The organism is Pseudomonas sp. R25(2017) (assembly GCF_002112565.1).
GTDB lineage: Bacteria > Pseudomonadota > Gammaproteobacteria > Pseudomonadales > Pseudomonadaceae > Aquipseudomonas > Aquipseudomonas ekonensis.
Map to the genome: position 1 here is coordinate 55,491 of NZ_NEHZ01000001.1, position 57,671 is coordinate 113,161.

The 57,671-nt window shown below is 66.8% G+C and carries 44 protein-coding genes and 2 pseudogenes (2 of these 46 cut by a window edge); 15 read left to right on the plus strand and 31 right to left on the minus strand.

Translation table 11 applies throughout. The features are described 5' to 3' along the window. The 7 genes from CAG31_RS00325 to CAG31_RS00355 form a co-directional block, all read right to left on the minus strand. Window positions 1-578: the 5' portion of a phosphoribosylanthranilate isomerase gene (locus CAG31_RS00325; protein WP_085577487.1), read on the minus strand. It extends 55 nt beyond the left edge of the window; 578 of the gene's 633 nt are visible here — the first part of the coding sequence; it begins with the start codon at window positions 576-578; the stop codon falls past the left edge of the window. 63 nt (window positions 579-641) lie between these two features. Then, window positions 642-1,466 carry a tRNA pseudouridine(38-40) synthase TruA gene (gene truA / locus CAG31_RS00330; RefSeq protein ID WP_085577488.1) on the minus strand — a complete coding sequence of 275 codons (825 nt, stop codon included), beginning with the start codon at window positions 1,464-1,466 and terminating at the stop codon, window positions 642-644. Between the two features lie 355 nt (window positions 1,467-1,821). Beyond that, window positions 1,822-4,482, minus strand: a complete 2,661-nt coding sequence (locus tag CAG31_RS00335; protein WP_085577489.1) for a FimV/HubP family polar landmark protein — start codon at window positions 4,480-4,482, stop codon at window positions 1,822-1,824. A 208-nt stretch (window positions 4,483-4,690) separates the two neighbouring features. Next, a complete protein-coding gene (locus CAG31_RS00340; protein ID WP_085577490.1) occupies window positions 4,691-5,701 on the minus strand; it encodes an aspartate-semialdehyde dehydrogenase in 1,011 nt (336 codons plus the stop codon). Window positions 5,702-5,820: 119 nt separating this feature from the next. Beyond that, window positions 5,821-6,777: a zinc-binding alcohol dehydrogenase family protein gene (locus CAG31_RS00345; RefSeq protein ID WP_085577491.1), complete on the minus strand. Its 957-nt coding sequence runs from the start codon at window positions 6,775-6,777 to the stop codon at window positions 5,821-5,823. A 32-nt stretch (window positions 6,778-6,809) separates the two neighbouring features. Then, window positions 6,810-6,983: a DUF1427 family protein gene (locus CAG31_RS00350; RefSeq protein ID WP_085577492.1), complete on the minus strand. Its 174-nt coding sequence runs from the start codon at window positions 6,981-6,983 to the stop codon at window positions 6,810-6,812. Window positions 6,984-7,249: 266 nt separating this feature from the next. Next, entirely contained in the window at window positions 7,250-8,029 is a 780-nt protein-coding gene (locus CAG31_RS00355) for a helix-turn-helix domain-containing protein (RefSeq protein WP_085577493.1), read from the minus strand. 139 nt (window positions 8,030-8,168) lie between these two features. On the opposite strand from CAG31_RS00355, the gene CAG31_RS00360 reads away from it, so the two are divergent. After that, the gene (locus CAG31_RS00360) at window positions 8,169-8,396 is read left to right on the plus strand and encodes a DUF6555 family protein (protein ID WP_085577494.1); all 228 of its coding nucleotides are present in this window, start codon (window positions 8,169-8,171) and stop codon (window positions 8,394-8,396) included. 38 nt (window positions 8,397-8,434) lie between these two features. After that, window positions 8,435-8,707 carry a hypothetical protein gene (locus CAG31_RS00365; RefSeq protein WP_085577495.1) on the plus strand — a complete coding sequence of 91 codons (273 nt, stop codon included), beginning with the start codon at window positions 8,435-8,437 and terminating at the stop codon, window positions 8,705-8,707. 152 nt (window positions 8,708-8,859) lie between these two features. Here CAG31_RS00365 and CAG31_RS28865 read toward each other — a convergent pair whose 3' ends face one another. From CAG31_RS28865 to CAG31_RS00375, 3 genes and pseudogenes are all read right to left on the minus strand, one after another. After that, the gene (locus CAG31_RS28865; protein ID WP_371856082.1) at window positions 8,860-9,681 is read right to left on the minus strand and encodes a methyl-accepting chemotaxis protein; all 822 of its coding nucleotides are present in this window, start codon (window positions 9,679-9,681) and stop codon (window positions 8,860-8,862) included. A 36-nt stretch (window positions 9,682-9,717) separates the two neighbouring features. Continuing rightward, window positions 9,718-10,542, minus strand: a pseudogene (locus CAG31_RS28870) (cache domain-containing protein); the annotation flags it as partial. A gap of 123 nt (window positions 10,543-10,665) precedes the next feature. Beyond that, on the minus strand, window positions 10,666-11,985 hold the full coding sequence (locus CAG31_RS00375; protein WP_085577497.1) for a Na+/H+ antiporter family protein: 1,320 nt from the start codon (window positions 11,983-11,985) through the stop codon (window positions 10,666-10,668). Window positions 11,986-13,526: 1,541 nt separating this feature from the next. Here CAG31_RS00375 and CAG31_RS28875 point away from each other — a divergent pair. Both CAG31_RS28875 and CAG31_RS28880 read left to right on the plus strand, forming a co-directional pair. After that, a pseudogene (locus CAG31_RS28875) lies at window positions 13,527-13,673 on the plus strand (HAMP domain-containing protein); the annotation flags it as partial. A 102-nt stretch (window positions 13,674-13,775) separates the two neighbouring features. After that, complete coding sequence (locus CAG31_RS28880) at window positions 13,776-14,531, plus strand: methyl-accepting chemotaxis protein (RefSeq protein WP_371856083.1); 756 nt, start codon at window positions 13,776-13,778, stop codon at window positions 14,529-14,531. 476 nt (window positions 14,532-15,007) lie between these two features. On the opposite strand, the gene CAG31_RS00385 is transcribed toward CAG31_RS28880, so the two are convergent. The 4 genes from CAG31_RS00385 to CAG31_RS00400 are packed head-to-tail and all read right to left on the minus strand — an operon-like array spanning window position 15,008 to window position 17,618. Further along, window positions 15,008-16,321, minus strand: a complete 1,314-nt coding sequence (locus CAG31_RS00385) for a sensor histidine kinase (protein WP_085577499.1) — start codon at window positions 16,319-16,321, stop codon at window positions 15,008-15,010. Then, window positions 16,318-16,986: a response regulator transcription factor gene (locus tag CAG31_RS00390; RefSeq protein WP_085577500.1), complete on the minus strand. Its 669-nt coding sequence runs from the start codon at window positions 16,984-16,986 to the stop codon at window positions 16,318-16,320. The genes CAG31_RS00385 and CAG31_RS00390 overlap by 4 nt, the downstream gene beginning before the upstream one ends. 3 nt (window positions 16,987-16,989) lie before the next feature. Further along, window positions 16,990-17,310 (minus strand): PepSY domain-containing protein, encoded by a 321-nt coding sequence (locus tag CAG31_RS00395; RefSeq protein WP_085577501.1) that lies wholly within the window; start codon window positions 17,308-17,310, stop codon window positions 16,990-16,992. Then, entirely contained in the window at window positions 17,310-17,618 is a 309-nt protein-coding gene (locus CAG31_RS00400) for a PepSY domain-containing protein (RefSeq protein ID WP_085577502.1), read from the minus strand. The genes CAG31_RS00395 and CAG31_RS00400 overlap by 1 nt, the downstream gene beginning before the upstream one ends. Before the next feature lie 250 nt (window positions 17,619-17,868). On the opposite strand from CAG31_RS00400, the gene CAG31_RS00405 reads away from it, so the two are divergent. The 5 genes from CAG31_RS00405 to CAG31_RS00425 all read left to right on the plus strand — a co-directional run bounded on the left by CAG31_RS00405 (window position 17,869) and on the right by CAG31_RS00425 (window position 22,375). After that, the gene (locus CAG31_RS00405) at window positions 17,869-18,948 is read left to right on the plus strand and encodes a hypothetical protein (RefSeq protein ID WP_085577503.1); all 1,080 of its coding nucleotides are present in this window, start codon (window positions 17,869-17,871) and stop codon (window positions 18,946-18,948) included. Between the two features lie 94 nt (window positions 18,949-19,042). After that, entirely contained in the window at window positions 19,043-19,399 is a 357-nt protein-coding gene (queD, locus tag CAG31_RS00410) for a 6-carboxytetrahydropterin synthase QueD (RefSeq protein WP_085577504.1), read from the plus strand. Window positions 19,400-19,483: 84 nt separating this feature from the next. Then, window positions 19,484-20,296 carry an alpha/beta fold hydrolase gene (locus CAG31_RS00415; protein WP_085577505.1) on the plus strand — a complete coding sequence of 271 codons (813 nt, stop codon included), beginning with the start codon at window positions 19,484-19,486 and terminating at the stop codon, window positions 20,294-20,296. A gap of 74 nt (window positions 20,297-20,370) precedes the next feature. After that, window positions 20,371-21,606: a cytosine deaminase gene (codA, locus tag CAG31_RS00420; protein WP_085577506.1), complete on the plus strand. Its 1,236-nt coding sequence runs from the start codon at window positions 20,371-20,373 to the stop codon at window positions 21,604-21,606. 112 nt (window positions 21,607-21,718) lie between these two features. Continuing rightward, window positions 21,719-22,375, plus strand: a complete 657-nt coding sequence (locus CAG31_RS00425) for a carboxymuconolactone decarboxylase family protein (protein WP_085577507.1) — start codon at window positions 21,719-21,721, stop codon at window positions 22,373-22,375. Between the two features lie 28 nt (window positions 22,376-22,403). Here CAG31_RS00425 and CAG31_RS00430 read toward each other — a convergent pair whose 3' ends face one another. Then, window positions 22,404-23,393 (minus strand): diaminopimelate epimerase, encoded by a 990-nt coding sequence (locus CAG31_RS00430; RefSeq protein ID WP_085577508.1) that lies wholly within the window; start codon window positions 23,391-23,393, stop codon window positions 22,404-22,406. Between the two features lie 122 nt (window positions 23,394-23,515). On the opposite strand from CAG31_RS00430, the gene CAG31_RS00435 reads away from it, so the two are divergent. After that, window positions 23,516-24,667 (plus strand): MFS transporter, encoded by a 1,152-nt coding sequence (locus tag CAG31_RS00435; protein WP_085577509.1) that lies wholly within the window; start codon window positions 23,516-23,518, stop codon window positions 24,665-24,667. Between the two features lie 627 nt (window positions 24,668-25,294). Here the strand turns inward: CAG31_RS00435 and CAG31_RS00440 are convergent. The 6 genes from CAG31_RS00440 to CAG31_RS00465 all read right to left on the minus strand — a co-directional run bounded on the left by CAG31_RS00440 (window position 25,295) and on the right by CAG31_RS00465 (window position 36,841). Next, window positions 25,295-27,718 carry a TonB-dependent receptor gene (locus CAG31_RS00440; RefSeq protein WP_085577510.1) on the minus strand — a complete coding sequence of 808 codons (2,424 nt, stop codon included), beginning with the start codon at window positions 27,716-27,718 and terminating at the stop codon, window positions 25,295-25,297. A 98-nt stretch (window positions 27,719-27,816) separates the two neighbouring features. Next, window positions 27,817-28,800 carry a FecR family protein gene (locus CAG31_RS00445; RefSeq protein ID WP_085577511.1) on the minus strand — a complete coding sequence of 328 codons (984 nt, stop codon included), beginning with the start codon at window positions 28,798-28,800 and terminating at the stop codon, window positions 27,817-27,819. Window positions 28,801-28,840: 40 nt separating this feature from the next. Then, the gene (locus CAG31_RS00450; protein WP_085577512.1) at window positions 28,841-29,341 is read right to left on the minus strand and encodes a sigma-70 family RNA polymerase sigma factor; all 501 of its coding nucleotides are present in this window, start codon (window positions 29,339-29,341) and stop codon (window positions 28,841-28,843) included. Between the two features lie 94 nt (window positions 29,342-29,435). Next, the gene (locus CAG31_RS00455; protein ID WP_085577513.1) at window positions 29,436-30,263 is read right to left on the minus strand and encodes a hypothetical protein; all 828 of its coding nucleotides are present in this window, start codon (window positions 30,261-30,263) and stop codon (window positions 29,436-29,438) included. Window positions 30,264-30,539: 276 nt separating this feature from the next. After that, window positions 30,540-35,015, minus strand: coding sequence for a hemagglutinin repeat-containing protein (locus CAG31_RS00460; protein WP_085577514.1), 4,476 nt, complete (start codon window positions 35,013-35,015; stop codon window positions 30,540-30,542). 98 nt (window positions 35,016-35,113) lie between these two features. After that, complete coding sequence (locus CAG31_RS00465; RefSeq protein ID WP_085577515.1) at window positions 35,114-36,841, minus strand: ShlB/FhaC/HecB family hemolysin secretion/activation protein; 1,728 nt, start codon at window positions 36,839-36,841, stop codon at window positions 35,114-35,116. A 401-nt stretch (window positions 36,842-37,242) separates the two neighbouring features. Between CAG31_RS00465 and CAG31_RS00470 the strand changes: the two genes are divergently transcribed. Continuing rightward, window positions 37,243-38,364 (plus strand): HlyD family secretion protein, encoded by a 1,122-nt coding sequence (locus tag CAG31_RS00470; protein ID WP_085577516.1) that lies wholly within the window; start codon window positions 37,243-37,245, stop codon window positions 38,362-38,364. Continuing rightward, window positions 38,361-39,953: a DHA2 family efflux MFS transporter permease subunit gene (locus CAG31_RS00475; protein ID WP_085577517.1), complete on the plus strand. Its 1,593-nt coding sequence runs from the start codon at window positions 38,361-38,363 to the stop codon at window positions 39,951-39,953. The genes CAG31_RS00470 and CAG31_RS00475 overlap by 4 nt, the downstream gene beginning before the upstream one ends. 76 nt (window positions 39,954-40,029) lie before the next feature. Here the strand turns inward: CAG31_RS00475 and CAG31_RS00480 are convergent, their stop codons facing one another. From CAG31_RS00480 to CAG31_RS00490, 3 genes are all read right to left on the minus strand, one after another. Next, window positions 40,030-40,470: a carboxymuconolactone decarboxylase family protein gene (locus CAG31_RS00480; RefSeq protein ID WP_085577518.1), complete on the minus strand. Its 441-nt coding sequence runs from the start codon at window positions 40,468-40,470 to the stop codon at window positions 40,030-40,032. A 96-nt stretch (window positions 40,471-40,566) separates the two neighbouring features. Beyond that, window positions 40,567-42,009: a mechanosensitive ion channel family protein gene (locus CAG31_RS00485; protein ID WP_085577519.1), complete on the minus strand. Its 1,443-nt coding sequence runs from the start codon at window positions 42,007-42,009 to the stop codon at window positions 40,567-40,569. A 395-nt stretch (window positions 42,010-42,404) separates the two neighbouring features. Then, entirely contained in the window at window positions 42,405-43,271 is an 867-nt protein-coding gene (locus tag CAG31_RS00490) for a pirin family protein (protein ID WP_085577520.1), read from the minus strand. 222 nt (window positions 43,272-43,493) lie between these two features. Here CAG31_RS00490 and dkgB point away from each other — a divergent pair, with 222 nt between their 5' ends. After that, window positions 43,494-44,297, plus strand: coding sequence for a 2,5-didehydrogluconate reductase DkgB (gene dkgB, locus CAG31_RS00495; RefSeq protein WP_085577521.1), 804 nt, complete (start codon window positions 43,494-43,496; stop codon window positions 44,295-44,297). A 4-nt stretch (window positions 44,298-44,301) separates the two neighbouring features. Here dkgB and CAG31_RS00500 read toward each other — a convergent pair whose 3' ends face one another. The 7 genes from CAG31_RS00500 to CAG31_RS00530 all read right to left on the minus strand — a co-directional run bounded on the left by CAG31_RS00500 (window position 44,302) and on the right by CAG31_RS00530 (window position 55,002). Then, window positions 44,302-47,508, minus strand: coding sequence for an ATP-binding protein (locus tag CAG31_RS00500; RefSeq protein WP_085577522.1), 3,207 nt, complete (start codon window positions 47,506-47,508; stop codon window positions 44,302-44,304). An 11-nt stretch (window positions 47,509-47,519) separates the two neighbouring features. Beyond that, on the minus strand, window positions 47,520-48,146 hold the full coding sequence (locus CAG31_RS00505; protein ID WP_085577523.1) for a response regulator transcription factor: 627 nt from the start codon (window positions 48,144-48,146) through the stop codon (window positions 47,520-47,522). A 145-nt stretch (window positions 48,147-48,291) separates the two neighbouring features. Continuing rightward, entirely contained in the window at window positions 48,292-48,684 is a 393-nt protein-coding gene (locus CAG31_RS00510; RefSeq protein ID WP_085577524.1) for a hypothetical protein, read from the minus strand. Between the two features lie 129 nt (window positions 48,685-48,813). After that, window positions 48,814-49,530: an MgtC/SapB family protein gene (locus tag CAG31_RS00515; RefSeq protein ID WP_085577525.1), complete on the minus strand. Its 717-nt coding sequence runs from the start codon at window positions 49,528-49,530 to the stop codon at window positions 48,814-48,816. A 229-nt stretch (window positions 49,531-49,759) separates the two neighbouring features. Next, window positions 49,760-52,459, minus strand: coding sequence for a magnesium-translocating P-type ATPase (gene mgtA / locus CAG31_RS00520; protein ID WP_085577526.1), 2,700 nt, complete (start codon window positions 52,457-52,459; stop codon window positions 49,760-49,762). A 589-nt stretch (window positions 52,460-53,048) separates the two neighbouring features. Continuing rightward, window positions 53,049-54,386, minus strand: coding sequence for a lysine N(6)-hydroxylase/L-ornithine N(5)-oxygenase family protein (locus tag CAG31_RS00525; protein ID WP_085577527.1), 1,338 nt, complete (start codon window positions 54,384-54,386; stop codon window positions 53,049-53,051). A 133-nt stretch (window positions 54,387-54,519) separates the two neighbouring features. Continuing rightward, the gene (locus CAG31_RS00530) at window positions 54,520-55,002 is read right to left on the minus strand and encodes a sigma-70 family RNA polymerase sigma factor (RefSeq protein ID WP_085577528.1); all 483 of its coding nucleotides are present in this window, start codon (window positions 55,000-55,002) and stop codon (window positions 54,520-54,522) included. A gap of 323 nt (window positions 55,003-55,325) precedes the next feature. Between CAG31_RS00530 and CAG31_RS00535 the strand changes: the two genes are divergently transcribed. After that, on the plus strand, window positions 55,326-56,498 hold the full coding sequence (locus CAG31_RS00535) for an efflux RND transporter periplasmic adaptor subunit (protein WP_085577529.1): 1,173 nt from the start codon (window positions 55,326-55,328) through the stop codon (window positions 56,496-56,498). After that, on the plus strand, window positions 56,499-57,671 hold the 5' portion of the coding sequence (locus CAG31_RS00540; RefSeq protein WP_085577530.1) for a MacB family efflux pump subunit. The gene runs 801 nt beyond the window's last position; only the first 1,173 of its 1,974 coding nucleotides appear in the window; its start codon is at window positions 56,499-56,501; the stop codon falls past the right edge of the window.

A 57,671-nucleotide genomic window follows, 5' to 3' on the forward strand; every position in this document is an offset into this window, starting at 1 on the left:
TGATCCTTGATGCCCTTGCTCGCTTCCACCCCGCCGCTGACGTCGACGGCGTACGGCCGCACCCGGGCGACGGCGTCGGCGACGTTGTCCGGCGTCAGGCCGCCGGCGAGGATCAGCGGCTTGCTCAAACCTTGCGGAATCAAAGACCAGTCGAACGCCTCGCCGGTTCCGCCCGGCACGCCTTCGACGTAGGTGTCGAGCAGCACGCCGCTGGCGCTCGGGTAGGCATTGCAGGCGGCGGCGATGTCGTCGCCGGCCTTGACCCGCAGGGCCTTGATGTACGGCCGGTGCCAGCCTTCGCATTCGGCGGCGGTCTCGTCGCCATGGAACTGCAGCAGATCCAGCGGCACGGCGTCGAGGATCTCCCCCAGCTCGCAACGGCTGGGGTTGACGAACAGACCCACCGTGGTCACGAACGGCGGCAACGCCCGGATGATCCCCCGCGCCTGCTGCACGGTCACCGCCCGCGGGCTCTTGGCGTAGAACACGAAACCGATGGCGTCGGCCCCGGCCTCGACGGCCGCCAGCGCATCCTCTAAGCGGGTAATCCCGCAAATCTTGCTGCGAACGGCTGACATGTCGATAGAACCCCAAGGCAAATCCGAGAAAGTCCCGGATGGTAGCAAATGCATTCGAGGGCGTCAGCCGTCCAGTTCAGCGAAACCGGTCAGGAAATGCGGCCCGATGAAACGCTCCGGCAGCGGGAACTCGTCGTGGTACTCGACCTGTACCAGATACAGCCCGAACGGGTGCGCCGTCACCCCTCCGGAGCGCCGTTCACGGCTCTCCAGCACCTCTTTCATCCACCCCACAGGGCGCTCGCCGGCGCCAATGGTCATCAGCACCCCGGCGATGTTGCGCACCATGTGATGCAGGAACGCGCTGGCGCGGATGTCGATCACGATCATCTTGCCGTGACGGGTCACGCGCAGGTGGTGGAGCTTCTTGACCGGCGACTTGGCCTGGCACTGGCCGGCGCGGAACGCGCTGAAATCGTGGGTGCCCACCAGGTACTGCGCCGCCTGCGCCATGCGCTCGACGTCCAGCGGACGGTGGTTCCAGGTGATTTCCTCATTGAGATGCGCCGGACGGATCTGATCGTTGTAGATCACGTACCGGTAACGTCGGGCGATAGCCTTGAAGCGCGCATGGAAGTGGGCCGGCATCACCTGAGCCCAACTGACGCTGATGTCGTGGGGCAGATTGATGTTGGCGCCCATGACCCAGGCCTTCAGCGACCGCACAGCCTGCGTGTCGAAGTGCACCACCTGCCCGCAGGCGTGCACCCCGGCGTCGGTGCGGCCGGCGCACTGGATCGCCACCGGCGAATCGGCGACCTTCGACAGGGCCTTCTCCAGCTCTTCCTGCACGGACGGCACACCCGAGGCCTGGCGTTGCCAGCCACGGTAGCGCGAACCTTTGTACTCAACGCCCAGGGCGATGCGGAAAAAGCCTTCGGGGGCCATTTCGGCGGCCGGGTTATCTATGTTTGCCAAAGCGGGACAGCCTGCAGATGCACAAAGGCGGGCATTATAAGGCCATGGATGGGGGATGCCAGAAAGTTCTCCAGCGACCGCCGCCGGCCCACAGCCTCACCTGCAGCACCGATTACCTGTGGGAGCCAGCCTGCTGGCGATGGCGGCCTGCCTGGCATATCGATGCCGGATGTGCCGCCGTCATCGCCAGCAGGCTGGCTCCCACAGTTTTATCTGCACGCTCCCCTTCAAGCCTGAGCACAGAAGAGGGCTTACCGATCTAAAGCGAAAAAAAAAAAACGGCAGCCCCAATGGGCTGCCGTTCTCATTACCGCCGAACGCCGGATCAGGCCAGGTGCGAAAGCATCTCCCGGGCCTCGTTCTTCTGCTTGTCGTCACCCTCGCTGAGCACTTCGTTGAGGATGTCGCGCGCGCCGTCGTTGTCGCCCATGTCGATGTAGGCCTGGGCCAGGTCAAGTTTGGTGGCGGCCTCATCGGTGCCGGAGAGGAAGTCGAAGTCATCCTCGCCCAGTTCACCGAGATCACCGCCCATGGCCGCGTCAGCTTCGCTGAAGCTCGGCTCGCCGAGGCTCTGGGACAGGCGGTCCAGCTCTGCGTTGACGTCGTCCAGCTCGGCGGAAAACGCATCCGGCTCAGCCGGGGCCGCGTCCATTTCGTCCGCCAGGGACAGGTCGAAATCGGCCGGCAGATCCAGCTCGTCGATCGGCGCCTGGGCCACGACCGGCGCTTCGACCGGCGGCAGATCCTTCATGCCGTCATCCAGATCCAGCAGGAAATCGTCTTCGGCCAGCGTGGCCGGCGACGCTTCGGCGCCCAGGTCCAGATCCAGGTCGAACTCCGGCAGGTCGTCGAGGTTCTCCTTGATTTCGGTCTGCTGCTGCAGCACGGACTCGAAACTCAGGTCGTCATCGGCCGGAAACTCGTCCAGCTCGACCGGTGCTTCCGGCTCGATGGCCGCAGCAGGTGCAGGCTCAGCCACCGCTGGCTCCACCGGCTTGATGTTGTCCAGATCGTCGAGGCTCAGGTCGAACGCGCTGTCCAGCTCGTTGTCGGTTTCGGCCGGGGCCTGCGGCTCGTCGAGCAGCAGTTCCTTGACGTATTCGGCATCCAGCTCGGCGGCCATGGCCGCAGCGGCCAGCCCGGTGGCGGCAACGACCGCCATGGCCGGGAAGCGCTTCTTGAGCTCTTCGACCTTGGCGAAGTTCTCGCCGTTGGCGACCAATTGACGTTCCTGGCCGACAAACATGTCGCGGTCGCCTTGGCGGCCGTAGACTTCCATCAGTTTCAGGCGCAGGTCGCTGCGCTGCGGCTCCAGGCTCACGCCCTCCTCCAGCAGCGCGGCGGCCTGGTTCAGGCGACCGCCGTCGATGTGCGACTGGGCCTTGGCCAGTACGTCATCGGTGCGTTCGGCCGCCGGCGCGACCAGCGGCGCAGCGATCGGCTGCGCCACGACGACAGGCTCGACGGCCGGCGCCGGGGCTGGAGCTGGCGCCGGAGCAGGTGCCGGGTTCAGCTTGACGCTCGCCGCCGGCGTTTCCAAGCCTTCGAAGCTGCTTTCCGGCAGATCGAGCTCAGGCTCGAAGGATTGCTCCTCCAGGGCCCGGGCCATGCGCAGGTGCTTCTCGGCTTCCTGCTGGGCCTTGCGCCGGCGGGCCAGCAGCAACAGCAGAAGCAGCAGGACGATGGCGCCGCCGCCGGCCAGACCCAGCAGGATCGGGTTGGTCAGCAGTTCGTTGAAGGCCTTGTCGTCATCGGCGGCCGGTTTCGGCTCGACCACAGGCTCGGCGGGCGCAGGCGCAGCTGCCTCGGGCGCAGGCGCAGCCGGAGCAGTTTGCACCGGAGCGACCGGCGGCGTGGTCGCCAGCTCGGCGGTAATGGCCGGCACCGGAGCCGGCGCAGGCGCAGCTTCCGGTGCGGCGGCCGGCGCAGCCCCTTCGGCCTGCATCTTCGCCAGTTGATTGTTCTTCAGTTCGATCAGGCGTTGCAGCTTGTCCAGCTGGCTCTGCAGGTCAGCCATGCGGCTTTTCAGCTCGGCATTGTCGCGACGGGTCGTGTCGAGGCTTTCCTGGGTCACCGCCAGCTTGTTGCTCAGGGCCTTGGCGTCGCCCGCCGGGCCTTTGCCGCGGGCCTTGCCGCTTTCGGCGGAGACCAGGCTCAGGTTGTCCTTGGGGTTCGGCGCAGCGCCGGCATTGCCGCGGCCACGCTTGGTCGCGTCCAGTTGCTGCTGGCCGGTGCCCGGCTTGGCCACGTAACGGCGGCCCTGGCGCCAGGCGGTGTTCTGCGCCGCGACTTCGGCGATCGCCTTCGATTGCGGCAGCGCCGTGCTTTGCACCGAGTCCGGCAGGCGCAGCACCTGGCCGGTCTTCAGGCGGTTGATGTTGCCGTCGATGAACGCATCCGGGTTGAGGGCCTGAATCGCCAGCATGGTCTGCTGCACCGATCCGCCGTTGCGCGCCTTGGCCGCGATCTCCCACAGGGTGTCGCGCGGCGTCGTGGTGTACTGCGCCGGGTGAGTGGCGCCGGTGGTCGGTGCGGTGATGGTCTGCACCGGGGCCTGCTGGGCGGCGTCGGCGGTCTGCTGGGAGAACTTGGACGGATCCAGCAGCACGCTGTAGTCGCGCAGCAGGCGGCCGTTGGGCCACATCACCTGCACCAGGAACTTCACCATCGGCTCGGACAGCGGCTTGCTGGACGTCACGCGCAGCACACTTTTGCCGCTGGCGTTGAGCACCGGGGTGAAGGTCAGATCGTTGAGGAAGGTCTGGCGGTCGACGCCGGCCTTGGCGAAGTCTTCGGGCGAGGCCAGGCTCGGCACCACTTCGGCAGCGGTGAGGTCCTTGACGTCGAGCAGCTCGATCTCCGCCACCAGCGGCTGGTTCAGGGTCGACTTCAGGGTCAGCTCCCCGAGCCCGAGGGCATGCGCCATACCGGAGGACAGCGCCGAGGCGGCCGCTATTGCTAACACCAGTTTGCGAACTTGAACCATAGCCTCTTCCTTTGTCTGAACATTCCTCGGCCAGCGAGAAGTCTTGAATACCGCTGCCGCAAGGCATTGCGCGCGACGACGGGAACGGGCCGCGCGCGATCATTTCTTTGATGCCCCGGAAAGTCCCGGAGAGTGACTCGTTGCCAAGCGCTCCGGCCAAGCATAGCGCCCGGCTAGAATCAGTCGACAAATTGTTGCCAAGTATCTTTTACAGCAGGCCTTTTATCAACAATTCGGCGACCTGCACCGCGTTGAGGGCCGCGCCTTTGCGTACGTTATCTGACGTCAGCCACAGATTTAGTTCCGCCGGCTCATCGACACCGCCGCGCACCCGCCCGACATAGACCACGTCCTGCCCCACCGCGTCACCGACCGCCGTCGGATAATCGCCGGCTTCGACCAACTCAATACCCGGCGCGTCTTCGAGCGCGGCGTTGACCTTTTCCAGGTCGACCGCATCCGCTGACCGCAAGGTCACGCTAAAGCTATCGCCAAAAAACACCGGGGCTTGAATGCAAGTCGCGGAAATCTTCAAGGAAGGGTTGGCCAGCACCTGGCGCAGCTCACGCACCAGGCGTTTTTCCAGGGAGGTGTGGCCGTCGGCGTCCGGCGTGCCGACCTGGGCCAGCAGGTTGAAGGCGATCTGACGGTCGAAGAACGACGGCTCCAGAGGGCGCATGTTCAGAAGCTCGGCGGTCTGGCGCGCCAGCTCGGTGACGCCTTCGCGCCCCAGGGCGGACACCGCCAGGCTGGCGGTGACATGCACCGATTGCAGGTCGAGCAGACCGCGCAACGGCGCCAGCGCCACCGCCAGCGTCGTGGCCGACGGGCTCGGGCTGCCGACCTGGAACGGCGCCTTCAGGCCGTCCAGCACGCTGGCGTTGGCTTCCGGCACCACCTGCGGCGCCCGCTCGGCCGGCAAGGCGCCGGACAGGTCGATCAGCGAGCAGCCGGCGGCATGGGCGCGGTCGGCAAAGCTCAGGGTGACGGCGGGGCCGGCGGCGAAAAACGCCAGTCTGACCTTGCCGAAGTCGAACGCATCGACTTCCCGCACCCGCATGTTCTTGCCGCGAAAGGGCACCGAGCTGCCGGCGGATTCGCTGCTGGCCAGCAGGTGCAGGTTGCCGACCGGGAAGTCGCGCTCCTCAAGAATCTGCACAAGGGTTTCGCCGACGGTGCCGGTGGCGCCGATCACGGCAATATCGATGGGCTGGCTCATGGTGCGACCTCAGGCAGAACGGGGGGGAGCGGCACTTTACCGGGTGGCCGGCACACAGGCAATTTCTGCCGAAGCCCGGCCATGCCGGCGACCGCCCCGCCCTCCCCGGAGGCCACCCATCAAGGCATCAGGATGATCTTGTCCCCGCCGCCCTGATTCACCTCGGCATAACGGGCCAGCCCCTGCTCCAGCGGCGCCTCCACCAGCCCCTGCGGCAACGGCAGCAGGCCCTCGTCGAAGTAGCGGCCGAACTGCTCCAGCATTGCCGCACAGGCCTGCACGCCGTACAGCAGCGAGTTGATCCCGACCACCGACCCGCCCTTGCGGTACAGGGCCAGCGCCGGCAACTGCACATGCCCGTCCACCGGCGCGGCGATGATCGCGATCCGCCCGAACGTCGCCAGCGCCGCCACCGAAGCCGGCAGCCAGAAGCCCGTGGTGTCGAAAATCACATCGGCGCCGCCGCGGTACACCGCATTGACCTGGGCGCCCAGCGACTCCGGCGTGTCGAGCAGGATCGTCCGGTAGCCCTGGGCCTGCAAAGCCTCGACCTGCTCCGGCCGACGCGCCGCCGCCAGCACCTGGGCGCCGCGCACTTTGGCCAAGGCCAGCGCCGCCGTGGCCACCGCCCCGCCGCCGATCACCAGCAGCCGCGTTTCGGCGCTCACCAGGCTGCGTTCCAGCGCGTCCCACGCCGTGGTGTACGGCACGCCGAGGCTGGCGGCCTGGGTGAAGCTCAGGTGCGAAGGCTTATGCGCCACGCCGTTGGCCGGCAGTTTGACGAACTGCGCATGGGAACCGTCGGCGAAGAAACCCAGCTCACGGCCCGTGCCCCACACTTCCTGGCCGATCAGCGCCGACGGCCCTTCGACCACGACCCCGGCGAAATCCCGACCAGGGATGCGCGGCAGCGTGGTGTAGGGAAAACGCCCGAGCACGTTCTTCACGTCGCTGGGGTTCAGGCCCGCCGCCTTGATCTGCACCAGCACCTCATCGGCGCCCGGCACCGGGGTCGGCACCTCGACGAAGCGCAGGGAAGCCAAATCGCCCGTTTGATCGAATTGCAATGCTTTCATGGGTACATCCACCGAATGGAAAAGGAAGGGATTCAGGACAGCCAGCCGGCCACCAGTTGCCGGCCCATCGGCCACAGCTGCTCACCGGCCAGCATGCCCAGCAGGCCGACCAGCGCGATCGTCGGCGGCGCCGGGGAGCGGACATCCAGCGCGCCGTAGAGCAGGCCGACGCCCAGGCCGACCGCCAGGGAAATCAGGTAATTCATGGGACAGCTCCGCCTGAGAAAGGGAATGGGCAGAGTCTAGGGAAAGGCGTGCGGCGGCATCGGCCAAGGACTTCCGAATTTCGGCCAATCCTTCGGCGCCCTGAATGGCGCCATCGCCAGCCGCCTATTGGATTTCGGTCAAAGGTCCGGATCCCGCGCGACCGCTGTGGGAGCGAGCCTGTTCGCGATCGCGGCGGAACATCCGGCACCGGCTTCGACTGACAGACCGCCATCGCGAGCAGGCTCGCCCCCACAAGGGATCGCGATCAACCGGAGCCGGCGCCTGCGCCGTACTGTGAAGGCGCCACGCCGAGCTCACGGCGGAACATGTCGCTGAAGCTGCTCGGCGAATAGCCCAGCTCCCGGGCGATGGCGCTGACCGGCACGCCCTGGATCAGCTCCGCCGCCGCGGTCGCCAGTTGCACCTGCCGCCGCCATTCGGCGAAGCCCATGCCCAGGCCGTCCTTGAACAGCCGCGCCAGGGTGCGCACGCTGGCCCCGGCGTTCTCCGCGTGCCGCTCGAACGGAATGTCCAGCGAAGGCGCGGCCATGACCGCCTGGCACAGGTTCATCAGGCGCCGGTCGGAATCGTCCGGCAGCGGGATTTTCAGCTGCGAGCGCCGGGCGCGCTTGAGCTCCAGCAGGGCCAGGCCGACCAGCGCGTCGTAATAGGCCGGATCGCCGCTGTCGCCCTCCTCCACCAGCCCGACGATCAGCTCGCGCAGCAGGCCGCCGACCTCGATCACCTGCACCGTGGCGTCGAGCGTCGCCGCCAGCGCCGGGCGCAGGTAAATATTGCGCATCTGCAGGTCCGACACCACGCGGATCCCATGGGGCACGCCCGGCGGCAGCCACACCGCCCGTTGCGGCGGGACGACCAGCGCCTCGTGAGGCGTCTCGACCCACATCACCCCGCTCATCGCATACAGCAACTGGCCCCAGACATGCTCGTGGGGCTCGATGAACAGGCCGCGCGGGTAGGTGCGCGCCAGCGGCTGCACCGGCACGTCGGTATCGCTCAGGTCGGGAGGCGCGGCAAGGGCCATGGCAGGGGTTCATCGGTTTGAGGGAAGCGCCATGGTAACCAGTCGCCGATCCGCCCGCCAACGCGCCGCCGGACAATCCGAATGAATTTTCCCGGCCCGCCGCGATCCCTCTATAACAACAGGGAGGAACCGGGGCTTTATGAACAACGCAAAACTGTTTGTCATCGAATACACCCTCCACGGCGCGCCGAAGTCGTTCATCATCCGCTCGGAAAAGATGGACAACGTCGAGGCCTGGCACTGGGCGAGCTGCGACGCCGGCGTCGGCCGGATCCCGCGTTTCGGCCGGGAAAAGGTGCAAAAGACCAGCAAGCCGATGGCGGAGAAATTCGGCGTGGAGAACGTCACCTGGCGACCGGCAAGCTAAGCTTGTCCGCTCACCGGCAGACACGGGGGATAGCCGCCATGACATCGATCAGCAGCCCGGCGCGGCTCGACTACGGGCTGGAGACGCCGGCCGGGTACGTCATCAAGAGCGTCGAGTGCCAGGTCGGGCTGGAACCGGTCGAGGGCGATCCCTACCGGTTTGCGCTGTGCGTATCCGCCCCGCTGCCGCAAGACCTGGACCAGGCCAAGACCGTGGACGTGCGGGTGCAGGGCCGACGCCTGCAAGGCGCTGTCCTGCGGATCAAACACTTGGACGACACGCGCCTGAGACTGGAAGTGGAGCCCGATTAGGCCCCACTTACCCGGCATCAGCTCCGTGGGCGCATTTGCAACCCTGTAGAAGTTGCCGCGGATGTCCAGTCTTTCACTGCAGGTGCGCACGCGCCGAAACCGGTGGGAGCCAGCCTGCCGGCGATGGCGCCCGGCCGGGCGCCGTATGGGTTTCAAATGCGGAACTGCCCCACCAGCCGGCCCAGGCGCTGACCGAGCTCGGCCAGGCTGCGCGAGGTCTGGGCGCCGAGCTGGGTCTCGTCCGCCACGCTGTCCACGGCCACGGCGATCTGGTGCACGCTGCGGTTGATCTCTTCGGCCACGGCGGTCTGCTCTTCGGCGGCGCTGGCGATCTGGGCGTTCATCGAGTTGATGGTCGCGATCAGTTCCGCCATCGCATCCAGCGATGCGCCGGCCTGATTGGCCTGGGCCGACGTGCCGTCGCCGGCCTCGCTGGAACGGCGCATGGCCTCGACCGCCGATTGGGTGCCGGCCTGCAGGCGGTCGATCATGCCTTGGATTTCCTGGGTGCTGATCTGCGTGCGGCTGGCCAGAGCCCGCACTTCGTCCGCCACCACCGCAAAACCGCGCCCGGCCTCCCCGGCCCGCGCCGCCTCGATGGCGGCGTTCAGCGCCAGCAGGTTGGTCTGCTCGGCGATGGAGCGGATCACCCCGAGCACGCCGACGATCGACGACACGTCCTGCTGCAGGCTGTCGAGGGACACGCCGCTGTGGCGGATGTCGTCCACCAACGCATGGATCTGCTGGATGCTGCCGGCCACGACCCGCTTGGCGGCCTGGCCTTCCTCGTCGGTCTGACGGGCGGCGACGGCGGCGTTCTGCGCGCTCTTGGCCACTTCCTGGGCGGCGGCGGACATCTCGTTGATCGCCGTGGCGACCTGATCGGTCTCGTGGCGCTGGCGCTCCATGGCCTGATCGGAACGGTGTGCCTGGTCCGACACCTGGGTCACCAGGCCAGTGAGCTGGGACGTCATTTCGGTGATCTGCCGTACCAGGCCGTGGATCTTGTCGACGAAGCGGTTGAACGAGCCGGCCAGTTCGCCGAGCTCATCCTGGCTGGTGATGGCCAGACGGCGGGTCAGGTCGCCCTCGCCCGCCGCGATGTCGTCGAGGTTGGCTTTCATCAGGTTCAACGGGCGCAGGATGGTGTTGGCCAGCAGCATGCCCGCCGCGGCGATCACCAGCAGCACCACCACGGCCACGCCGACGATGCTCAGCACCACGCCCCGCATGCGCTCCTGCACCGTGGCCTCGACCGCCGCCACTTGCGCTTCGATGCCGTCCAGGTTCACCGAGGTGCCGACCGCCATGTCCCACTTGGACAGGTATTCGGTGTAGCCAAGCTTAGGCACCAGCACCTGGGCATTGCCCGGCAGCGGCGAGCTGTATTGCAGGTAATGGCTGCCGTCCTTCGCCACCTTCACCAGGTCGCGGTTGACGTAGACGCCGTTCGGGTCGCGGTTGTCCTTGAAGCTCTTGCCCACGCCGTCGGGGTCGTTGGCCTTGAACAGGCGCACGGTCTCGGAGTCGTAGCCGAAGAAGTAGCCGTCCTTGCCGTACTTGATGCTCGACAGCAGCTTGATCGCCTGGGCCCGGGCGGCGGTGTCGCCGGGGGCGGCGGCGTCGTACAGCGGCTTGATCGTGGTCATGGCCACGGCGACGTAGCTCTGCAGCGTGGCCTTGGCGTCGCCGAGCAGGCGCTCGCGGGTCTGTTCGACTTCCTTGTGCGCCTGTTCCTGAAGGATGAACAGCACGGTCAGGCTGATCACCAGCGCAAAGAGCAACACCGGAAGGACGGCAAGGGACAGGACTTTAGCCTTGAGGCTCAGACGCATGGACGGGCTCACTCTTTTGGTTTTATTGGCGTGGATAAAGGCGTTAACGGCCTGCCGAACCAAAAGTTGAGCCGGAGGCTCCCACCCGTGCCGATGCGGGAGCCAACAAGTGACCGCTGGTGGTCAGAGCACCATCGCGGCCAGCCACCCGGCCGCCAGCAGCGGCAGGTTGTAGTGCAGGAAGGTCGGCACCACGGTGTCCCAGATGTGGTGGTGCTGGCCGTCGATGTTCAGGCCGGAGGTCGGGCCCAGGGTCGAGTCCGAGGCCGGCGAGCCGGTGTCGCCCAGGGCGCCGGCGGTGCCGACGATGCAGACGATCGCCATCGGGCTGAAGCCCAGCTGCACGCACAGCGGCACGAAGATCGCCGCCAGGATCGGCACCGTGGAGAACGACGAGCCGATGCCGATGGTCACCATCAGCCCCACCAGCAGCATCAGCAGCGCGCCGATGGCCTGGCTGTGGTCGATCCACGCCGCTGCGCTCTCCACCAGCGTGCGCACCTCGCCCGTGGCCTTCAGCACCTCGGCGAAGCCTGAGGCCGAGATCATGATGAAGCCGATCATCGCCATCATCTTCATGCCTTCGGTGAACAGGCCGTCGGTCTCGCGCCACTTCACGATGCCGGAGGCGGAGAAGATCAGGAATCCGGCCAGCGCCCCGATAATCATCGAGTCCAGCAGCAACTGAATCATGAACGCCGCCGCAATGGCCAAGAAGGCGATCCCGAGGGTCATCGGGTTATAGGCGACGCTGACCTGCTCCACCTGCTCGATCTTCTCCAGGTCGTAGACCCGCTTCTTGCGGTAGCTGAAGAACACCGCCAGCAGCAGGCCGAACACCATGCCCGCCGCCGGAATGGCCATCGCGTGCATGACGTTGACCTGGCTGATGTCCACCCCGGCCTTGCTGACGTTGGCCAGCAGGATCTGATTGAGGAAGATGTTGCCGAACCCCACCGGGAACACCATGTACGGGGTGATCAGGCCGAAGGTCATCACGCAGGCGATCAGGCGCCGGTCCAGTTGCAGTTTGGTCAGCACATACAGCAACGGCGGCACCAGCAGCGGAATGAACGCGATGTGGATCGGCAGGATGTTCTGCGACGCGATCGCCACCACCCACAACAGCCCGATCAGCAGCCACTTGACGCTGCCGCCGCCGGTGGCGTGCTGGCGGTCGACCATGGCCAGGGCCTTGTCGGCCAGCGCGTGGGCCAGGCCGGACTTGGCGATGGCCACCGCGAACGCGCCCAGCAGCGCGTAGGACAACGCCACCGTCGCCCCGCCGCCCAGGCCGCTGTTGAACGCCTTGAGCGTGGCGTCGATGCCCAGGCCGCCGGTCAGGCCACCGACCAGCGCACCGACGATCAACGCGATCACCACGTGCACACGGGACAGGCTGAGGATCAGCATGACGCCGACCGCAGCAATCACTGCATTCATTTCACTACCTCAAAAACACGGCGATGGATGCGCTTCACCGCCAGACAGGATGAGTCCGCCCGGCAACGCCCGGAGGCCGCCAGCGAATTTGGATCGAGGGTCTTGTTAGAAGGGCGCGCACTGTGCCGCAGAGTGGCCGCAGTGTCAAAGCGAGGGGCTGCATTGTCCTGTAACAACCGATGAATCCGTGGCGAGGGAGCTTGCTCCCGCCGTGGGGGGGCGGCCCGCATCGCGCCTGCTGCGCAGTCGAGCGGGAGCAGGCTCCCTCGCCACAGGAACATACGTGGCACTGCCGCCGGATGCGGCAATCGGTCCTATTGCGTTTGCGCCATAAAGAAAACCGCCGCGCTGCCGTTACAGTGCAAAGTCTCAGATAAATATCGAATAAGGACGTCTCCATGTCGCTCAGACAACTTTCCATCCAATGGAAAATCACCCTGCTCGCCGGGCTCTGCCTGGCCGGTATCGTGACCCTGTTGGTGGGTCTTTCGCTGTACCGCATGGAGCACAGTTCCGAGCTGGTGAAGGCGTCGAGCATGGAAATGCTCACCGAGTCGGCCCAGGCCCGCATCGAATCCCAGGGCGAAGTGCAGGCGGCGTTCATCCGCCAGCAGTTCATGGACGCCTACCAATACGGCCACGGCTTTTCGCGCCAGGTACTGTTCCTGCGCGAACAGGCCGAGAAACGCTTCCTGGATGCCTTCGACCTGCGCGAGGACATGACCCGTCAGGTCAAGTCGGCCCTGCAGGCCAACCCTGAGCTGCTGGGCCTGTCGCTGGTGTTCGAGGCCAACGCGCTGGACGGCAAGGACGAACTGTTCGCCGGCCAGGCGGAACTGGGCAGCAACGACAAGGGCCGCTTCGCCCTGTACTGGTCGCAGCCGACGCCGGGCAAGGTCACGTCCATGGCACTGCCGGAAAGCGACATGGCCGACACCAGCACCGGCCCCAGCGGCCAGGCCGCCAACGCCTGGTTCACCTGCCCGCGCACCACGCTCAAGCCCTGCGTGATCGAACCCTACTTCTATGTGATCGACGGCCAGAAGGTGCTGATGACCAGCATCGTGTTCCCGCTGACGGTCAACGGCAAAGTCATCGCCTCGCTGTCGGTGGACATCAACCTCAACAGCCTGCAGGCCATCAGCCAGAACGCCAGCAAGAAGCTGTACGACGGCCAGACCGCTGTGAGCATCATCAGCCCCGCCGGCCTGCTCGCCGGCCACAGCCCGGACGCCGGCAAGCTGAGCCAGCGCCTGGACGCCGTGGACAAGGCCAGCGGCGCCGAACTGCTGGGCCTGCTCGCCTCCAGCAAGACCGTGAGCAGCCTGCACAGCAACCAGCAGTTGAAGGTGCTGTCGCCGTTCCAGCCGATCCCTGGCGGGCCGTCCTGGGGCGTGCTGCTCGATGTGCCGGAAAAGGTGCTGGTCAGCCGCGCCGAAGCCCTCAAGCAGCAACTCGACGCCAGCAACCGCTCGGGCACGCTGATCGAGCTGAGCCTCGGCGCCCTCGCCGCCCTGCTCGGCCTGCTGCTGGTGTGGCTGATGGCCCGCAGCGTGACCAAGCCGATCCTCGGCGTGGCGCACATGCTCGAAGACATCGCCAGCGGCGAAGGCGACCTGACCCGGCGCCTGGCCTACGACAAGAACGATGAACTGGGCCAGCTGGCCGGCTGGTTCAACCGCTTCCTCGACAAACTGCAGCCGATCATCGCCCAGGTGAAACGCTCGGTGCAGGACGCACGCAACACCGCCGACCAGTCCTCGGCCATCGCCACCCAGACCAGCGCCGGCATGGAGCAGCAGTACCGCCAGGTGGATCAGGTCGCCACCGCGTCCCACGAGATGAGCGCCACCGCCCAGGACGTCGCCCGCAGCGCGGCGCAAGCCGCCGAAGCGGCCAAGGACGCCGACCGCGCCACCCGTCAGGGCCTGACTGTGATCGACCGCACCACCGCCAGCATCGACACCCTGGCCGCCGACATGAGCGCGGCGATGGCGCAGGTCGAAGGCCTGGCCGCCAACAGCGAGAAGATCGGCACCGTGCTGGAGACCATCCGCGCCATCGCCGAGCAGACCAACCTGCTGGCCCTCAACGCCGCCATCGAAGCGGCCCGCGCCGGAGAGGCCGGACGTGGCTTCGCGGTGGTCGCCGATGAAGTGCGCAACCTCGCCCGCCGCACCCAGGAGTCGGTGGAGGAGACCCGCCAAGTGATCGAGCAATTGCAGAACGGCACCCAGGACGTGGTCGGCTCGATGGGCAACAGCCACCGCCAGGCCCAGGGCAGCGTGGAGCAAGTCGGCCAGGCCGTGACGGCCCTGCGCCAGATCGGCGACGCCGTGACGGTGATCAGCGACATGAACCTGCAGATCGCCAGCGCGGCGGAAGAGCAAAGCGCCGTGGCCGAGGAGATCAACAACAACGTGGCGACCATTCGCGACGTGACCGAATCGCTGTCCGGCCAGGCCAACGAATCGGCGCGGGTGAGCCAGTCGCTCAACAGTTTGGCGAACCAGCAGCAGGGCCTGATGGACCAGTTCCGCGTCTGACCTACCGCTGGAACAATCTGTAGGCGCTGCGATGCGATGACTCGACTTGCCAGCGAAGGGGCCGGCCCATCCGACATCAGTGGCGGCTGACCTTCCGCCATCGCTGGCAAGCCAGCTCCCACAAGGGGCTTGGCTGGCTGCAAAAATCTGTGTTCACCGCAAAACCTGTGGGAGCTGGCTCCCACAGGGGGCTTGGCTGACTGCAAAAATCTGTGTTCACCGCAAAACCTGTGGGAGCTGGCTCCCACAGGAGGCTTGGCTGACTGCAAAAATCTGTGTTTACCGCAAAACCTGTGGGAGCTGGCTCCCACAGGGGGCTTGGCTGGCTGCAAAAATCTGTGTTCACCGCAAAACCTGTGGGAGCTGGCTCCCACAGGAGGCTTGGCTGGCTGCAAAAATCTGTGTTCACCGCAAACCCTGTGGGAGCTGGCTTGCCAGCGATGGCGTCGGTCAAGGCGCCGCCGCTTCCGCAGCCCTCAGCGCTTGGGCAGTTCGATCACCACGCTCAACCCGCCCCACTCGCTCTCGCGCAGCGCCAGTGTCCCGCCCCAGGCCTCGACGATGTCCCGCACGATCCCCAGCCCCAGGCCATGGCCGTCGGTCTGCTCATCCAGCCGGGTGCCGCGGCTGAACACCTGATCGCGCTGGGCCTCGGGGATGCCCGGGCCGTCGTCCTCGACGTTCAGCAAAAAACCGCCCGCCGCCTCGACCACGCTCAGGCGCACCTCGGCGTCGGCCCATTTGCAGGCGTTGTCCAGCAGGTTGCCGAGCAGTTCCAGCAAGTCTTCCCGATCCCACGGCAGTTGCAGGCCCGCAGGCGCCGTGAAGCTCAACGCCAGGTGTTCGCCGTGGATCATGTTCAACGTCGCCAGCAGGCCCGGCAGCTCCGCACCGCAATCGAACAGCGCCCCCGGCAGCGCATCGCCGGACAGCCGCGCACGGTTCAACTCGCGGTTGAGCCGCTGCTGCACCTGCGCAAGTTGCTCGGTGAGCATCTTGCGCAGCTGCGGGTCCCCGTCGAGCCGTTCGCTTGAGGCCAAGCTCAGCAGCACCGCCAGCGGCGTCTTCAGCGCATGACCGAGGTTGCCCAAGGCGTTGCGCGAGCGTTTGAGACTGTCTTCGGTGTGGGCCAGCAAATGGTTGATCTGCGCCACCAGGGGTTCCAGCTCGGTCGGCACTTGCTCGTCGAGCTGCGAGCGCTGGCCCTGCTGCAACTGGGCGATCTGTTCCCGTGCCGTTTCCAGCGGGCGCAGGGCCCGGCGCACGGTGAGCCGTTGCAGCAACAGGATCAGCAACAGGCCGGCCAGTCCGAGCCCGAGCCCGACCTGGCGCATGCGCCGGAAGCTCTCGCGCACCGGGGTGTAGTCCTGGGCGACGCTGATGGAGATCGACTGGCCCAGGCGCCGGTAGTCCGAGCGCAGCACCAGCAACTGCTGGCCGCCGGGGCCCAGTTGCAGGTTGCTGTGCAGGCCGGGGTGATCCAGCAGCGGCAGATCCTGATCCCACAGCGAGCGCGAGCGCCAGTGGCTGTCGGCGAAGTCGATGCGGAAATAATGCCCGGAGAACGGCCGCTGATAGGCCGGCGACAGATGCCGCTCATCCAGCTGCAAGCCCTGCGGGCCGCGCACCAGCGCCACCAGCAGGCTTTCGCTGTCGTTGCGCAGGCCGGCTTCGAGGTAACGCTGCAGGCCCACTTCGAACAGCCACAGGCTGACCTGCGCCAGCACCAGGCCGACGATCACCATCACGCTGATCAGGCCCAGGCTCAGGCGCCGCTGGATCGACCTCACGAAGCCTGCCCGCCGAACAGGTAACCCTGGCCGCGGCGGGTTTCGATCACGCTCTTGCCGAGCTTGCGCCGCAAGTGGTTGACGTGGACTTCCAGTACGTTGGAGTCGCGCTCGGTCTCGCCGTCGTAGAGGTGTTCGGCAAGGTGGCTCTTGGACAGGATCTGCTGCGGATGGAGCATGAAATAGCGCAGCAGGCGGAATTCGGCGGCGGTCAGCTGAATGTCGGCGCCGTCGCGGGTGACGCACTGTCGGCCTTCGTCCAGGTGCAGGCCGGCGGCCTTGAGGGTCGGCTGGTTGGCCTGGCCCTTGGAGCGGCGCAGCAGCGACTGGATGCGCAGGAACAGTTCTTCCGGATGGAACGGCTTGGTCAGGTAGTCGTCGGCCCCGGCCTTCAGGCCTTCGATGCGCTCGGCCCAGGAGTCCCGGGCCGTGAGGATCAGCACCGGCACGGCCAGGCCGCCGGCCCGCCACTGCGCCAGCACCTCCAGCCCCGGCACGCCGGGCAGGCCGAGGTCGAGGACGATCAGGTCATAGGGCTCGCTGCCGCCCTGATAGACCGCATCGCGCCCGTCCGCCAGCCAATCGACCGCATAGCCCTGGCGCTGCAGGCCGGCGAGCAGTTCATCGGCCAACGGTACGTGGTCTTCCACCAATAGCAGACGCATCGGTCAATCTTCCTTGTCTTTGATCAGTTGCCCGGTGTCGGCCTTGAGGTGCAGCTCGCGGGCCACCCCTTCGACCGTCAGCAGCTCGACTTCATAAACATAGACGTCGTGCTTCTCTTCCAGCTCGACCTCCAGCAGCTTGGCGCCGGGATAGCGGTCCAGCGCCTGTTGCAGCACCTGTTCCAGCGGCAGGATCACGCCCTGCTGGCGCAGGCGCAGGGCCTCATCCTGGTCGAGGTCGCGGGCCGCCGCCAGCGAGCAGAACGCCAACAGCGCCAGGGCCAGACGGCTCCCGACGCGCGGATGCAGAAAATACGGCTTCATTACGTGTCCTGATGATCCTTGAGCACTTGCCCGCTGACCGCGTCCAGTTCCATGTCCCACGCCTGGCCCTGCGGATCGCGCAGTTCGATCTGGTAGAGGTACTTGCCGTACTTCTCTTCCAGCTCGGTGTCGGTGACCGTCGAACCAGGGTGTTTGGCCAGCGCTGCGGCGTTGAGCTTCTCGAAAGACTGGATAGTACCAGCGTCGCGCAGGCGCAGGGCCTCATCGGGGCCCAGGTCGCGGGCGTGGGCGAGGCTCGCGGTCAGGCCGATGATCGAGGCGATGGACAGGGCAGTCAGGGTCTTCATGGGGTGTCTCCGTATTTTTATGTGCTGCGGGGCATCACCTTAGCGGGGTGAACTTAATTGAAACTGAATGGCCATCATTGCCCTGCCCGACACGACCTCCTGCGGGACTTCCTGTGGGAGCTGGCTTGCCAGCGATAGCGATTCTGCGTGCGACATCGCAGTGACTGTCCTTCCGTCATCGCTGGCAAGCCAGCTCCCACAGGGTTCGCAGTGGCTCTATAATCCCCGCTCGCCATCGACCGAGGCCGACATGACCGCCATCCACATCAAGTTCCCCGCCCTCACCCTCAAGGCCGGCCCCCGGGCCATGGCGCGCATCCGCGCCCGGGGCCTGAGCGCCGCCGACGTCGGCACCCTGCCCGGCGCCGCCGGCGGGCCGAAGGCGCTGGGGATCCAGGGGCTGGATCTGGCACTGTTCGGCGAATGGCTGCCGGCGGCGCCCCGGGAGCGCTCGCTGATCGGTGCGTCGGTGGGTTCCTGGCGCTTTGCCAGCGCCTGCCTGCCGGACGCCGCCGAAGGCATCCGCCGTCTCGGTCACCTGTACACCGAGCAAAACTTCAACAAGGGCGTCACCGTCACCGAGGTCAGCCGCAGTTCCCGGCGCATGCTCGACGACCTGCTCGACGGCCGCGACGCGCGCCTGCTCGACAACCCCCACTACCGCCTCAACATCATGGTGGTCAAAAGCCACGGCCGGCTGGCGGACGATCACCGCGGCCGGCTGGGCCTGGCGCTGGGCTCGGTGATCGCCGACAACCTGCGCGGCCGGGCGCGGCTGGCGCGGCACTTCGAACGGCTGATCATCCACGACCCGCGCCTGGCGCCGCCGGTGGAGGCGCTGAACGACTTCCCGTCGCGCTTCATCGCCCTGGACGCCGGCAACCTGCGCCAGGCGCTGCTGGCCTCGGGCTCGATCCCGATGGTGATGGAAGGCGTGCGCGACCTGCCGGGAGCCGGCGCCGGCACGTTCCGCGACGGCGGCCTGCTGGACTATCACCTCGACCTGCCCTACAGCGGCGACGGCATCGTGCTGTATCCGCACTTCACCGACCGGGTCATCCCCGGCTGGTTCGACAAGACCCTGCCTTGGCGCCGGGCGTCGACCCAGCGCCTGCAAGACGTGCTGCTGCTCGCCCCGTCGAAGGAATACCTGGCGCGCCTGCCCTACGGCAAGCTGCCCGACCGCAACGACTTCAAGCGCTTCATGGGCGATGCGCCCGCCCGGCAGAAATACTGGCGCGCGGCGATGGACGAAAGCCGGCGGCTGGGCGACGAGTTTCTCGAACTGGCCGCCAACGGTCGCCTCGCCGAACGCCTTCTGACCCTTTAGTCAGCGTTTTGCCGCACGGCCGCAGACAAGCTGGTAAACTCGCCGCCTGCCCGAATCGCTGACGCGACGCCATCTGAACAGAGCCGACATCACCGTGGAAATCTTCAAGGAATTTACGTTCGAATCCGCCCACCGCCTGCCCCACGTGCCGGACGGCCACAAGTGCGGACGCCTGCACGGCCATTCGTTCAAGGTGGCCATCCACCTGAGCGGCGACATCGATCCGCACACCGGCTGGATCCGCGACTTCTCCGAGATCAAGGCGATCTTCAAGCCGCTGTACGAGCGCCTGGACCACAACTACCTGAACGACATCCCGGGCCTTGAGAACCCGACCAGCGAAGTGCTGGCCAAGTTCATCTGGAACGAGCTCAAGCCCCTGCTGCCGGAACTCAGCGCGATCCGCATCCACGAGACCTGCACCAGCGGCTGCATCTACCGCGGCGAGTGAGCCCAGCGGCCTAAAAAAACCACCGGGAACGGTGGTTTTTTTGTGCCTATGCTTTTTGGCTCAACCCGCCAAGAGGACAGACCCATGACGGACTGGCTGCTGGATCAGGTCTTTGACTTCAACGGGCGAGGCGTTCGCCATGCCGTCCGCGGCGACGGGCCGCCGCTGGTGTTCGTGCACGGCACCCCGTTTTCGTCCTATGTATGGCACCGCATCGCCCCGCACTTCTACAGGACTCACCGGGTGCACTGCTTCGACCTGCTGGGCTACGGGCAGTCCGAAAAGCCTGACGCCGACGTGTCCCTCCGGGTGCAGAACGAACTGCTGGCGCAATTGCTGGATCACTGGAACCTGCAACGTCCGGACGTGGTGGCCCACGACTTCGGCGGCGCCACCGCCCTGCGCGCGCACCTGCTCAACGGCAAGGAGTACCGCACCCTGACGCTGATCGACCCGGTCGCGCTGTCGCCCTGGGGCTCGCCGTTCGTCCAGCACGTGCGCCAGCATGAGGCCGCGTTCAGCGGCCTGCCCGACTACATTCAGCGGGCCGTCGTTCCGGCCTACATCCGTGGCGCCGTCCACCGCGACATGCCCGACGACGAACTCGCCCCCTACGTGCAGCCCTGGCTCGGCGATCCGGGCCAGGCGGCGTTCTACCGACAGATCGCGCAGATGGACGAGCGCTACACCCGCCAGGTGCAGGACCTGTACCCGACGATCCGCTGCCCGGTGCAGATCCTCTGGGGCGAGGACGATCAGTGGATCCCCATCGAGCGCGGCCGGGCGTTGCACGGGATGATTCCCGGGTCGCGGTTCCACGCCATCCCGAACGCCGGGCACCTGGTCCAGGAAGATGCCCCGGAGGCCATCGTCGCGGCCCTGCTGCGTTTCCTCTGATGTCCCAGCGGGTGCGGGTATTGCGCTAAGGTACGACGCAGTGACCGCACCCGATCCATGAAAAGGATGAGCCGATGCACATCATCAACGCCCGCTTGCGCAACCAGGAAGGCCTGCACGCACTGCACCTGGAAGACGGCCTGATCCGCAGCGTCGCCCGCCAGACCGAAGCCCCCACTTTGGGCCCCGACGACCTCGATGCCGGCGGCAACCTGGTGGTGCCGCCGTTCGTCGAACCGCACATCCACCTCGACGCCACCCTGACCGCCGGCGAGCCGCGCTGGAACATGAGCGGCACGCTGTTCGAAGGCATCGAATGCTGGGGCGAACGCAAGGCCACCATCACCTTCGAAGACACCAAGACCCGCGCCGGAAAAACCCTCCAGGCCCTGGCCGCCCACGGCATCCAGCATGTGCGCACCCATGTCGACGTCACCGACCCGCAGCTCACCGCGCTCAAGGCGATGCTGGAGGTGCGCGAGGAAAACCGTCACCTGGTGGATCTGCAGATCGTCGCGTTCCCCCAGGAAGGCATCGAGTCGTTCCGCAACGGTCGCGACCTGATGGAAGAAGCCATCCGCCTGGGCGCCGACGTGGTCGGCGGCATTCCGCATTTCGAGTACACCCGCGACCAGGGCGTGAGCTCGGTGAAGTTTTTGATGGACCTGGCCGAGCGCACCGGCTGCCTGGTGGACGTGCACTGCGACGAGACCGACGACCCGCATTCGCGCTTTCTCGAAGTGCTGGCCGAAGAGGCCCGCAGCCGCGGCATGGGCGCCCGGGTCAGCGCCAGCCACACCACGGCCATGGGTTCCTACGACAACGCCTACTGCGCCAAGCTGTTCCGCCTGCTCGGGCACTCGGGCATCAGTTTCGTCTCCTGCCCGACCGAGAGCATCCACTTGCAGGGGCGCTTCGACACCTTCCCCAAACGCCGGGGCGTGACCCGGGTCAACGAACTGCTGGAGGCGGGTATGAACGTCTGCTTCGGCCAGGACTCGATCGTCGATCCGTGGTATCCGCTGGGCAACGGCAACATCCTGCGGGTGCTGGAGGCCGGGCTGCACATCTGCCACATGCTCGGCTACCGCAACCTGCAGAACGCCCTGGACCTGGTGACCGACAACAGCGCCAAGGCCCTGCACCTGGGCGAACGCTACGGGCTGGAGCCTGGGCGGCCGGCGAACCTGCTGATCCTGTCGGCGGACAGCGACTACGAAGTGATCCGCAGCCAGGGCCTGCCGCTGTATTCGATCCGCGGGGGCAAGGTGCTGATGAAGCGGCAGATGCCGGTGGTGGAATTCGTCTAAGGTTCAGGAATCGGCGCCATCCCGGCGCCGATCTCCCGATGGACGCCGTGTCATGCCGTAATTTGTGCGAAGTTGCTCTGCTGCCATCCTCATTCGAACGTGAGGACGCGACATGAATCATCACTCCCCTTCCGATCCCATGGCCACGCTCTACTGCGAAGGCCGCCACACATTCATCGACCTGGTGCCCGATGGCGGATCCCGCCTCGATGCACTGTTCCATACCGCACCCGCCTTGGGTGAGCTGGCGGTCGGCGTGGTGTACGGGCACCTGCACGCCCGGCCGGGCCTGGATCCCCGCTTGCGCGAAGCGGTGTCGTTTGCGGCGATCGTGGCGTCCGGCATGGTCGGGCCGCCGTTGAGCGTGCACCTCAAGACTGGCCTGGCCTCCGGCCTCGCGCCCGGCGAACTGACGGAGGTGCTTTTGCAGGCTTCGGCCTTCGCCGGTTTCCCCCGGGCAGTGAGCGCCGCCGACCAGCTCAACCGCCTGTTTGCCGACGCGGGCCTGCCGTCGCCTCCACCCGCCCCTCCCCGCGAGGTTGCCCAGGCATTCTGCGGGTTGGTGCGCGAGGGCCGTCCGCCGATGCCGGTCAGCGAGGCGGTCAAGCGTCATCTGTGCCGGGCCGAACGCCTGGCGTTGTTTGCCACCTCAGCGAGCGCCGTCGTGGTCGAGTGCTTCGACGGCATCGACACTGATCCGCAAGCCTTGCTTCACCTGAACGTGGAAGGCGAAACCGTCGTGAGCGTCGCCTTGTTCAAGGCCCACTGAAACGGCCGGCCACTCTTCCGGGCCGGCATCAAGCCCGGGCGTGCGCAGTGCCGAACAGGCGCACGCCCGTCAACTCGTCGCCGCACGCCTCCAGCAGCACCGGTGCCGTGCCGCCGGGCATCACCACCTGCACCTGCCCTGCCTTCACCCAACCGACCCGCCAGGCCGCGCACGCCACCGCGCTGGCGCTGGTGCCGGAGGACGCCGTGGGGCCTTCGCCGCGCTCGAACACCCGCGCGATGATGCGCTGTTCGCCGCCGCGCTGCGCCCATTGCAGGTTGACCCCGGCCGGACAGGGTTGGCCGGCCCCTTCGGGCATGGCGTAGGCGATCCGGGTCAGGGGCTCGTTCAGCGGCGCATCGCGCAGTTGTTCGTTGTCCGGCAGGTGCGCCCCGTCGGCCACCAGCGTGACGCCATGGGGATTGCCGATGCGCACGAACTGACTGCACCCCCAGGCCGGATCGAGGCGTGCCAGCGGTTCGACCCGGCTGAGTTCGCGGCCCTCGAACATCACCGTTTCGACGCCTTGCGCGCCCACCGCCGCCGGGCCGAAGCATGGCCGGCCGAGATCCAGCCAGAAGCCTTGCACGGCTTCGACCTGCGCCGGTTTGACCGAGGTGGCCACAGGCGAGACCGCGTCCTGCTTGTCATGGTGCACCCGCAGCAACGCCCCCTCTTGCGGCATCAGGCCTTGTTCGAGCAGCGCCTGGGAAAAGATCGTCAGGCCGTTGCCGCTGCGCTCGGCCAACGAGCCGTCGGTGTTGACGATCAGCAGGTCGAACGGCGGCGCGGACTGGAACGGACCGATCAGCAAACCATCGCTGCGGTGCGCCTTGGCCCCCGCCGGACGCTCGCCGTCGGGCCACTCGCAGCAGGCCGCCACCGCAGCGCGGCTCCACGACGGCCGCGACGCCGCGCAAGCTTGCGCCGTGGCGGGCAACGGCACGCCGGCGTCCCGCAGCGCCTTGGGTGAAACGACGGCGTAAAGGTTGCCCCGTGCATCGTAAAGCGGCGTCATCGGTCGATCCCTGGATGGTTCAAAGGCACCACTGTACCTCGTGTGGGCGCGCGCCTGCTCGCGCCCGCGGGCTCACTGTGCAAGGATGTCCGCCTGCTGTAACGATTCTGCCAAGGATTCCCATGACCGACCTCAACGCCCAAGCCGCTTTCGTTCCCGGACGCCTGCAACAGATGTCCACCCGCATCGCCTTCTTCATCGCCGGCCTCGGCATCGCGGCGTGGGCGCCGCTGGTGCCGTACGCCAAGGCCCGGGCCGGGCTCGACGAAGGCACGCTGGGCCTGTTGCTGCTGTGCCTGGGGGTGGGGTCGATCCTGGCGATGCCGCTGGCGGGCATCCTGGCCACCCGGTTCGGCTGCCGCAAGGTGGCCACCGGCGGCACGCTGCTGATCTGCGCGGCGTTGCCGTTGCTGGCGACGGTGTCGTCGGTTCCGGCGCTGATCGCCACGCTGTTCATGTTCGGCGCCGGGCTGGGCACGGTGGACTCGACGGTGAACCTGCAAGCGGTGATCGTCGAGCGGGCCAGCGGGAAAAACATGATGTCCGGGTTCCACGGCCTGTTCAGCCTCGGTGGCATCGTCGGCGCGGCGGGGGTCAGCGGCTTGCTGGGCCTCGGCCTGTCGCCGCTGGCGGCGATGCTGGTGGTGGTCGCGCTGCTGGTCGCGTCCCTGTTCAAGGCCGTGCCGCACATGCTGCCCTACGGCAGCGAAAGCTCGGGGCCGGCGTTTGCGGTGCCCCACGGCATCGTCCTGTTCATCGGCGGCATGTGCTTCATCGTGTTCCTCACCGAAGGCGCTGCGCTGGACTGGAGCGCGGTGTTCCTGGCCGAGGAACGCGGCATCGACAAGGCCTACGCGGGCCTGGGCTACGCCGCGTTCGCCCTGACCATGACGGCAGGCCGCCTCACCGGCGACCGCATCGTCCGGCGCCTGGGGGCGACGCGAGTGATCCTGTTCGGCGGGCTGACCGCGGCGGCGGGCCTGTTCCTGGCAACGTTCGCGCCGTCCTGGCAGGCGGCCCTGATCGGTTACGCGCTGGTCGGGGCCGGTTGCTCGAACATCGTGCCGGTGCTGTACACGGCGGTGGGCAAGCAGACGGTGATGCCGGAAAGCATCGCGGTGCCGGCCATCACCACCCTGGGCTATGCGGGGATTCTGGCGGGACCTGCGGTGATCGGGTTCGTCGCCCACGGCAGCAGCCTGAGCTTCGCCTTCGGCCTGATGGCGGTGCTGCTGGTGGCGGTGGCGATCGGCGGCAAAGTGCTGAAGGTCTGAACGAGCGGCCTGGCTGGCACATAGGTGCTGGATGGGCCGCCGTCATCGCGGGCAAGCCCGCTCCCACAGGGTTCTGCGGTGACCACAGCCCCTGCATTCACTGGAGATCTCCTGTGGGAGCCAGCCTGCTGGCGATGGCGGCCTGCCTGACACATCGAGGTTGGATGGGCCGCCGTCATCGCGAGCAGGCTCGCTCCCACAGGGTTCTGCGGTGACCACAGCCCCTGCATTCACTGGAGATCTCCTGTGGGAGCCAGCCTGCTGGCGATGGCGGCCTGCCTGACACATCGAGGTTGGATGGGCCGCCGTCATCGCGAGCAGGCTCGCTCCCACAGGGTTCTGCGGTGACCACAGCCCCTGCATTCACTGGAGATCTCCTGTGGGAGCCAGCCTGCTGGCGATGGCGGCCTGCCTGACACATCGAGGTTGGATGGGCCGCCGTCATCGCGAGCAGGCTCGCTCCCACAGGGTTCTGCGGTGACCACAGCCCCTGCATTCACTGGAGATCTCCTGTGGGAGCCAGCCTGCTGGCGATGGCGGCCTGCCTGACACATCGAAGTTGGACGGGCCGCCGTCATCGCGGACAAGCCCGCTCCCACAGGGGGAGCGGGGGCGCTGCGGGAGTCGTCAGAAGCCGACGCTGGCCTGCACGAAGAACGTACGCGGCGTGCCCACGTAGATCCCCGAGTTGTTGTCGCTGGAGCGGGTGAAGTACTGCTTGTCGAAGATGTTCTTCACCCCGGCGCCCAGCTTGAGGTTCGACAATTGCGCGCCGAAATCGTAGCCGCCGCGCACGTTCCAGGTCACGTAGCCCGGAATGTCGCCGTATTGCCCGTCCGCCGTGCCTTCGGTGATGTAGTTGCCGCTGAAGCTGCCGTCGGCGTTGACCCCGGTGCCCGGCGAGCGTTGCTTGGACTGGGCGAAGCCGTCGAGGTTGTAGGTCCAGCGGTTGATGCCGTAACGCAGGCCGACGGTGGCCACCTGGCGCGAATAGAACGGCAGGTCTCGGCCCTTGAAGCCCGGGATCTCCCCTTCATAGGTCGCCCGGGTGTAGGTGAAGCCGGCGTTGGCGGTCAGGCCGTCGAGGCGCGGGTCCAGCGCGGCCATGTCGTAGTGCACGGACGCTTCGACGCCCTGGTGCTTGGTCGCGCCGAGGTTGGTCCAGCCCACGTCGTTGCTGATGTATTGCAGCTCGTCGTCGAAGTCGATGTAGAACAGCGTCACCTCGCCGCCCCACACGTCATCGTTGTAGCGGGTGCCGATCTCGTAGGTCTTGGCCTTTTCCGGGTTCAGGCCGTTGGCGGTCTGGTCGCCCGAGCCACCCTGGCCGAGCTGGAAGTACTGCAGGCTGCCGAACGAGGTCTCGTAGTTGGCGAACAGCTTCCACGCATCGGACAGGTGGTACATCACGCTCAGGGCCGGCAGCGGCTCGTTGCTTTCGATGCTGCGGTTCTTCTCCGGCACGCGCTTGCCGGCGGTGTCGAGCACCGCGCGGTCGTGCCAGTCAGTGCTGATGTGCTCGAAGCGGATGCCCGGCGTCACGGTCCAGTTGCCGACGTCGATCTTGTTGTCGACGTACACCGCATTGGCCTCGGTGCCGCCGGTGCGGTCCTGGAACACGTGGCCGTCGGAGGTCTTGGTCACCACCGGCTGGTTGTTGACCAGGGCCAGGCGGCTGGACTGCTCGTGCATGGCCTCTTTCAGGTAGCGGTAGCCGACGCTGACTTCCTGGGTGGTGGGGCCGACGTCGAACACCCGCGACACGCGCGGCTCGATGCCCAGCGTGTAGTAGGAGCGCGGGAACGAGCTGAGGGTCTTCTGGTCGCGGGCGGCGATGGTGCTGCCGCGGAAGCTGTCGGAATAGTAGGTCAGCACTTCGGCCTGGGTGCGCTCGTCGATCTGGCGGATCCACTTGAACGACACGTCCTTGCGCCGCCCGCTGAAGCCGTCGTAGTCGCGGTCGGACTGGAACGGCTTGTCGTCGTACTGTTTCTGGGTCAGGCCGCCGGGCATGTCGGCGCTGGCGTCGTAGTAGTGGAAGTTGAGGCTGAAATCGTCCTGCTCGGTCGGCGCCCAATGGGTCTTGAGGATGACGTCGTCGATGTCGTTGCCGTTGTTGCGCTCGCGGTAACCGTTGCCGTTGACGCCGGAGTACAGCAGCGCCATGCCGAGGCCGTTGTCGGCGGTACCGCCCAGGAAGGCGGTGTCGATGTGTTTCCAGCCGCCGTGCTGGGAGGTCTCCAGCGTCGTACCGATTTCACCGGTGGCCTTTTCGGGGATGGCGCGGGTGACGAAGTTGATCACACCGCCGACGTTCTGCGGCCCGTAGCGCACGGAACCGGCGCCGCGCACCACGTCGATGCTGTCGAGGTTGCCCGAAGAGATCGGCGCCATCGACAGCTGCGGTTGGCCGTAAGGGGCGAAGGCCGCCGGCACGCCGTCGATCAGCACGGTGGAGCGCGGCGACAGGCGCGAGGTCAGGCCGCGCACGCCGACGTTCAGCGAGATGTCGCTGCCGCCGGTGCCGTTGGCCTCCTGCACCTGCACGCCCGGCACCCGGCGCAGCACGTCGCCGACGTTCATGGCGCCCTGCTCCACCATCGCTTCGCGGCGGATCACGGTACGTGCGCCGGGGTGGTTCTGCACCACGGCGGCGTCGGCGTCGCCGAGCCAGTCGCCGACCACCTTGATGTCGGTCACGCCCAGTTCCAGCGGACCGTTGGCGGCGGCCGTCGGCGCCGGGGACAACGTCACCGAGCCTTCGTTGATCTGGTAGTCCAGGCCGCTGCCCTGCAGCAATTGGCGCAGGGCCTGTTCCGGCGAGAGGTTGCCTTCCACCGCCGGGGCCTGTTTGCCGGCGACCAGGTCAGGACTGAAAAACACTTGCAGCGAGGTTTGCTGGCCCAATTCGCTCAGGGCCTGGCCCAGCGGCTGCGCGCGGATGTGGATGGCGTCGGCGGCGAACGCCAGCGGCACGGCAGCGTTGACCGCCAGCGCGAGGGCCAGCGGCAGCCAAGGGGATTTCTTGTTGTTGGCGTTGGTGTTTTTCACGTCGAACGTAGTCCTGTGGATCGCAAGTGTATGCGTCTGTTAATGCAAACCAGTTGCAGTTGAACAGGAAGACGATGAACTCGAAAAAAACCTGAATTTTATTTTGAAATTATTTCCTGGCTGCCGTCGGCCAGCGTGCGCACGGCCACCGGCAGGATGTTCGGCAAGGCCTTGAGCAAGGCGTCGGTGTTGTCGGTGCGGAACACGCTGGTCAGGCGCAGGTTGGCCACGGCGGGGCCGGAGACCTTCAGAGGCTTGTCGCGGTAACGGGACACCTGCGCCGCCACATCGCTCAGGCTGGCGTTGTTGAACACCAGTTTGCCGCTGCGCCAGGCGGTCAGCTCGGCCGGGTTGACCGCGTAGGCCGGCGCGACGGCGCCCTGGGCGTCGACATGGGTGCCCAGGCCGGCGGTCAGGCTGACGAAGGCGTTGTCCGGCGCGTTGCGGCCCTGCACCTTGACCGTGCCCTGCTCCACCGCGACCCGGGTCTGCGCCGGGTCGCGGCGCACGTCGAAGCGGGTGCCGGTGACCGTGACCTTGCCGCTGCCGGCCTCGACCACGAACGGACGCGAGGTGTCGTGCTCGACACTGAACATCGCCTCGCCTTCGGTGAGTTCGACGACGCGGCGATCCTTTTCAAAGCGCACCTTCAAGGCACTCCGGCTGTCGAGGTCGACGACCGAACCGTCAGGCAGCGCCACATGCCGCCGTTCGCCGGTCTTCGTCGCGAATTCGGCGCTGTAGCCCGCCGGTGGGGTGAGCCCGCTGAACAGCCCCAGCCCGACCGCCACCGCCAGCACCCCGGCGGCCACCGCATAGCGCAGCGCCGGCCGGCGCCCGCGGCGGGCCGGCGGCTCGTCGCACAAGGCCTTCAGGCGTGGCGCCGGCAGCAGGTCGGCGGCGGTCCACACGCCTTGCAGCAACAGGAACTCGTCGCGGTGCGAGGCATGTTCGTTCAGCCAGGCGTCGAAGCGCTGCCGCTCGTCCACGCTGACGGCCGCCTCCTGCAGGCGCACGAACCAGCGTGCCGCCTCATCGCGCACCGTTGCCTGCCCGCACGCGCAATCACGGGTCTGCATCATGGAATGTCCTGTCTGGCCGGGGATGAATGACGGCGCCCGCTCATGGCTGCAACCCGTCCAGACGGTCGCGCAGGTGCCGCAGGGTGCGGATCATATACTTTTCCACCATGTTCCTGGACAGCCCCAGGCGCTCGGCGATTTCCGCCTGGGTCAGGCCTTCGAGCTTCTGCCAGACGAAGATCCGCCGGCAGTTGACCGGCAGCTCCGCGAGCGCCCGCTCAATGGAATCGGCCAACTGGATCGCATGCATGTAATGCTCCGGGTCGCCGGTCGGCGACTCACTGAGATCGATCGCCTCCGACTCCATGGCGCCCCGTCGGTCCTCACGCCGAAAGCCGTCCACCGCGATGTTGCGTGCGGTCTGGTGCAGGTACGCCCGTGGCTGCTGCACTGTCGCCGCATCGGTTTCGAGCACCCGCACGAAGGTGTCGTGCGCCAGGTCCTCGGCCTGCTGACGATTGCGCAGGCGACGGGTCCAGGTGCCGATCAACTCTTCGTAATGCTCGAAAAAGCCGGGTCTGCGGGGCAGCATGGGGATCATGGCGGCGTGCTGAGGAAAGGGGCGTGAATAGTAATGTTTCGTATTACGCCCGGCAATCGTTCCTTGGGCCTGTCGACGGGAGGCGGCATGCGCCCTATTTGGCCTTGATCTTGCCCGTTCCTTTGCCCTGGTCCGGATCGACGATGCCGAAACACCCCTCCGGCGGATGCAGATACTGATAAAGCGGATTGACCAGCAGGTGCGCGTCACCGCAGGTGATCAGGTGGATGTGGTCGCGGTAGGTGTCGATCAGGCGCTGGATCGCGGGGGCGATGTAAGGATGGATGCCCGTGCGCAGCTCCATGCCGGCCCGCACGTAGGCCGAGTAGAGTTCCTTGAACTTGGCGCCGTCCGTTGCCGACAGCCGCGTCGTCGACGACGGGGTGGAACTGAAGATGGCCTTCAGGCCGGTCTTTTCCTCGACGTAGGGTTTGGCGAAGTCCACGAACGCCTGGTGCTCGGTTCTCAGAAAACCCATCTGCGCGACCTTGGCGCTGTCGCCCAACGCACCGCGGACAAACCCGACGGTGATGTTGGCGGGAAAGTCCTGCGCCCGGTTGTAGTAGTTCTTCATCAGGTTTTCGAGGATCGGGAACACCGCGTGCTCCCAGCCGAACACCTTGCCGTGGTCAAACACCGGGCCGAACAGCGGCGGCACCGAATCACGGGTGACCGCCCTGGGGTACTGCTCGACATGGCAGACGATCTTGTTGTCTTCGATCAGCGGTGCGAAGAAGTTCGCCCAGACGCCCTGCGCCGCCCATTGGAACGGCGGCTCGCGGTGGGCATCGCCGGTAAGGAAGATCATCGGGTCGTATTCGTCCGGAAAATGCCCGGCGGCGGCTTCGAGATCCGTCGCGCGCTCGTCGGACATCAACACCCCTTCATCGATCCACCAGCCGTTGCCGAACTTCTTGCCCATGTCGTTGCACCCCGTCAGTCCCTTGCAGTGAGCGTCCGTTCTCACACGCTAGTTGCAGGCCTGCGGGTTTTCCAGCGGGGGCGAAGAAATCGACGCAGACCAGACCATGCCCCCCTGTAGAAGCGAGCCTGCTCGCGATGGCGATGGAACAGGCACCTTTGCAGTGACTGGTCCGACGCCATCGCGAGCAGGCTCGCTCCCACAGGGGCATGCTTGTCGTTTGGGTTGAGGCCTGCAGGGTTGGACGGTGGATGGGGCTCATCCACCGTGGGGGCTTCAGCCGCGTTCGTCGATGCCGGCCTGCAGCGTCTGGCTGTCGAAATGACCGCTGACGGTGACCGGGCCGGCTTTCAGCGTGCCGTTCTCAACCGAGACCTTCGGTGCGTTCTCTTCAGCCTTGTGCGGCAGGGTCAGGCCGGCCTTGACCCCGTAGTCGCGGTTGTCCAGATCCGTCTTGCCGACCGGTGAGCCGCCCAGGTGCACCCGGCCGCCCGCCGCCGAGACCCGCGCGCCGGTCAGTTGCGTGGCGCCGCCGACGTTCAGGTTCACGCCTTGCTGGCCGCTGATGCCGGACGCCTGGCCGACGCTGTCCTTGTGGGCGTATTCGCCCTGGGCGATGAGGGTCGGCTTGTAGTCGGTGCCGGCCAGTTCCTTCTTGTCGCTCGGCGGGTTCTTCTTGCCGGTCAGGCCCAGATCCACATCGACCTTGGCGTGGTTCTGCGTGTCCTGGCGGCTTTCGACGGTCAGGTCACCGGCAATGTTGCCGCCGACGGTCTTGCCCTCGACCTGCGCACCGCTCAGTCGGGCGTCGCCCGCGCTGTTCAACACCACCGCATCGGCCTTGATCCGGCTGTTCTGCTGCGTGGTGCCCTGCACATAGTCCACGCCCACCTTGGCCCCGGCGTTGAAGCCGTGGTCGCTGGTGGCCTTCTCATCGGCGGCGGTCGGTGTGCTTTGGCTGAGGTTGCCGCCGGCATTCAGGGCGACGTTCCAGTTGTTGCGGCTGTCGCTGGACTGCGCGGATTCCAGCGCGATGCCGCCCTTGCCGGCGTCGAGGCTCACGCTCGGCGCGCCGACCTGGGTGCCTTGCTGGCGCACCGAATCGCCGCTCAGGGCGATGCTGGTCTGGCTGTCAAGCTGGCCGCCCTTGAGGGTCTGGGTGTTCTCGTTCACCCGGCCGATGTTGAAGTTGCCGCTGAGGTTGCCACCCTGATCGCGGCTCTTCTCGCTGCTGGTCTTGCTGCCGCCCGCCTTCAGGCCGCCGCCGAGGTTGCCGCCGGTGGCGACGTGGGTGTCGGTGGCCGCTTGCAGGTCGAGGGTGCCGCCGGCCTTCAGGTCGATGGCGCCTGCGCTGTCGATCTTCGCGCCTTGCTGGACCTGGTTGCCGCCGCTGGTGAACTGCACAGGGCCGTTGCCCTGGACGCTCGCCACACGGGCCTGGCTGTCGTTGACCTGCTTGCCGGTGTGGTCGAGCTGGAACCCGGCGCCGAGATCGACGTTGGTGCCGTCGGTGCCCGGCAAGGTGCCGACGGTCAGCGAGCCGTTGCCGCGCAGGCTGGAAGTGTCGCTGCCCTGACGGTCGTTGGCCTGGTTCAGGGCCAGGTCGCCGCCGGTCTTGACGCTGACGCCGCCCTGGCCGCCGTCGAAGCGGCTGCCCTCGAACTGCGCGTCGCCGCGCACGTTGATGTTCACGCCCTGGCTGCCAGCGTAGCCGCCGACCACCGCCGTGGCGCTGTCCTTGCGGGTCTGGCTGCTGCCGCCGGCGCCGCTGCCGGCGACGTTCACGTCTTCGCCGGTCTTGGTGTAGACGCGCACATCGACCTTGGCGTCCACCGCCTTGTCGCTGCTGCTGCGGGTATCGGCGGCCGCGTCGGCCACCAGTTTGTCCGCGCCGATGTTCACCTTGCCGGCGCTTGCGTTGTATTGGGTGCCTTGGTCCTTCAGCGTGCCGGCGACGTTCACGTCCACGGTGGCGCCATCGAAGCGACTGACCACGGCGGTGCTGCCCTGCTCGGTCTTGCCGGCGCTGGCGTGGCCCACTGCGACATCGATGCCGACGTTCGGCTGCCCGAGGTTGCTCAGGGCGTCCTTGTCCGGCACCTTGCCGGCGAGCACGTCCTTGACCGCTGCGACGACCGGCCGGGCGATGTCCTTGTACTCGACGTTGGCGCCGATGTCCGCCGACCAGTGGCTCTCGTCGTGGGTGCTGCTGGAGGTGTTGCCGGCCGCACGGTTGTCCACCTCGTTGGCGACCACGTTCAGGCCGTTGCCGGACTTGAGCTGCGCGCCTTCGGTGACGAGTGTGCCGGCATTGATGGTCAGGCCGCCGCTGCTCTGCACGCCGGTGGTCTGCGCGGTGGTTTTGCGGGTGGCGTCGTGCGCCGTGTCGCGGGCGAAGTCGATGCCGCTGCCGGCGCGGTCAAGGCCGCCGGTGTAGTAGAAGCCGCCGCCGGTGTTGGCGGTGTCGGTGGAGGTCTGATGGCTGTCCTGCTCCGCCAGCAGCGACACATTCTTGCCGCTGAGGGTCGTATCGCCTGCGGTGGATTTCACCTCGCCGCCCTTGACCGTCAGGTCGCCGCCGGCCTTCACCTGCACGGTGCCACCGGTGAGGCTTGCGCCCTGCTGGCTGACATCGTTGGCGGTGACGGTCTTCTGCTTGTCTTCGTAATGAATGCCGGCGCGGTACTGCCCGGCGTCCGGCGCGTTCTCTTTGGCGTAGGCGTCGAAGCCGCGGGTCTGGATGCTGTCGCTGCGCTCGCGGGTGTCTTGCGCAGCCTTCACGTTCACATCGCCCGCCGCGTCGGCGGTCAGCGCCCCACCGGCCTTGACCGAGGCGCCGGCGACTTCGATGTCCTTGGCGCTCTTGAGCTTGAGGTTGCTGTCGGACACCAGTTCGCTGCGCACCGTGGTGCTGTCCTTGGCGTTCTGCCGGGACTCGTCCTTGGTGATGCCGAAGAACTTGCTGTCCTTGTCGTGGCTGTTGCTGTGGGAGGTGTCCTGCACGCCATCGACAATCAGCGAACCGCTGTCGCTGATCACGCTGGCGTCGGTGCCGCCGCGCACCTGACTGGCGCTGATGCGCACGTCGTCGGCCTTGACCGTCAGTTTGCCGCTCGCGTTGACCTTGCTGCCCTGGTGGCGGGTCTGGCCCTTGTCGGCGTCGCCGGTCTTGCCGAAGAAGCCGCCGCCCACCAGATCGCCCGCGTAGCGGTTGTCGCTGCTGCGGTCGGTGCGGCTGGCGGTGGTGATGTCCACTTGTTTGCCGGCCAGTTGCAGGTCGCCCCGGCTGGTCAGCTCTGCCCCTTCGGAGCGCAGCAGCGCGGCGGTCTGCAGGGCGATGTTGCCGCCCGTCAATTGACTGGTGACACTGCGCTGGGTCTCGCTGCTGCTGTCCCAGTCGGCCTTCCACAGGTGCTTGCGGTGCTTGCCTTGGTCGGTCTGCACGTGGCGCTCGGTGGCGGCGGTCAGGCGCAGGTCGCCACCGCTCTGCACGCTCAGGTCACCGGTCGCTTCGACCTTGGCGGCGTTCAGTTCGGTGTCCTTGCCGGACGACAGTTGCGCATCGCGGCTGGCGACGATCTGGCTGCCGTGCTGGCGCGAATCGCTGTCGGTGCGGGTGCGTTCGTAGGTTTCCCAGGTGATGCCGATGGTGTTGTTGCTCCAGTTCTCACGCTGTTCCTGGAGCTTGCGGCTTTCCACGGTGGTGAGGGTCAGGTTGCGGTTGGCGTCGACCTTCACGTCGCGGCCGCTGACATCGGCGGCAGCCAGGGTCAGGTCCTTGCCGCTGTGCAGGCCGACATCGCCCTGGCTGCTGCGAATGCCGGCACGGGTCACATCGAGGCTGTCGGCGACGGCCTGGCCGCTGACGCTCAGGTCGCCGGCCGAACGGATCTGCACGCCGTCGCGCCCGGCCACCTGCACCGCCCCCACCTTCACGCCGGCGCCTTCGGCGGTGCTGACGATATTGATGCGCCCGGCCTGCATCGCGCCGAACAGGCTGGCGTCGATCCGCTGGCCGGCGGTGTGGCCGCTCGGGTCCACGGTCTTCACCTGGCCGCTGGCGTAATCCACCTGGTTGCGTCCGACGGTGACGTTCAATTGGTCACGGGCGCTGAGGTTGCCCTGGCTGTCGATGCGCGGGGCGATCAGGTTCACCGAACCTTCGCCGTTGCGCAGGCCGCCGGCCTGGATCTGCAACTGGCCGCTGGCGTCGCGGGTGTTCAGCGATTGCAGCTTGCCGTCGTTCAGCTCCGGACGGCCGACCACCAGGCTGGCGTTCGGCGCGTTGATGAAACTGCCGCCGTTGACCGAGATGCCGTTGGGGTTGGCCAGCACGTAATCGGCGGCGCGGCCGAAGATTTCCTGGGCGCCGTTGATGGCTGACGGGTTGCGGCTGATCACTTCGTTGAGGATCACGCTCGCGGCCTGGCCCTGCAGTTGCGGGTTGGCCGCCAGTTGCCCGGCGAGCTGCGATTGCCCGGCCTGCAGGGCGTTGTTCAGCACCACGCCCTGGCGGTCGACGTTGTAGTCCAGGAACTGGTTGTGCGACAGGCCCGAGCCGTTGGGCGCGACGATGTTGACGATGGGCACACCGCCCTGGGTCTGCAATTGCGCGGTGCCGCCGGGGCCGGGGGCGACCACCACGCCGCCGGCCAGGGCGCTGGGCAGGTGGGCGGCGAGGAACAGGCTGGCGATGGCCCAGCGCAATTGGCCCCGGGGCGAAAGGTTGAATGCGAAGGTGTGTGCTGGCATAAAAACGTCTCCATGTAAGTACGGCATCACGTCGCGCGTTTTGGTCTTGGCCGGGGCTGTCGCGCTCAGATCCGTCGGCTGTGGGTTCACTGCGTTGTTCATATCTGCACCCCCACCCGCATCAGCCAGGCGTCGGGCTCATGGGGCAAACCGCTGGGGGTGTTGAGGTTGCGCTGGTAATCGACGTCCACCTGCAGGTTCTTCCAGCCCAGATTGAGGCCGACGCTGGCGCCGCTCAGGCGTTGGCCCGGCACGCCATGGTCGGCCTTGATCCAGCCGTGGTCGAGCCCCAGGCGCGGGGTGACCTGCACAGGCCCGCCCGTGGCCAGCGGCAGGCGCAGGGTGTTGCGCCAGATCGCGCCGCTGGCGCCGGACGCGCTGGCGACCCGGTAACCGCGCACGGCGGAATCGTCGGTGCCGAGCATCTGTTCGATGGCAGGCAACGGGTCGGGGCTGTATTGCAGGTTGAGCTGGCTCTGCCATTGCCAGGCCTGATCGCCGAGCCGACCGTTGCGCCATTGGCTGAGACCGGCGCGGTACTTGCGAAACTGCGCCTTGGGCAGGTTGCTGACCTGGCGCGCGCCGTCATCGTCGGCACCGAACCAGCGCAGGCCCTGGGCATAGTTGACGTCCAGGTTCCACACCGCGCGGTCGAGCCAGAACAGGTTGAGCCCGGCTTCGGCCACGGTCAGCGTCGGGCTCTGGATGCCCAGGCGCGCGTCCGCCAGGTAACTGTCGACGTCCTTGTGGGCCAGTTGCAGGTTGGCGCTGAGCTGGTGGCTCTGGTCGCGCCAGAGCACGCGGTCGGCGCGCAGGCTGAGCTGGTCGGTGATGCCGGTGCTGTACAGGGTCGTCGTGCTGAGCTTGAACGGCGCCCGGTACTCGGCGTGGCTGGCGAACGCGCTGTAGGTCCAGTAGCCGTAGGGAATCGCGTAGTACAGGCTGGCGTTGCGGCTGTAGCGGTCACCCCGGTTGAGGGTGTCGCTGGCGCTGAGGCTCAACAGGTCGTTGAGCTCCAGCGGGCTGTCGAGGCTCAGGCTGACGGTGTTGCGGTCGCGCCCGGTGCTGGCGCTGCCGAGGTTGTCGGCGCCCAGCCCCAGGGCCCAGCGCGATTGCCCGGCGCTGCGCGAACGCAGGACGACCCGCGAAGCGCCGGGCTGGCTGCCGGGGGCGATGTCGGCGGTCAGGTCCACCGACCGCAGGCGGTTCAGTTGGTCCAGCCCTTGCTCCAGGTCACGTAGGTTCAGCGGCTTGCCGAGCATGTGGGGAAAGGCGCCGCCCAGCGACACCGGCAGGCTCTGGTCGGCCAGTTCGATGGATTCGACGTAGCCCTCGTCGACCAGGATGTCCAGCGACTGCCCCGCCGCCGGCGCACTGCTCAAATAGGGACGGCTGGCGATGTAGCCCTGCTCGACGTAGATCGCGGTGATGTTCGCCAGCAGGTGATTGATCTGGTTGACGCCCATGCACGGCGCCAGCAGCGGTTTGATCCGCGCATTGAGCGCGTCCCTGTCGATCAGGGTGACGCCGCCGATGCGCGTGCCGCTCAGGGGCCAGCAGCGCTCGTCGGGGGTGACGGGTTGGGCGGTGGCCGTAGAGGCCGGCGCCGGGCCGAACGCGCCACGTTCCAGTTGCCGGCGCCGTTGTTCCAGTTGCAGCTGTTGCAGGTCGCGCTGTTGCTGTTGCTGCTGACGCAGCGCTTCCTGGCCGGCGGACGCCGGTTCGGCAGCCCCGGCCGGGAAGGCGCACACGCCCAACACAAAAGCCGACAACAACGGGCGACGCAGGGAACGGCAACGGGAAACAGCGCGGAACGAATACGGCACTCAACTTCCTTGCAATCATCAAATGGCGTAATGCCACTTCATCAATGTTCGTGATAGTCGGAGCCCTCCTACGCAAATGCAAGACGCTTCCTACAGTGGTTACATTTCTTAAACAATTCAGTGATTTGCCGTCATCGACCGTAATCACGGAGGGATCTGCGTACCCTCAGGGTTTCCCTGAGGGCCTGATGCGGGGCTCGAAGCAGCGCTCAAAGGGTGTTGAGCGATTGGCGGGATTCGTCATTGCGGCGGCGGCATGCTCCATTGCCTGAGGCGTTTGCCCGTGGGGCGAACCGGTCGGGTGACCACCTGACGGCCGGCGACAGAAATGAATTGCCACAAAATATTACCTGCGTCATATTACAGGCGTAATAACGGCCCGCTTCCACAGGTACATTCCCATGACCAGCATGCCCACCGTCGAACCCGACCTCGCCGTCCCGGTCGGCGCCGCCCGATCGCCCCTGCTCAAGCGCCTGCTGTTGCCCGCCGCCGGGATCGCCGTCCTGGCGTTCGCCGGACTGTACGCCGCCCATTGGTGGAGCGCCGGGCGATTCCTGGAAGAGACCGACGATGCCTACATCGGCGGCGACGTCACGGTGATCGGGCCGAAGGTCTCCGGCTACATCGAAGAAGTGCTGGTCAGCGACAACCAACCGGTCAAGGCCGGGGACGTATTGATCCGTCTCGACTCGCGGGACTACCGCGCCAGCCTGGCCAAGGCCGAAGGTGCGGTCGCCGCCGAAGAGGCGCTGCTGGCCAACCTCGACGCCACCGAACAACTGCAGCAAGCCGTGATCGGCCAGGCCCGCGCCGGCATCGACGCCGCCGGTGCCGAAACCGCCCGCTCGCGGGACGACAACGCACGCTACAAGCGGCTGGTGAGCAGCAACGCCGTCTCGGTGGAAAGCGCGCAACGGGCCGACGCCACCTTCAAGACCGCCCAGGCCCAGAGCGCTCGCGCCCAGGCCGAACTGCTCGCCGCGCAGCGCCAGCTCTCGGTCATCGAAACCCGCAAGCAACAGGCCCGCGCCGCGTTGATGCAGGCGAAGGCCGAACGCGACCTGGCGCAACTGAACTTAGGCTACACCGAGCTGCGTGCGCCGGTGGACGGCGTGATCGGCAACCGCCGCGCCCGGGTCGGCGCCTATGCCCAGGCGGGTTCGCAGCAGTTGTCGGTGGTGCCGGCCAGCGGCCTGTGGGTGGACGCCAACTTCAAGGAAGACCAGCTGGCCCGGATGAAACCCGGCCAGCGCGTGAGCATCCGCGCCGACGTGCTGTCCGGGCAGGAGTTCCACGGTCGCCTCGACAGCCTCGCCCCGGCCACCGGCTCGCAGTTCAGCGTGCTGCCGCCGGAGAACGCCACCGGCAACTTCACCAAGATCGTCCAGCGGGTGCCGGTGCGGATCCTGCTCGACCCCGCCGACGGCGTGCTCGGCCACCTGCGGCCGGGGCTGTCGGTGACCGCCGAGGTCGACACCCGCGCCCGGCCCGACACCGCCGCCGTGGCCAGTGCACCATGAGCCGCGCCCAGGCCGTCCCCGCGCCCGCGTTCAATGCCGCCGACATGGCGACGGCGACCAAGGTGTTCGCCTTCGCCACGATGTGCATCGGCATGTTCATCGCGCTGCTGGACATCCAGATCGTCTCGGCCTCCCTGCGCGACATCGGCGGCGGGCTGTCCGCGGGCACCGACGAGACGGCGTGGGTGCAGACCAGCTACCTGATCGCCGAAATCATCGTGATTCCGCTGTCGGGCTGGCTGTCCCGGGTGTTTTCCACTCGCTGGCTGTTCTGCGCCTCGGCGGTCGGCTTCACCCTCGCCAGCCTGCTGTGCGGCATCGCCTGGAACATCCAGAGCATGATCGCGTTCCGGGCGCTGCAGGGTTTCCTGGGCGGTTCGATGATCCCGCTGGTGTTCACCACGGCGTTCTTTTTCTTCACCGGCAAGCAACGGGTCATCGCGGCCGCGACCATCGGCGCCGTGGCCTCGCTGGCGCCGACGCTGGGCCCGGTGATCGGCGGCTGGATCACCGACCTGTCGTCCTGGCACTGGCTGTTCTACATCAACCTGCTGCCGGGGATCTTCGTCGCCGTGGCGGTGCCGATGCTGGTGAAGATCGACCGGCCGGAACTGTCGCTGCTCAAGGGCGCGGACTACCCGAGCATGATCCTGCTGGCGCTGTTTCTCGGCTGCCTTGAGTACACCCTCGAAGAAGGCCCGCGCTGGAACTGGTTCGGCGACCGCACCATCCTCACCACCGCGTGGATCAGCGGCCTGGCCGGCCTGGCCTTCATCGGCCGCACCTTGCGGGTGGCCAATCCGATCGTCGATCTGCGGGCGCTCAAGGACCGCAACTTCGCCCTGGGCTGCTTCTTTTCGTTCGTCACCGGCATCGGTCTGTTCGCCACCATTTACCTGACGCCGCTGTTCCTCGGCCGGGTGCTCGGCTACAGCGCGCTGGACATCGGCCTGGCGGTGTTCTCCACCGGCGTGTTCCAGATCATGGCGATTCCGCTGTACGCCTTTTTGGCCAACCGAGTCGACCTGCGCTGGATCATGATGGCCGGCCTGGCCCTGTTCGCGCTGTCGATGTGGGAGTTCAGCCCGATCACCCACGACTGGGGCGCCGCAGAACTGCTGCTGCCGCAGGCGCTGCGCGGGATCGCCCAGCAACTGGCGGTGCCGCCGGCGGTGACGCTGACGTTGGGCGGCCTCGCGCCGGCACGGCTCAAGCATGCCTCGGGCCTGTTCAACCTGATGCGCAACCTGGGCGGCGCCATCGGCATCGCAGCCTGCGCGACCATCCTCAACGACCGCACCAACCTGCACTTCACCCGGCTGGCGGAGCACCTGAACAGCCGCAACGAAGCGCTGAACCAATGGCTGGGCCAGGTCGGCGGCAACCTCGCCGCGTGGGGGCAGCACGGGGACGCGGGCATGACCGCCAGCCTGCGCCAATTGTGGCTGCTGACCTACCGTGAGGCGCAGACGCAGACCTATGGCGACACGTTTCTGGTGATCATGGTGTGCTTCGGCCTCGCCACGGCGATGGTGCCCTTGATGCGCAAGGTGCTGCCGCCGCCCGCACCGAGTGCCGATGCACATTGAAGGGATACCTGTAGGAGCCAGCCTGCTGGCGATGGCGTCAGTGAAGCCACCGCCGGGCAGGGTCAAGGCAGTCGGATCAGGCCTGCGGGGTCTTGCGGAAACCGACGGCCAGGCGGTTCCAGCTGTTGATGGTGCTGATGGCCACGGTCAGGTCGACCATTTCCTTGGGCGAGAACTGGGCGCTGACGGTTTCGTAGTCTTCGTCCGGCGCGTGGGTCAGGCTCAGTTGGGTCAGCGATTCGGTCCACAGCAGGGCGGCGCGCTCGCGGTCGGTGAAGAACGGGGCCTCGCGCCAGGCGGTCACGGCGAACAGCCGACGCGGGGTCTCGCCGCCCTTGATCGCATCGCTGGTGTGCATGTCGATGCAGAACGCACAGCCGTTGATCTGCGAAGCGCGCAGTTTGACCAGTTCGATCAGGCTCTTTTCCAGCGGCAGTTTGGAGACGGCGCTTTCCAGGGCCATCATCGCTTTGAGTGCGTCGGGGGAAGCGGTGTAGAAATCGATGCGGGCTTTCATGGCAGGTTTCCGGGTCAAGTGAATGTGCGGCTACGTTAATCCCGCAGCCCCGGCGCACAAATAGCCAATCCGGCAGAAGTCCGGGTGACCACTGCCTTACGCACGATGCCGCAACCAGTGCAGGAACCCCTTCTTCGGCACCACCGCCGGCACCTCCTGGGTCAGGCTCTTGGCCTTGAGCAGACGGAAATCCAGCAACGCCTTCATGGCGTCGCTGATGTCGTGGCGGGCATCCAGGCAGGGCTTGAGGTAAGCCTTTTCGATGCGGTACAGCGTGCAATAGGTCTTGGCCGAGAACGTCGCCGGCAAGGCCGAGTCGCTCAGGATGCCGGCCTCGCCGATCACCTCGCCCGGCCCCATGCGCCCGGACTCGAACGGCGTTCCGTGGCGCAGCAGCGTCACCGAGAGCACGCCGGACTCGATGATCAGCAGATGGTCGCTGACCTGCCCCGCCTCCAGGATCACCTCGCCGGCACGGAAGGTCTGCAGGGTCATGTTCTGGCTGAACGTGTCCTTTTCTTCCTCGCGCAGGGTGGAGAAGATCGGCGAACTCTCCAGCAGGGCCCGGGGCCGCGACAGGTCGGCGGGCGCCAGAGGTTCGACGCTCGACAGCAGGTTGACCCCGGAGGCCTGCAAATGCCGGTAGGCGAGGTCGAACAGCTGGTTGCGCACCGAGCGCTTTTCGCTCATCGACGCGACGAAGCCGCCGATCTCGTATTCCACGCCGGTGCTGGTGGCGTTCTTCATCGCCACGCTGGGCGCCGGGTCGTCCAACAGGAAGCGGCAACCCTGCACGGCCCGCTCCAGCGCCTCGAGCACCGTGTTGGGCCGCGAATGGGGGCTCACCTGCACGCTGACGGACACCCCGAACATGTTGCTCGGCCGGCTGAAGTTGATGATCTTGGCCTTGGCCGCCAGCGAGTTGGGGATCACCGCCATGCTGCCCTGGGACGTCTGTAGGCGGGTGGCGCGCCAGTCGATGTCGGTGACCCGGCCTTCGGTGCCGTCGATGGAGATCCAGTCATCCAGTTGGTAGGGTTTGGTGGTGTTGAGCACGATGCCGGAGAACACGTCGCTGAGGGTGCTCTGCAATGCCAGGCCGACGATGATCGCCAAGGCGCCGGACGTCGCCAGCACGCCCTTGACCGGCAGGTCGAGCACGTAGGCCAGCGCCGCGATGACCGCGATCAGGAAGATCACGGCCCCGAGCAGATCCTGCAGCAGCCGCCCGGTGTGCCCGACCCGCTGCATCATCGCCGCGCCGATCAGCACCGTCAGGGTGCGCGCGCCGAACAGCCACCAGCCGATCTGCAGGCCGGTCGCCGCCAGGTGCAGCGGCACGTTGTCGGCCCACGGCGCGGTCTCCATCGGGTTGAGGCCTTCGTTGAACAGCAGGATGCTGAACAACGTGAAGATCACCACCCGCACCAGCAGCTTCCACCCGCTGCCGTGGGAGCTGATCAGGCGCCACAGCCCCAGATCGACCAGGATCAGGATCAGCGCGCAAATCAAGGGATGATCGGTGAGCAGTGACAGCATCAAACAACTCCGGCAGAGACCAATCGGCAGAAGATCTCACAGATCGGTTCAGTGTAGGAGCATTTGATTCACGCCATAGAAACTGTAGGCGCCAGCCTGCTGGCGAGGGCGCTGGGTCAGGCACCAGGGATGTCGGCAATGCCGGCCTCATCGCTTGCAGGCAAGCTCCTACAGGATCTTGTAGTGTGCCGGGATTTTGCGGGCACCTGAGATACCTGTGGGAGTGGGCTTGCCCGCGATGGCGGCCTGTCAGCCACCGGAGATGTCGGCTGTGATGGCCCAATCGTTGGCAAGCCAACTCCCACAGGTTTCTGTGGTGTACAGGAATCCTGCGGACACCGGGGATCCCTTGTGGGAGCCAGCCTGCTGGCGATGGCGGTGTTGGCGAACCGGGGTCAGTCCTGCATCCGGCCGAACCGCCCCGACTGGAAGTCGGCGAACGCCTGATGGATTTCCGCTTCGCTGTTCATCACGAACGGACCGTGACCGACGATGGGCTCGTCGATCGGTTCGCCGCTGAGCAACAGCACCACCGCGTCGGCGTCAGCCTTGAGCGTCACCTGCCGGCCATCGCGCTCGAACAGCGCCAACTGGCCGACGGCGGCCTGTTCCCGTCCGTTGATCTGCACCGAACCACGCAACACCACCAGGGCGGTGTTGCGCCCTTCGTGCAGGTCCAGGTCCAGCGTCTTCCCGGCGTTCAGCCGGATGTCCCAGACGTCCACCGGCGTGAAGGTGCGCGCCGCGCCCTGGCGGCCGTCGAACTCGCCGGCGATCAAGCGCAGGCGGCCCGCGCCGTCCTTGAGCTCGATGTCGGGAATGTCGCCGTCGAGGATCGTCTGGTAACCGGGCGCCGCCATCTTGTCCTTGGCCGGCAGGTTGACCCACAGCTGCACCATTTCCATCCTGCCGCCGGTGCGGGCGAAGTCCCGGGAATGGAATTCCTCGTGCAGGATCCCGGACGCCGCCGTCATCCACTGCACGTCGCCGGGGCCGATCTTGCCGCCGCTGCCGGTGGAGTCCCGGTGCTCCACTTCACCGTCGTAGACGATGGTCACGGTCTCGAAGCCGCGGTGCGGATGCTGGCCGACGCCGCGCCGCTCATGGGTCGGCGTGAACTCGGCGGGACCTGCGTGATCGAGCAGCAGGAACGGGCTGATGTGCCGGGCCAGGTTGTCGTAGGAAAACAGCGTGCGAACCGGAAATCCGTCGCCCACCCAGTGGCCACGGGGACTGGTGTAAATGCCGATGAGGTCTTTCATGGTGCCTCCCGAAAGGTGGTTTCAATGGATTGATGTTAAATCCGCTACCTATCCGGCACTAGTCAGGCAAAAGCAGCTTCATCGTTCCACACGTAGAACAATGCGTACCCGCACCGCCGATTCGTGACTTGCGCTCAACAGTGCTTTGCCGGGGCAGCGGTTTTTCCCGGGCAGGCCGCCACGGATACTGCGCCCATTCCCTTCGCAACCCTGGAGTCACGCATGTCTGTTCCCGCTTTCGGTCTTGGTACGTTTCGCCTGCAAGGTCAGGTGGTCATCGATTCGGTGAGCACCGCCCTGGAGCTGGGCTACCGGGCCATCGACACCGCCCAGATCTACGAGAACGAAGCCGAGGTCGGCCACGCCATCGCCGTCAGCGGCATCCCCCGTGAAGAGCTGTTCATCACCAGCAAGATCTGGGTCGCCAATTACGCCAAGGACCGCCTGATCGACAGCCTCCGGGAGAGCCTGCGCAAACTGCAGACCGACTACCTCGACCTGACGCTGATCCACTGGCCGTCCCCCGACGATCAAGTGCCGGTGGAGGAATTCATGGGCGCCCTGCTCGAAGCCAAGCGCCTGGGCCTGACCCGCCGGATCGGCGTGTCCAACTTCACCATCGGCCTGCTGAAACAAGCCATCGCGGCGGTCGGCGCCGAGCACATCGCCACCCACCAGATCGAAGTGCATCCGTTCCTGCAGAACCGCAAGGTGATCGCCTTCACCCAGAGCCAGGGCATCCACACCACCTCGTACATGACCCTGGCCTACGGCGAAGCGCTGAAGGATCCGCTGATCCAGCAGATCGCCGAACGGCTGGGCGCCACCCCGGCGCAGGTGACGCTGGCCTGGGCGATGCAGTCGGGTTATGCGGTGATCCCGTCGTCGACCCGGCGCGCCAACCTGCAAAGCAACCTCGGCGCCACGGCCCTGACCCTGAGCGAGGCCGACATGGCCTTGATCGCGACCCTGGACCGCGGCCAGCGCCTGACCAGCCCCGACGGCATCGCCCCCGAGTGGGACTGACCCGCTACCCCTGAAGGTGCTGCGCCAGGCCGTTCATGGCCTGGCGCAGCGATTCGACCGCGCCCGTCAGCGCCACGGTTTCGGCATCGCGGCACGCCTGTTCCAGGGCGTGGCACGCCGCCACGACCTGCCCGGCACCGACCATTTGCGCACCGCCCTTGATGTGATGGGCCAGGTCGCGCAAGCCGCCACGGTCGGACGCCCGGCCCAGGTCATCCAGCCGCTTCAGGTCGTCGCGCAGGCTCTGCGACACCTGGTCGCGCAAGCGCAGGATCAACCCGCGGTTGTCGCCCGCCAGGCGTTCCAGGGTGCTCAGGTCGAGCGCGGCGGATGCCTGCTCCTGCCCCATGGGTTCTGCACCGGGCTCGGCAACAGACAGCGCCCGGCCCAGGTCGCCCAGGCCGATAGGCTTGAACAGGCAATCATCCATCCCTGAGGCGAGGCAACGCTGTTTTTCCTCGGCCTGGGCGTTGGCGGTGAACCCGAGCAACAAGCAGCGGCGCCGGCCCGTCGCGGCCTCCTCCGCGCGGATCGCCCGCGCCAGTTGATGGCCGCTGAGCCCCGGCAGGTTGATGTCGACGATCAGCACATCGAACGGCTGCCCGCGCCACGCGGCCAGGCCCTGTTCGCCATCCTCCGCGCCCACGCTCCGGTGCCCGAGCTCGCTCAACTGCCAGCCCAGCAGCAAGCGGTTCACCGGGTGGTCGTCCACCACCAGCACGTTCAGCGGCGCCGACGGTTCAGCCACCTCCCCATCGGCCTCAGGCGCAGGCAGCGGATCCAGCACCGGAAACTGCAGCAGCGCCCGGACCTGCGTGCCGCGCCCCGGTTCGCTGGCCAGTTGCAGGTCGCCGCCCATCATCCGGCAAAGGTCCCGGCTGATCACCAGCCCCAGGCCGGCACCGCTGCGCACCGGCTGTGCAGCGTCGCGGGCCTGCACGAAAGGACTGAACAGGCGTCGCCGGTCATCGGCGCCGATGCCGATGCCGCTGTCTTCGATGGTCACGCTCAGGGCCAGCCGACGGTCGTGCAGCGACGTCACCCGCAGCACCAGGCTGACCTCACCGTTGGCGGTGAACTTGACCGCGTTGCTCAACAGATTCGACAGCACTTGCTTGAAGCGCGTGGGGTCGACCAGCACATCGACATCGCTGCGCGGATCCAGCTCGACGTGCCACAGCAGTTGCTTCTGCCGCGCAGGCCCCTCGAACACCCGGCAGACCGAGGCCACCAGGCCACGCAGGTTGGCGCGCTGCGGGGCGAGCTCCAGGTGCCCGGACTCGATGCGGGCGATGTCGAGGATGTCGCCGATCAGCGCCAGCAGTTGCTGCCCGGCGCTGGAGGCGATCTCGATGGCCAGGCGATCGGTCACGCCCTCGTCGGCCCGCTTGAGCGCCAGTTCGAGCATGCCGATCAGGGCGTTCATCGGCGTGCGGATCTCATGGCTCATGGTCGCCAGGAACGTGGTCTTGGCCCGGTTGGCCTCGTCGGCCGCCTCCTTGGCCTGCTGCAGCCTGCGCAACCAGCCCTGGCGTTGACGGAGCTGGCGACGCTGCCAGCCGATCCACGCCAGCGCCAGCATCAGCAGGACGGCGGCCGCCGCGAACCCCGAGAGGATTTCCCGGCGATGGCGCTGCCAGTAGCTGTCTTCGACCACCACCCCGTGGCTCCAGCGCTCGACCAGCTCGTCCATCTCCTGGGGCGCAATGCTCAGCAGCGCCTTGTTCAGCAGCGAATGCAGCAACGCCGCGTCCGGCGCCGTGGCCAGCGCGATCCGGGCCGGCTGATCCCCCACTGTGGTGACGATGCGCATGCGCCCCTTGTATTGGCGGGCGATCAGGTAGCGGGCCACCAGCAGCGAGCCCAGCGTCGCGTCCGCCTGCCCGTTGGCGATGGCCGCCATCCCTGCGGCGGGGCTGGCCACGTCGACCAGCCTGATCTGCGGCACCTGCTCGACCAGATAGTCGTGCAAAGGATGGCCACGGTAGATCGCCAGCCGCTTGCCCGCCAGGTCGCCCAACGAACGCAGACGGCCGTCCGCCGCCGCGATCAGCACGAACGGGTTGTTCAGGTAGGCCCGGGTGAACCGCAGTTCCAGCTCCCGCTCGCTGCTCGGCGTCACCACCGGCAGCACATCGAGCTCGCCCGCTTTCAGTTGCGCCATCTGCCGGTCCAGCGACTGCCCCCGCACGATGTCGAACGTCAACCCCGTACGCTGGCCGATCATGTTCAGCAACTGTGCGGTGAGCCCGTGCAGTTGCCCGTCCGCATCAAAGAACGTCAGGGGCGCGAAGTCCTCCACGGCCCCCACCCGCACCACCGGGTGCCCGTCGCGCCACGCCTGTTCGGCGGCGCTCAGGGTGACGCTCGCCTGCCCGCTCATGTCGGCGAGGCCGGCGCTCCAGCGTTGCTCCATCAGCAGCCGCTGTTCGAGGGGAATGGCCGCCAGCGCCCGGTCCACAAGACGCTGCAACCGCCCGTTGCCCCGGGCCAGGGCAAAGCCGAAGGGGTTGGCGTCGAGCCCCGAAGGCCCGGCCAGTTGCAGGTCGTTGCGATAATTGATGTTGATCAGGTAGTTGGCGCTGATGAGGTCCCCCAGGTACAGGTCGTCCTGGCCGAACGCCACCGCACCGAGCGCGTCGAGGATGGCGGGATAGCGCACCAGGGTCGCGGTGGGGTACGCCTTGCGCACGGTCGCCTCCGGCAGGTAGTCCTCGGCCATGGCGATACGCTTGCCGGTCAGGTCCGCCGGCAGTGGCTCGCTGAGCCGGGTCACCCACATGGGCTGGTCTTCGGCGTAGGCGCGGGACAGCACCACTTGCGGGTCGGCCAGCTCGAAAAGGTTGGAGGTGCCGAGCAGGTCGAGCTCGCCGCCCTTGAGCGCCGCCATCGCCCCGGCACGGTCGCGGTAGCGCTGCACCGTGACCGCGACGCCGAGCAGGCGCCCCAACAGGTCGGCGTAGTCGGCGGTGATGCCTTCCAGCTCATGCCGGTTGCGCGTCAGTTCGAACGGCGGGTAGTCGGCGCCGGACACGCCCACCCGCAGCACGGGGTGCTCGCGCAGCCATTGCCGATCCGCATCGTCCAGGCGGATCGGGGCCGTGTCGGGGCTGCTGCGGGCCAGCACCTCCAGCACCTGCGGCGGCTCGCCTGCCCGAACGTGGGCCGCGACCAGCACCAACGACAGAAGGAAAAGACGCCACGACCCCATGCCAGCCCCCCTCAGATCAGTTGGTTGCGCAGGGCGAATTCGCGCAGCAGCACCAGCGACCCCACCCCCAGCTTGGTCATCAGGCGGGTCTTGTAGGTGCTGACAGTCTTGTGGCTCAGGCTCATGCCTTCGGCGATGTCCTTGTTCGCCCGGCCCTGGGCCAACTGCACCAGGATGTGCAGTTCGCGGTCGGAGAGCAGGTCGATCAGCTGTCGCTCGTTGTTCTGCAGCATGCCGCTGCCGGCGGCGAGGTCCGTGGAGCCGGGAAAGTAGGTGTAGCCGGAGCGCACGGCTTTGATGGCGTTGCGCAGTTGGTGCAGGGAATCGGACTTGGTGACATAGGCCATCGCGCCGGCGCGCATGCAGCGCATCTGGTAGTGCGCCGGCTCGTGGGAGGTGAACACCACCACGCGGCAGTCCAGGCCGTTGGCGCGGATGCGCTCCAGCACCTCCAGGCCGCTCATCCCTTTGAGGTTGAGGTCGAGGATCACCAGCTCCGGCGAAAGCCTGCGGATCGCCGGCACCGCTTCGACGCCGCTGGCGACCACCTCCACCTGCCTGAAGCCCTCCGACTCCAGGATCAGGCCGAGGGTGGCCCCCACCACCGGGTGATCGTCGACGATGAGCGCTCTCTTCATGACCACTCCCAGTGCAATGTCGGGACGCCGGTGCCACAGGCGTCGCCCGGCTCGGACAGACCCTGGCTGCGCCAAGACTGTTGCACGGGATGCGGGAGGAATCTACCTGTCAGATCTGACAGTTGCGACAAACGGATAACCGTGCTCAAACGCCGACAGCCTGCCCGACCGCCCCCTCGATCTGTGCCATCAGGCGCTCGATCCGGTGGATGTCCGGCAGCTGCGCCTCGCTGATCCCGATGGGCTTGCAGGCAAACCCGGCCACCGTCGACGCCGGCGCGTTGTAGACCAGGGCATGGCGGACACGGGGATTGCCGCACAGGAAGTCCGCCAGGTCCATCGAGCCCGCCGCCAGCCCGGCATTGGCGGCGACCACGTCGAAGGCACCGCAGTCACGCTCGACCAAGGTCAGCAGTTCGGCCAGGTTGCGCACCGGCGCGATGCGAAAGTACCCGAGGCGATTGAACGATCGCTCGAGGGTCATCCGGTGAAAATGCTGCGGATCGGCAATCAGGATGCGCAAGGCTTTTTGGGGCACGGTGGACTTCCCGGTCGGTGTCGGCTTCACGAGGCGCCAAGGTTACGCAAGCGCCACGGAACACTCTGTAGGACTTTTCCGAAAAATCCGGCCGCCCATCCGCAGGCCGCACCGCCGCGCGCAGCGACCTCACTCGGTGGTGCTCGGGCTCCAGAAGGCCTGCACCACCAGGGCCGACGTCGAGACCCGCGCCACCAGCGCGTCGAGCTCATCGCCGTCCACCGAGGTGGTGGCCAGCGTCGCCTCGATCTCCACCTCATCGCTGCCGAAGGCATGCACGTCGACGTCGCTGGCCGGGTAGTTGCTGCGTTCCAGTTCCGCCTCGAGCAAGGCCAGCACGGCCTTCTGCTGCGAGCGCCGGGCGATGACGTAGACGATGTTGGTGACTTCCGCCGAGACCACATCCAGCGGCTGGCGGTTGATGTTGTTGACGATCGGCCGCAGCAGCGTGTTGGCCGCCAGCACGAACAGCGTGCCGAGCACCGCCTCGGCCAGCAGGTCCGCCCCGGCGCAGGCCCCCACCGCCGCCGAGGTCCAGAGGGTGGCGGCGGTGTTGAGGCCGCGCACGTTGCCCTCTTCGCGCATGATCACCCCGGCGCCGAGAAAGCCGATGCCCGACACCACGTAGGCGACCACCCGCACCGCCCCTTCGGCGCCGCCGAGGCGGTTGGCCATGTCAACGAAGATCGCCGCGCCCACTGCTACCAGCACATTGGTGCGCAGGCCCGCCGTGCGTTGGCGGTACTGGCGCTCGAAGCCGATCAGGCCGCCGAGGATGAACGCCGCGCTGAGGCTGACCAGGGTGTCGAGCAGCGAGGTCAGGTTGAGGTTGTCGATGGCTTGCATGTCCAGCTCCTTGAAAAATCTGCTGTCCTTTGTGGGAGCAGCGGTTCGGTCACCGCAGATGTTGGCTGTGCCGGCCTCATCGCTTGCAGGCTGGCTCCCACAGGTATTTCTGGTGCCTGCAAGCTCCCTGCGCACCGCAAAACCTGTAGGAGCTTGCCTGCAAGCGATGAGGCCGGCACAGACATCGCAGAGCAAGGAGAAGCCCCTTGCTCGCACAGCGTCCCCAGTCTTACTGCCAGCCGAACCGGCGGATGTAGAAGCCCTTCACCGCCTGGGTCAGGGCCATGTACGCCAGCAGGATCACCGGCAGGAACACGAAGTACAGCGACGGCAGCGCCTGCAGCTTGAAGTAGTTCGCCAAAGGCCCCATCGGCAGGAAGATCCCCACCGCCATGATGATCCCGGTCATCACCAGCAGCGGCAGGGCCGCGCGGCTTTGCAGGAACGGGATCTTCGGCGTGCGGATCATGTGCACGATCAGCGTCTGGGTCAGCAGCCCCACCACGAACCAGCCCGACTGGAACAGAGTCTGGTGGTCCGGGGTGTTGGCATCGAACACGTACCACATCAAGGCGAACGTCGTGATGTCGAAGATCGAACTGATCGGCCCGAAGAACAGCATGAACCGGCCCACGTCCGCCGGCTGCCAGCGCTGCGGCTGCTTCAGCATCTCGTCATCGACGTTGTCGAACGGGATGGCGATCTGCGAAATGTCGTAGAGCAGGTTCTGCACCAACAGGTGCATCGGCAGCATCGGCAGGAACGGAATGAACGCACTGGCCACCAGCACCGAGAACACGTTGCCGAAGTTGGAGCTGGCGGTCATCTTGATGTACTTGAGCATGTTGGCGAAGGTGCGCCGCCCTTCGAGCACGCCCTCCTCCAGCACCATCAGGCTCTTTTCCAGCAGGATGATGTCCGCCGCTTCCTTGGCGATGTCCACGGCGCTGTCCACCGAAATGCCGATGTCGGCGGTGCGCAGCGCCGGCGCGTCGTTGATGCCGTCGCCCATGAACCCGACCACATGGCCGTTGCCCTTGAGGATGCGGACGATGCGTTCCTTGTGCGACGGCGTCAGTTTGGCGAACACGTTGGTGGTCTCCACCGCCACCGCCAGTTCGGCATCGCTCATGCGCTCCACGTCGTTGCCCAGCAGCAGGCCTTGCTGGGCGAGGCCCACCTCGCGGCAGATCTTGGCCGTCACCAGTTCGTTGTCGCCGGTCAGCACCTTCACCGCCACGCCATGCTCGGCCAGGGCCTTGAGCGCCGGCGCCGTGCTTTCCTTCGGCGGATCGAGAAACGCCACGTAGCCGATCAGCGTCAGGTCCTGTTCATCGGCCAGGCTGTAGGTGTCGCGCCCCTGGGGCATCGACCGCGCCGCCACCGCCACCACCCGCAGGCCTTCGGCGTTGAACGCAGCGGTCACCTGGCGGATGCGGGCCAGCAGGTCCGCGCTCAGCACTTCGTCGGCTTCGCCGTGGCGCACATGGCTGCACACCGCGAGCACTTCCTCCACCGCGCCCTTGCAGATCAACTGGTGCGGCTGGCCCCGCCCTTCGACCACCACCGACATGCGCCGGCGGTTGAAGTCGAACGGGATCTCATCGACCTTGCGAAACGCCGTGCCGACCTTCAGCTCGCGGTGGACCTCCACATGCTCCAGCACCGCCACGTCCAGCAGGTTCTTGAGGCCGGTCTGGTAGTAGCTGTTCAGGTACGCCATCTCCAGCACGTCGTCGGAGTCCTCGCCCCAGACGTCGACGTTGCGCGCCAGGAAGATCTTGTCCTGGGTCAGGGTGCCGGTCTTGTCGGTGCACAGCACGTCCATGGCGCCGAAGTTCTGGATCGCGTCCAGGCGCTTGACGATGACTTTCTTGCGCGACAGGAACACTGCGCCCTTGGCCAGGGTCGAGGTGACGATCATCGGCAGCATTTCCGGGGTCAGGCCCACAGCGATCGACAGCGCGAACAGCAGCGCCTCGGTCCAGTCGCCCTTGGTGAAGCCGTTGATGAACAGCACCAGCGGCGCCATCACGAACATGAAGCGAATCAACAGCCAACTGACCTTGTTGACGCCTTGCTGGAACGACGTCACCGCCCGGTCGGTGGCCCCGACCCGCTGGGCCAACGCACCGAAATAGGTGTTGTTGCCGGTGGTCAGGATCACCGCCACCGCCGTGCCGGACACCACGTTGGTGCCCATGAACAGGACGTTGTCCAGTTCCAGCGGGTTGCGCGTGTCGCGGTCCTGCTGGCGCGGGAATTTCTCCACCGGCATCGATTCGCCGGTCATCGCCGCCTGGCTGACGAACAGGTCCTTGGCGCTGAGCACCCGGCAGTCGGCGGGGATCATGTCGCCGGCCGACAGCACGATCAGGTCGCCCGGCACCAGTTGCTTGATCGGCAATTCGATGCGCGGCGCATCCCGACGGATCACCGTGGCGGTGTTGCTCACCATGGCCTTGAGCGCGTCGGCGGCCTGGTTGGATTTGCTTTCCTGCCAGAAGCGCAGCAGGGTCGACAGCACCACCATCGAGAAGATCACGATGGCCGCCTTCAGGTCCTCGGTCAGCCACGAGATCACCGCCAACAGGGTCAGCAGCAGGTTGAACGGGTTCTTGTAGCAGTGCCACAGGTGCGTCCACCACGGCAGCGGCTGTTCGTGCTCGACTTCGTTCAGGCCGTGCTGCGCACGCAGCACATCGACCTCGAAATCCGTGAGGCCGTCGGCGTGGGTGCCCAGCGACGACAGCAGCGCGCCGCTGTCGCAGTGGGCGGCGTCCACCAGGGTGTTGGCCAGGCTGGGCGGCACTTCACGGCTGACCGTGGTGTCGCTGATCGATTCCAAAAGCGCCAGGCGCCGGAAGTGGCGGGCGATGTGGCGGGTCCGCAGGAAGCCTGCGAAGAATTCCTTGAGCGTCAGTTTCATGGCTGCTACCCCTCTGGTCAGCCGGGAAACCGTCGAGCAGGCACGTCCACGCCCCGGCCGCCGGAAACACCGGCAAGGCAGGGCCTGGCACGCCGGTCAGCCAAGACAGGCGTGTCGATAGGGCTGCGGCGGCGACGCAAAGGTCACGGCCACGCTCTGTTCAGCGTCGATGAGAAGGACGTCGGGACATGGCCTCAACCGGCCATGATCGGGATGCCGCCGCTCGCTGTTCGGCGAGACAACGGCATCAGGGAATGCGCGTTATCTTGCCGAGAATCTGCCGGTTACCGAGACCGGCCGACAACTGTCACTCGAACAAGTACCCACTGTGGGTCTCCGCTATTGATGAAAACGCGCGAAGCTTACGCCCCGGTATCTGGAGAGTAAACCCGCAAAGGAAAGTGTGACGGGGAATGTCACCGCTTTTCAGGAAGGGTTCAGGAAAGGTTCAGGTTGGGATTGCCGGGGGCCGAACGCGAGCAGGCTCGCTCCCACACCGGATCGCCGTTCGACACACCTTCCGTGTCCGCTGGAGATCCCCTGTGGGAGCGAGCCTGCTCGCGGTGACGGCCTTGAAGGCGCCGCGGTCTTAGCTGGCGGTCGCCAACAGCAGGTCCGCCACCGAACGGCTGTGCCCGCGGTGCTTGCCGTGCTCATACAGGGAACCGGCGATCTCGTCCGCCCGCACCGGCAGCACCGACAGCAGCGTGTCGCTCAGGCCGTGGCTGGCCTGGCAGAAGCCCTGCATGTACAGGCCGGCCTTGCAGCGCTCGTCGGTGATCAGGCGGTAGTTGCGGTCGACCTCGAAGTCGCCCAGGTACTCTTCCAGCGGCGCCAGCAACTGGCGGTGCAACTGGCGCTCGTAACCGGTGGCCAGCACCACGGCGTCGTAGTGGCGCACGGTGACTTCGCCGGTGGCGTTGTTGCGCACGGTCAGCTCGATGCCGCGGTCGGTGGCGACAGCCTTCTCGACGGTGGTCAGGGTGCGGAACATGTGACGGGCGACGCCCGAGACCTTCTGGCGGTAGAAGATGCCGTAGATGCGTTCGATCAGGTCGATGTCCACCACCGAATAGTTGGTGTTGTGGTACTCGTTGACCAGACGCTCACGCTCGCTGCTTTTCTGCTGGAAGATCAGGTCGGTGAATTCCGGCGAGAACACTTCGTTGACGAACGGGCTGTCGTCGGCCGGCTTCAGGGCCGAACCGCGCAGGATCATGTCCACCTGCACCGACGGGAAGGAGTCGTTGAGGTCGATGAACGCTTCCGCCGCGCTCTGCCCGCCGCCGATGATCGCAATGCTCATCGGCTGGTTGTTGACGCACGGCTGCTTGGCCATCTGCGCCAGGTACTGGGAGTGGTGGAACACGCGGGCGTCGCCCTTCAGGCCCTTGAACGCCTCCGGAATGCGCGGCGTGCCGCCGGCGCTGACCACCACCGAGCGGGCGGTGCGCACGAACTGCTGGCCCTGGACGTCACGGGAGATCACCCGCAGCGCTTCGACCTGCTGGTTGTGCAGCACCGGCTCGATGGTCAGCACTTCTTCGCCGTAGCGGCTCTGCTCGGTGAACTGCCCGGCGACCCAGCGCAGGTAGTCGTTGTACTCCATGCGGCACGGGTAGAAGGTGCCGAGGTTGATGAAGTCCACCAGGCGCCCGTGCTGCTTGAGGTAGTTGACGAACGAGTACGGGCTGGTCGGGTTGCGCAGGGTCACCAGGTCCTTGAGGAAGGAGATCTGCAGCTCGCTCTGGGTCGACAGGGTGTTGCCGTGCCAGCTGTAGTCGGCCTGCTTGTCGAGGAACAGCACATCCAGTTCGCCCTGGGTCGGGCCGCGCTCTTGCAGAGCGATGGCCAGCGCCAGGTTCGAAGGGCCGAAACCGACGCCGATCAGATCGTGAACGATGGGCGATGCAATTGCCTGTGTCATTTCCAGTGTCCTCTGGATGAACCCCAACGCAGCGGGGAGGAAGAGCCTACGTGACCGGCCGGCCCCGAGCGGGACAGCAGGTCGTCTGTTGAGTAGGAACGAGGACAGTGAAATAAAATTTAACGACGGCGGCTCAATGGGCGTCCCATTGTTTGATGCGCACCCGGCAGTGCTTCATGGCGTTGACGATGTGCTTTTCCACCAGCGCCTTGGAAATGCCCAGGTGCTCGGCGATCTCGGGGTGCGACAGGCCTTCGATCTTGCGCAGCAGGAAACTGTCGCGGCACAGCGGCGGCAGTTCCGCCAATGCACGCTGGAGCATCTCCAGGCGCTGGCCGTGGTCGAGCGTGCTGTGGGGGGACGGGGTGAAATAGCGCTCTTCGCTGTCGAGCACCTCAAGGGACTCGACCTGACGCAAGGCGTTGCGCCGGTGGTCGTCGATCACCAGGTTCAGGGCCGTGCGGTAGAGAAAGGCCCGGGGCTGCTCGATCGGCGTGTCGCTGGAGCGCTCCAGCACCCGCACATAGGCGTCATGCACCACATCTTCGGCGACCTGACGGTTGCCGAGTCTGGCATTCAGGAAACTCACCAGCTCGCGATAGTAGTTTTCCAACATGGCTCCCCGCCGCAGCGGTGCGGTTTCTGTCCTTGGGCACACTGATCCGGGAACCCGCGACGGGCGCTAGCAAGATAGTGGCAGCTTGAGGCGCGTAATTTATAGTAATTCTCATATAGATTTAAAGTGATGTTTCACGTTGCCCGACAAATAGTCCCGTCCTATACCTGTAACATCGTGTGTCCCCGCTTAAATTCCCTCGCCCACCTCTCGTTAACAGGACAGCTCCCCGTCTCTGCCGCGCCCTGCGACAGTGTTCAGCGGTGCCCGATCCTGCGCACCCCCGTGAACGACGGGCCGATTCCCACTGGCCGGAACCCTGCATGAAACGTCCCCGCCCCGCCCGACGCGCCCTGCTCGCCACCCTTTGTCTGATCCCCGTCGCCGCCTATGCGGCCTGGCAGATGCTGCCCCCCGGCCGGGACAAGTTCGCCACCGTGCAAGTCACCCGCGGCGACATCGAAAGCAGCGTCACCGCCCTGGGCACCCTGCAGCCGCGACGCTACGTGGACGTCGGCGCCCAGGCCTCGGGCCAGATCAAGAAGATCCATGTGGAGGTCGGCGACACGGTCAAGGAAGGTCAGTTGCTGGTGGAGATCGACCCGTCCACGCAAAAGGCCAAGCTCGACGCCGGGCGCTTCTCCATCGAGAACCTCAAGGCGCAGCTGCAGGAACAGAAGGCCCAGCACGAACTGGCGCAGCAGAAGCACCAACGCCAGCAGCACCTCGCCGCCGGCGGCGCCACCCGCGAAGAAGACGTGCAGACCGCCCGCGCCGAGCTGAAGGCCACCCAGGCGCGCATCGACATGATCCAGGCACAGATCCGCCAGGCCGAAGCCAGCCTGCGCAGCGACCAGGCCGAACTCGGCTACACGCGCATCTTCGCGCCGATGGCCGGCACCGTCGTCGCCCTCGACGCCCGCGAAGGCCAGACCCTCAACGCCCAGCAGCAGACGCCGCTGATCCTGCGCATCGCCAAGCTGTCGCCGATGACGGTCTGGGCCGAAGTCTCGGAAGCCGACATCGGCCACGTCAAACCGGGCATGACCGCCTACTTCACCACCCTGAGCGGCGGCCAGCGGCGCTGGAGCAGCACGGTGCGGCAGATCCTGCCGGTGCCGCCCAAGCCGCTGGACCAGACCAGCCAGGGCGGCGGCAGCCCCGCCAGCACCAGCAAAAGCGGGAGCGCCCGGGTGGTGCTCTACACCGTGCTGCTGGATGTCGACAACGCCGACAACGCCCTGATGGCCGAGATGACCACCCAGGTGTTCTTTGTCGCCGGCCAGGCGAAGGACGTGCTCACCGCGCCGGTCGCCGCCCTGCAGGGCAGTGCCGCCGCCGGCCTGCAAACCGCCCGGGTGGTCGCCGCCAACGGCGAGGTGCAGCCCCGCGAAGTGCGCACCGGTATCAGCGACCGCCTGAACGTGCAGGTGCTGGAAGGCCTGAACGAGGGCGATCACCTGCTGATCGGCCCCGCCGACGGCAACGGAGGCTGAATGCAGACGCCCCTGATCGAACTGCGGGACATCCGCAAGGCCTACGGCGGCGGCGACGCCCCGGAAGTCCACGTGCTGCGCGGCATCGACCTGTCGATCCACGCCGGCGAGTTCGTGGCCATCGTCGGCGCGTCGGGCTCCGGCAAATCGACGCTGATGAACATCCTCGGCTGCCTCGACCGGCCGACGTCCGGCGAATACCGCTTCGCCGGCGAAAACGTCGCCGGCCTGGACAGCGACGAACTGGCCTGGCTGCGCCGCGAAGCGTTCGGTTTCGTGTTCCAGGGCTATCACCTGATCCCGTCCGGCTCGGCCCAGGAAAACGTCGAGATGCCAGCGATCTACGCCGGCACGCCAGCGGCCGAGCGGCACGCCCGCGCCGCCGCCCTGCTCGACCGCCTCGGCCTGGCCTCGCGCACCGGCAACCGTCCGCACCAGCTCTCCGGCGGCCAGCAGCAGCGGGTATCCATCGCCCGCGCCCTGATGAACGGCGGCCACATCATCCTCGCCGACGAACCCACCGGCGCCCTCGACAGCCACAGCGGCAAGGAAGTCATGGCGCTGCTCGATGAACTGGCGGGCCAGGGCCACGTGGTGATCCTCATCACCCACGACCGCGAAGTCGCGGCCCGGGCCAAGCGCATCATCGAAGTCCGTGACGGCCTGATCATCAGTGACAGCGCCGCCGACGACCCCGCCGTCCAGGCCGCCGCCAACCCCGGCGCCCTGCAGGCGGTGGACCTGCGCAAGCGCCTGGCCGAAGGCGCGCAAGCCAACGGCGCCTGGAAAGGCGAACTGGTGGACGCCCTGCACGCCGCTTGGCGGGTGATGTGGATCAACCGCTTCCGCACCGCCCTGACCCTGCTCGGCATCATCATCGGCGTGGCCTCGGTGGTGGTGATGCTGGCGGTCGGCGAAGGCAGCAAGCGCCAGGTGATGGCGCAGATGGGCGCGTTCGGCTCCAACATCATTTACCTCAGCGGCTCGGCCCCCAACCCGCGCACGCCGCCCGGCATCGTCACCCTGGACGACGTCGCGGCGCTGGCCAGCCTGCCGCAGGTCAAACGCATCATGCCGGTCAACGGCGCCGAGGCCGGGGTGCGCTTCGGCAACGTCGACCACCTGAGCTATGTCGGCGGCAACGACACCAACTTCCCGGCGATCTTCAACTGG

Bases quoted from the DNA above. Each gene is read 5' to 3' on its own strand.
- CAG31_RS00515 (WP_085577525.1), bottom strand. From the start codon at position 49,530: ATGCAAGCCATCGACAACCTCAACCTGACCTCGCTGCTCGACACCCTG.
- dkgB (WP_085577521.1), top strand. From the start codon at position 43,494: ATGTCTGTTCCCGCTTTCGGTCTTGGTACGTTTCGCCTGCAAGGTCAG.
- truA (WP_085577488.1), bottom strand. From the start codon at position 1,466: ATGGCCCCCGAAGGCTTTTTCCGCATCGCCCTGGGCGTTGAGTACAAA.
- CAG31_RS00450 (WP_085577512.1), bottom strand. From the start codon at position 29,341: ATGATCCCCATGCTGCCCCGCAGACCCGGCTTTTTCGAGCATTACGAA.
- codA (WP_085577506.1), top strand. From the start codon at position 20,371: ATGCACATCATCAACGCCCGCTTGCGCAACCAGGAAGGCCTGCACGCA.
- CAG31_RS00345 (WP_085577491.1), bottom strand. From the start codon at position 6,777: ATGAAAGCATTGCAATTCGATCAAACGGGCGATTTGGCTTCCCTGCGC.
- CAG31_RS00480 (WP_085577518.1), bottom strand. From the start codon at position 40,470: ATGAAAGCCCGCATCGATTTCTACACCGCTTCCCCCGACGCACTCAAA.
- CAG31_RS28880 (WP_371856083.1), top strand. From the start codon at position 13,776: ATGGAGCAGCAGTACCGCCAGGTGGATCAGGTCGCCACCGCGTCCCAC.
- CAG31_RS00425 (WP_085577507.1), top strand. From the start codon at position 21,719: ATGAATCATCACTCCCCTTCCGATCCCATGGCCACGCTCTACTGCGAA.
- CAG31_RS00525 (WP_085577527.1), bottom strand. From the start codon at position 54,386: ATGACACAGGCAATTGCATCGCCCATCGTTCACGATCTGATCGGCGTC.
- CAG31_RS00415 (WP_085577505.1), top strand. From the start codon at position 19,484: ATGACGGACTGGCTGCTGGATCAGGTCTTTGACTTCAACGGGCGAGGC.
- CAG31_RS00460 (WP_085577514.1), bottom strand. From the start codon at position 35,015: ATGCCAGCACACACCTTCGCATTCAACCTTTCGCCCCGGGGCCAATTG.
- CAG31_RS00335 (WP_085577489.1), bottom strand. From the start codon at position 4,482: ATGGTTCAAGTTCGCAAACTGGTGTTAGCAATAGCGGCCGCCTCGGCG.
- CAG31_RS00445 (WP_085577511.1), bottom strand. From the start codon at position 28,800: ATGATGCAGACCCGTGATTGCGCGTGCGGGCAGGCAACGGTGCGCGAT.
- CAG31_RS00435 (WP_085577509.1), top strand. From the start codon at position 23,516: ATGACCGACCTCAACGCCCAAGCCGCTTTCGTTCCCGGACGCCTGCAA.
- CAG31_RS00485 (WP_085577519.1), bottom strand. From the start codon at position 42,009: ATGCTGTCACTGCTCACCGATCATCCCTTGATTTGCGCGCTGATCCTG.
- CAG31_RS00490 (WP_085577520.1), bottom strand. From the start codon at position 43,271: ATGAAAGACCTCATCGGCATTTACACCAGTCCCCGTGGCCACTGGGTG.
- CAG31_RS28865 (WP_371856082.1), bottom strand. From the start codon at position 9,681: ATGACGTCCCAGCTCACTGGCCTGGTGACCCAGGTGTCGGACCAGGCA.
- CAG31_RS00470 (WP_085577516.1), top strand. From the start codon at position 37,243: ATGACCAGCATGCCCACCGTCGAACCCGACCTCGCCGTCCCGGTCGGC.
- CAG31_RS00395 (WP_085577501.1), bottom strand. From the start codon at position 17,310: ATGAAGCCGTATTTTCTGCATCCGCGCGTCGGGAGCCGTCTGGCCCTG.
- CAG31_RS00350 (WP_085577492.1), bottom strand. From the start codon at position 6,983: ATGAATTACCTGATTTCCCTGGCGGTCGGCCTGGGCGTCGGCCTGCTC.
- CAG31_RS00530 (WP_085577528.1), bottom strand. From the start codon at position 55,002: ATGTTGGAAAACTACTATCGCGAGCTGGTGAGTTTCCTGAATGCCAGA.
- mgtA (WP_085577526.1), bottom strand. From the start codon at position 52,459: ATGAAACTGACGCTCAAGGAATTCTTCGCAGGCTTCCTGCGGACCCGC.
- CAG31_RS00355 (WP_085577493.1), bottom strand. From the start codon at position 8,029: ATGGCCCTTGCCGCGCCTCCCGACCTGAGCGATACCGACGTGCCGGTG.
- CAG31_RS00360 (WP_085577494.1), top strand. From the start codon at position 8,169: ATGAACAACGCAAAACTGTTTGTCATCGAATACACCCTCCACGGCGCG.
- CAG31_RS00405 (WP_085577503.1), top strand. From the start codon at position 17,869: ATGACCGCCATCCACATCAAGTTCCCCGCCCTCACCCTCAAGGCCGGC.
- CAG31_RS00340 (WP_085577490.1), bottom strand. From the start codon at position 5,701: ATGAGCCAGCCCATCGATATTGCCGTGATCGGCGCCACCGGCACCGTC.
- CAG31_RS00365 (WP_085577495.1), top strand. From the start codon at position 8,435: ATGACATCGATCAGCAGCCCGGCGCGGCTCGACTACGGGCTGGAGACG.
- CAG31_RS00455 (WP_085577513.1), bottom strand. From the start codon at position 30,263: ATGGGCAAGAAGTTCGGCAACGGCTGGTGGATCGATGAAGGGGTGTTG.
- CAG31_RS00500 (WP_085577522.1), bottom strand. From the start codon at position 47,508: ATGGGGTCGTGGCGTCTTTTCCTTCTGTCGTTGGTGCTGGTCGCGGCC.
- CAG31_RS00535 (WP_085577529.1), top strand. From the start codon at position 55,326: ATGAAACGTCCCCGCCCCGCCCGACGCGCCCTGCTCGCCACCCTTTGT.
- CAG31_RS00430 (WP_085577508.1), bottom strand. From the start codon at position 23,393: ATGACGCCGCTTTACGATGCACGGGGCAACCTTTACGCCGTCGTTTCA.
- CAG31_RS00390 (WP_085577500.1), bottom strand. From the start codon at position 16,986: ATGCGTCTGCTATTGGTGGAAGACCACGTACCGTTGGCCGATGAACTG.
- CAG31_RS00375 (WP_085577497.1), bottom strand. From the start codon at position 11,985: ATGAATGCAGTGATTGCTGCGGTCGGCGTCATGCTGATCCTCAGCCTG.
- CAG31_RS00400 (WP_085577502.1), bottom strand. From the start codon at position 17,618: ATGAAGACCCTGACTGCCCTGTCCATCGCCTCGATCATCGGCCTGACC.
- CAG31_RS00505 (WP_085577523.1), bottom strand. From the start codon at position 48,146: ATGAAGAGAGCGCTCATCGTCGACGATCACCCGGTGGTGGGGGCCACC.
- CAG31_RS00475 (WP_085577517.1), top strand. From the start codon at position 38,361: ATGAGCCGCGCCCAGGCCGTCCCCGCGCCCGCGTTCAATGCCGCCGAC.